This is a genomic window from Clostridium sp. JS66 (assembly GCF_033561535.1).
Lineage (GTDB): Bacteria > Bacillota > Clostridia > Clostridiales > Clostridiaceae > Clostridium_AM > Clostridium_AM carboxidivorans.
In genome coordinates this window covers 2,133,849-2,191,519 of the sequence record NZ_CP131467.1, presented here as the reverse complement: position 1 = coordinate 2,191,519, position 57,671 = coordinate 2,133,849, and the positions used below count along the sequence as shown (strand labels likewise).

Sequence of the window (57,671 nt, the reverse complement as noted above, 5' to 3'; positions counted from 1 at the left end):
AAATCCTTTTTGAATCAAAAAAATCCCTATCGGGCAAAAAATTAAAAGAGCTGCTGACAAAATATGTTTATCAACAGCCTGAGAGTAGGCTAAACCTACTCTTTAACTAAATTCTTTATGTTTTAATGAATTTAAAGTGCTAAAGGTTTACTTGAGCTTACTATTTAATTATGATCAAACCAAATATCATTTAATACCTTAATGACAGGTTCTATATCTTCTATAGATATTCCCTTATACGAAATCAACACTCTAACCTTTCCATTTCCATCATAATTATTTTTATCTATGTAGTACTTAGAAATTGGTGTGATTTTTATGCCAGCATTCTTGGCAGCGTTAACAATTTCTTCTTCTCTGTGACTTGTTTCAAGTTCTAAGATAACTCTCATACCAGTATTACTACTTATTAAATTAACCTTATCTCCCATAAAGGTACGGATTGCCTTAGTAATAATCTTATATTTTTTTTCATAATGTCTTCTCGCTTTTCTAATATGACTCTGCAAATAGCCCTTATTCATAAAACGTGCTAATGCAATTTGTTCCAGCTTGGAAGTTGTTTGACCATTCATTTTGTATTTATCCAAATATAAATCTAACAGCCAATTGGGTAGTACCATGAAACTTATACGAATACTTGGAATAAAAATTTTAGAAAATGTACCTAAATATATTACTCTATCAAAGTTATCTAAACTTTTTAATGCAGGAATGGGTTTATTTGAAAATCTCATTTCGCTATCATAGTCATCTTCTATAATAATTCCATCATTGTTTTTCGCCCAATTTAAAAGTTGAAGCCTATTTTTAACAGACATGATTACACCTTTGGGAAATTGATGAGATGGAGTTACAAATGTAATTTGGCATCTACTATTTTCAAGTTTCCTTACATCTAATCCATTCTCATTTACATCAATAGGTTTAATATTAAATTGATTTCTTTCAAAAACATATCGTATATAGTTGCTTCCTGGTTCTTCCATACCAATACTATCAAAATTTTCTCTAAGAATTTGACAAATCAAATTCAAACAATACTGTGTGCCTGCACCTACCACAATTTGATTAGGATTACACCTCACACCTCTATTCTCATATATATATTTTGCAATTTCAAAACGCAGCTCATACTCTCCTTGTAAATCACCATAACTTAGAAGACTTTCAAATTCATCATTTATAACTAAATTAATTATATTTTTCCACGTTTTTATGGTATAGCAGTCTTTATCCATATATTGTGGTGCTAAATCATATTTTAATTTTTTTATATTTTCAGTATCTTCATTCTTAAAATTTATATAATTAGAAATATGTGATGCCTTTAATAAATCAGAATCTATATTTTCAACTATATAACCAACTTTAGGAATTCTTTTAATATATCCTTCAGCATAAAGTTGATCATAAGCAGCTTCAATAGTATTTTTACTCAATTGAAGATTCTTTGATAAATTTCTTAGTGATGGTAATTTTTCATCACCTTTAATATTTCCATAGATAATCTCTTTCTTTATACATTCATATAGTTGATAATATATTGGTTTATTTATTGTATTATCCAAAAGTGGAGTAAATGAAAACATTGATCCCATCTCCTTCTGTACCCCTCAATTAGTAAAATCTGTCCCTTTTAAATATGACAAATTACTATTATATTATAGATGCTGCCACATTTTATAACAATTACTATTTTTTAAAGAATAAAATCAAAATAAAGGAGAAGATTATTATGTATAATTGTGCCATATGTTCTGTACATTCCTGCAGCAGTGATAAATTAAATGCTGCACCTAAAAATTGCCCATGTATAAGTAAAAAAATGAATGCTATAAAAACATTATATAAGGATGAAGAAAACTACAAAATTGCCCAAGCTTCAGCATTAATCGTAAGTGAAAGTTATGGTGAAAAGACAAGATTAGAAGAGACTATTGCTTTTGCAAAAAAATGCAATTATAAAAAAATAGGATTAGCCTTTTGTATTGGATTAGCAAACGAAAGCAAAATAGTAAGCAAAATACTTTCTTATAATGGCTTTGAAGTAAGTTCTGTTATTTGTAAAAACGGCCATATTTCTAAAGAGTTAATTGGTATAAATAATGCAAAAGTAGCTATGTGTAATCCAATTGGCCAGGCAGTATTTTTAAATGAAACAAAAACAGACCTTAACATTGTTTTAGGTCTGTGTGTTGGACATGATTCTTTATTCATAAAATATTCAGAAGCACCAGTAACAGTTTTTGCAGTAAAAGATAGAGTTTTATGCCATAATCCTTTAGCTGTAGTTTATCAGGCCGAAGCCTATTATAAAGATAAATTATTTCCACAAAAATAGATATATGTGATTAAAACATAGTCTAAAGTTTTAATAATTTTCCTTAATATATGCAGCAGCTTTTCCTATATCTACAACATTTGAACATTCCACTTTTTTTAATGTAAATGGATCTGTAAAGGTAGTTTTATATGCTGTTTTTTTCAAAATTTGTCTATATTCATCTGGTGTAAGTTTATTGTTTATACTTTTTAATATAGCTATAAAGCCTGCTGTAACCGGTGAAGTGGATGAAACTGAGTAATATGGAATATCATTACCATCAGCAGCATTCCTTTTTGATTTTTTGTACTTATCATACGTATCTACTAACAAAGTATTATAGTCATACTGTAAAATGCTAAAATCTGGTTCTCGCTTTCCTTTTTCCATATGCTTAAGATCAACCATTTGTCCTGGCCAAATATTATTAGGATTATCATAATGAATAAAAGTAGTTATAATATTATTTTTTACAGCCTTATTTACAGCCTCATCAAACCTTTTACGATTTTTATCTGATATAGGACTTTGAGAATAGGTTAAAATGTCAATGTGGTTTTTTATTGCCCAATCGATTGCCTCTATCATAGCAGTAACTCTTTTGTCTTCATTCATGCTAGCTGCAGTATTTAACGCATATACTTGGCATTCTGGAGCAATTTCTTTTAAAGTATTAGCCATCCAATAGCCGTGTTCATTGGATTTGTTTAGAGCATAAGGACTATTTATAAAATCAACAGCACCACTGTACAAATCTTTGTGCTGTTCATACCCAAAACAATGATCTAAAATTCCTACTTTAATTCCTTTTCCTTTACTTATACTTTGAGCTTGTTTTACATTGTGTATTGTAAAATAAGTATCCCTTGAATTTGCATTTGCAAAAGCAATATTCCAGTTCTGATTGTTGACTTTTAATATTAAAAGTACATTATATGTTATAGAAACTATCATAATAAATATACTTATAGCTATTAAAACTTTTTTAAATTTACTTTTCATATTTTAATCCCCCATTGTAAATAAAATTTTTCCTAACTAACATTTACAATTATGGGCTTAATTTCTTAAAAAAAACTGATGGAAATCTTAATAATTTCTTATTTTTTTAGTTTTCATTCCTTTAGAGTTGTATTGATTTTTCTAATATGTGAAAATAGATATTGTAAAGATTAATTAATCTTAAAATTTAAGTAAATTATTAATACAACTAGAAATGGCCGAATAACTTAATTACATAGAATACAAGTTAAATAATACTGCTTAAAAAACTATGTAAGAGGAGGATGAAATAATGAATACCTGGGGTTTTGTTCTTTTAGCAATTATAGCTATAAGTCTACCAATTTCAGTTACAAGTTTAGCATTCAAATATCTCATTAAAAAAAATATAATAAGACCAAGTAAAATTTCAAGGATATTCTATAATAATGATGAAAACTTTATTATTTCTTGGAAAAAAGCACTAAATCAATCTAATTAATTTATATCACCTCAAACTCTTCAATTGTAGGTAATTGAATTTGAGGTGATATTATAATCATGTTTTCATTTTTTAGACTCCATCCATTAGGAGGAATATCATAAACCACTTGTAAATAAAATTTATTAGTTTTAAATTTTGAATTCTTTATTTTACTAAGATTGATTAATTTATTGTAATAGTCTTCTACAAGACAATCAGAAAAGAAAATAGTACACATTCTATATCCAGTTCCCCAATACCAAGATATAAATGATCTCTTTACACTTTTATATAATCCAACTCCAATAGAAGTATCTTTAAATAATTTATCAAATGAAAATTTATTATTAGACCAATAATCTATATCATATTCATATAAATTATCAGAATTAAAAATCATTGACCATACTTGTTTTGCTCTAATTTGAAAGTCATTAATATTTAGTAAACCCTCTTTATTCAATGGCAGCCAAGGAAATTTATCAATAGCTTCATCAGATTTATTATAATTTTCATATAAATTTTCAATATAAATAACAAAATTTAAATTGATTGAAGCAGCATTGGCTAAATAGAAATCATTCATCAAACAATTCACCTCTTATCGCATGATTTTTTAACATATATATTTGACTATGCAGGTTGCGAGTTTTCTTTTAATAACAAATACATCCTTTTTGCGGTTCTATTCATAATTATATTCGAGATACTTCTAAAATAATTAATTTATATGTAAGCACTTATATTAATCATATAATACTTAATATATTAATTTGTTTGTATTGAATTATTAGGTATGTACAATTTATTTTTATTACCCACAAAGGTAGCATTATCAATAGATAAATACACATTAACATAAATATCATTAACAGCATTAATAAACATATTATTACCTTTCAATTCTTTCACCTTATATTCAGCTACTAATTGAATAGTCGGTTTATTAAAAATATTTGCCTTTAATACCTCTACTGAATTACTATTTAACTCTATAATTCCATCAGATTTTTTTAATGAATAAAAGTTGCAATTATCATGAAAAACTTTCTTAACATATATATTTAAATTTGCTTGAGAAAGTGGTTTAATTTCATCACATTGTAAAATTTTGCTTTCAACTCGTACATCTTTTGCTCCTAAATTCCATATTAAAGAAGGTACTGCAAATGCTATAAACATCATCTGAATAAATCCCAATAATATAATACCAAAAAGCTTTTTAGAAAAATAATAAAATACATTTTCATTAGAAACATTATATTTATCTAATTTTTTACTGTAACCATTAATAAGCACGAAACTCTCAATAATAGGAATTATACAACCTATATACAAAAATAAAAGCATACGCATATCTCCTGACAATACAATTATCCATTAATTTCAACTTGTTCACCAAATTTCACAATATTCTATTTTTTCTACATGGTATATTATAACATAAAAACTAAATTTAGGAAAACAAATCACTTATTCATTGATAATTAATGCTTCGTTTTCCTAAATTTAATTTCTATTTATTTTATTACCTCCACCTTTGGATATTTCTTAAGCTCTATGGTAATAAGCGTAATAGTTACCATAACTGATAATATTTCTGCACAGGGTCCTGCATACAAGACTCCTAAAACTCCAAGAAATTTAGGTAAAATTATCATAAGAGGAACTATAAAAAAGGTCTGCTTACATAGTGTAAGAAGCATTGCTTTTCCAGGTTTGCCTACAGCCTGAAAGAAAACACAACTTGTAAGTTCAAAGCCTATAAACATACAAAGCATCAAAAATATCTTAAAAGATTTTAACGCAAATTCATTATACAGTGCATTATTTTGACCAAATAGATTTACTATACCTTGTGTAAAAAACTGAAATATGATGAAACCTATTATTGATACAACAGTTGCTATTTTTATAAGCATAAAATAAGTATCCTTCACACGTTTAAAGTTTTTAGCACCATAGTTGTATCCAAGTATTGGCTGGCCTCCTATAGCTATACCTATCACCACTCCTAATAAAAGTTCATTCACTTTCATTACAATACCTATTGCTGATATTGGAATATCACTACCATAAATTGATTGTGCTCCATAAGTTTTAAGCATATTATTGCTCACTATTATTATCACTGTTACTGCTACCTGTGTAATTAAACTGGATATCCCTAAAAGCATTACTGTTTTACTCACCTTTACATCAAGTTTCAAATATTCTCTTTTAAACTTGATATTTTTAAACTTTTTAAGATAACTTATAGAAATTGTGCAGGATAAAATTTGTCCTATTATTGTTGCTATAGCAGAACCCTTGACCCCCATGCCAAAATGAAATATAAGTATAGGGTTCAAAACAATATTTATAACCGCTCCAACTATCATAGCTAACATTGAATATTCAGGGCTACCATCTGCACGTATTATTGAATTTAGACCTGCTGCCAAAATCATGAAAGGAAATCCTATTAAAATTATTCTCATATAATCCAGTGCTATAGAAATGTTAGTGCTTGTTGCTCCAAAGCTCCATAGCAGCTTTTCCATAAAAATATACCCAACTGCTAAAAATATCAAACCTAAAATCACCATCAAAACAATTGCATTACCTATTGCTTTAGCGCCCTGTTCTTTGTTTTTCTCTCCTAATTTTATGCTGTAAAAAGCAGCTGCTCCATCTCCTAAAAGTAGTGAAAAACCTAAAGCTAAAACTACAAGAGGAAAGGTTATATTTGTAGCTGCATTACCAATGTAGCCTACTCCCTGACCAATAAAAATCTGATCTACAATACTATAAAGAGCATTGACCACCATTGCAAGTACACAGGGAATTGAAAACTTCATAATAAGCTTGCTTAATTTTTCATTTTCAATATAGCTTTCACTAATTTTTATACTCTTTTCACTCACTTAAATACACCTCTTTCAAACTTCATATAGACATCCTTTGAAATTGGTAAGCTTACTACCTATATATAGGTTTTGATTTGAACATCTACAATTGAAAGAATAATGCATACAGTAACGGGAGAGTCAACACTTATTTTAATTATTTGATTGGAATTATAAGTTCAGTCACATAATTTTCTTCATCTACTGTGTTCATTATGTCCACAAGATAATTATCTACAGGCTCACCACAAATTTCGTATCCATTTTCATAAATGTATTTATACAACTTTCTATAAGTATCTATCATATTGTTATAACTTCCATAATGAACAGCTGTAACAGCTTTAAAGCCTCCAAATTTTCTAACTAAACTATCTATTTCTCTTTCTTCAGATACAGCTATACAAACTTCTATATCATAATCTTTCTTTTCTCTTTCTTCAAAATCGATACAGTTATCATAATACACTGCCATAGCATTCTTTATAATATGAAAATTATTTCTTTCAACCAATGAAATCAGCTTACAATACCGAACTGTAAAATCTTCAATACTACAGGGTCCTTTACTTCTGAGATAAGCAACATAAGATACAGGTATTTCTCTTATCTCAATTTTAAATTCTTCATGTTCTTTCTTTTTCTTCTTACTCTCTTTTATAAAAAACTGCAATTTTGTTTTTAACATTTTTAAATCATTAATTTTATTATCAATTTCTATACACTTTTCATTAATTTTTCTTGTGTTATATTCTAAGTCTTCTCTGCCTAAAAGCACTTTTATTTCCTTTAATGAAAAACCTGCTTCCTTAAAATGCTTGATCACAAGCACCAAAGCCAATTGATCATTTGAATAATATCTATAATTACTGTCTGGATCAATCTTTCTTGGTATCAACAATTTTATTTCATCATAATATCTCAGTGTTTTTATTGGAATATTGCATATTTTAGATACTTCTCCTATTTGATAAAGTTTCTTACTTTCATCCATTGTATTAATCAACTCCTCATATAAATGCAATTAACTACATTTTACCACATAGATAACCTTGTACGGTATTCAATTTCCGTTTCTTGTTCTTTTAAGCAATATCCCTAAAAGCCGCAGAAGCTACTATCAGCTTTTCTATAGCCATTAATCTCCACTCTATTTTAAACTCAAGTAAAATTAGTTGATTATGTATATTTTTTTCAATATAATGAACATAAAGATATATAAAAGAAAGGCAATTAATAGATGAAATATGATATAGAATTACTAAGGCAAGAAAATTATAAACCAACCTTTTGGTCTGGAGGCATGGCTACAGAACTTACTACATATCCATTAAACTCTGATTATGCCAGTAAAAACTTTTTATGGAGATTAGGAGTTGCTAAAATTGATATACTAGAATCTACTTTTAGTAATCTGCCAAAAGTTTCACGTAAATTCATGGTTATAGAAGGACAAATAACCCTTGATCATGAAGACAGGTATAAAAAATTACTTAATCCCTTTGAACAAGACAATTTCATGGGCGATTGGAAAACTAAAACTTATGGTAAAGCTTCTGTTTTTAATTTAATGACACGAGAAAATTATAATGGTGAATTACTTCACCTTAGTATTAACCACAATAAACAATTTAAGTTCGAATATAAATCTCCATTAAATAAAGACTTATCAGCAATTTGTTTTTACACTGTAAATGGCAGCTTTAACTGTACTATTAATGATAAAGTTTTTGAAACTAATAAAAATGATTTACTTTTAATTAACTGTGTAAATTCAAGCCGTACTCATGAATTTATGCTTTTTAATACTACTTCAGAAATTACCAATATAATAGTAAGTATAATATATCGTAATTCTGTATATTAAATAATTAAAATTTCAGATATTTAAATACTTAATATAAATAATACATTTTTATTGCGGTTTAATAAAACTCTCTGTCTACATATAGTATCCTTTTTGTATCTACCTGCATAATATAGAAAATAAGTAAGATTAACAATTTTAGAGGGGTATTATGATCGAAAAAAATATCTATAAAAAAAACCCTTATGATTTAACAAATTGCCAGCTTTTAGGCAAAGGTCATAATGGAGAAGTTTATTTGCTTCCAGATGGAAAAGTTATTAAAATAGGTCTAAATAATAAAAGTTTTACTGGGGAATATCGTATTTTAGAAAAAGTAAATGGAAACAGGTATTTTCCAAAAATAATGGAAATTGGATCTAATTATATGGTAAGGGAGTGTGTTCACGGAAAAATTTTATCAAAACATATAAAGAAAAATGGTATGGATAAAAATCTTGCTTGTAAAATTATAGATATGTTAAAAGAATTTGAAAAAATAAAGTTTAGCAAAATTGATGTAAGATGCAAAGATATATTTATACAAGAAGATGGAGAATTAAAAGTAATTGATCCTAAAAAGTGTTATTCAAGGCAAAGAAATTTTCCAAGGCATTTATCTAAAGGGTTATACAAATTGAAAGTTTTAGATTATTTTATGGAAGTATTAAAGGAATATGACAATAGATTATATAGAAAATGGAGTAAAAAAATAAACAAATACATTAAACAAAGAGAAAAATTATCAGAATTGTAACTTCAATCACATACTTTCACTTATATCATAATTTAGATCATAATAAGAAATGGCAATTTCAACTACGTTATCCAGCGCTTCAGGTGTATTATAGTTTGTGTCTATATGAGTTGAGTATCTATAACAATTTTGCTAATTGACTTTTTACTTTCTTTAATACTACAGTCTGTCGGCTTTTGGATAATCTCTTATGTGAATTTATTGTCAAATGTACAACTTCACCCAAAAGCCCCATACCCTCAATTTTTGATAAAATTTTCAAGCCATTGATGCCCATATATCTCTATTTTTATGTATATATTTTTTTCACAAAATCTGAAAAACTATCTGCAACTGCTCTAGGATACTCTCCATTCCTAAAATCAGGCCAAAATTCGTGATCCAGATGATATATCTTTCCATACTTATCCTTACTCAAATCTATATAAAAAGTATTATCCGCATAATCACTCGCAAATGGAACTAAGTTCATTGGTGTTAGTTTATCAATTTCCTGCCACTCTAATAGCCTGTTTATTGTTAGTAATCTACCGCATGTATTTTTAATGGGGAAAAACGAACCAAGCTTAATTCCACCTTTGACTTTAGCCTTACAATCATTTAAACGCCCAGGATTATGCTCTAGATAAAAAGTTTTCATATCGTTTGGAAATTTAAACATATACTTTTTTTCTAATTCTAATATATCATTCTCGTCTATTTTCTCAATTCCACAGTCTTTTATAAATTCAAACATACATCATCTTCCTTTACATTCATTTTTTTATATTAATTATAATAATACTTATAAGTATCATATATTCAGTTTTTTAGCAAACTGTATAAGTTCTCTAAATTCGACTAATCTCAATTATATAAACCCTTCCCATTCATTAAGAAATTCATTTAAAAAATTCTCCATATATTTATGTCGTGATTCAGCTAAAATTTTAGCAGTCTCTGTATTCATCAAAGCTTTTAACTTTAATAGCTTTTCATAAAAATGATTAATTGTTGTTCCCTTAGACTTGATATATTCGTCTACATTCATATCTTTACGTGGTTCTTCGTTTGGTATATGCATACTTCTATTTTTACTGCCCCCATATGCAAATGTCCTTGCAATTCCAATAGCCCCTATTGCATCAAGTCTGTCTGCATCTTGTACTATTTTTCCTTCCAAAGTTCTTGGACTTTGTGTACCTGTGCCCTTAAAAGATATTGATTGAATTATGTCACATATGTCTTTTATTTTTATATCATCTATTTTGTTACTCCTTAAAAACTCTTCTGCATTTGAAGAAGCTCCTATATTTCCAACAAATAATTTATAATCATCTACATCATGTAATAAAGCAGCCAGTTGAACTATTTCTAAATTAGCATTTTCTTCTTTACAAATAGAAGTGGCTAATTTATAAACTCTAATACTATGATAATAATCATGTCCACTATAATCATTTTGAAATCTCTCTTGAATATATAGCAATGTTTTTTCCAATAAATCTTTATTCATATTTTCTCCACCTTTAAAAATATCTTTAACAATTTTGCTACTTATGAATTATAAATATCATCTTAACAAACTCATATCTTTCTGTAAATACCTTAATATTTTAAATGTAATAGATTTTTTTAAATACTTAAACAGGAAAAGCTGAAACAATTTGAGCTATATAGCTTACTATATGCTCCACCATATCAAAATCAATAGTATTCAACGTATCTTTTGAGGTATGAGTGTATTCTAAGGCACCACTAAAAAGATCTGACGATGTTACTACTAAACAAGGTATCCCTCTAAATATAAAAGGAACATGATCTCCAGCATACCATTCTTTACCTTTAACAATTTTTTTATTTTTACTCATAGTAGAGTTTATAATTTCACTTATATTATCATTTAGATTGTGAAAGGAAATGGCAGTTTCAGCTCCTTTATGACATGGTGAATCTATATTAATCATAAGCTTAATTCTATCTTTTTCATTATCAATTAATTTTAAATATTCCATTTCACCACACGCACCATAAAATTCTTCACTATTAAATGGTACAATCTCTATATCGTATGTTTCAGATTTCAATACTTCAGCCACCTGCAGCAATACTGCAACTCCTGCCGCATTATCCAAAGCTCCAGGTGTATTATATTTTGTGTCCATATGAGCACCTATAACAATTTTGCCCATTGATTTTTTAGCCTTCTTTAATGCTACAATCTGCCTGCTTTTAGATAATCTTTTATGAGAATCTATTGTCAAACGTACAACTTCACATAAAAGCCCTGCAGCCTCAATTTTTGATAAGGTTTGCTCATTAATATTTCCTGATGGTATTAAAAAATTTCCATCTTCAAAAAGCGAAAATGGATTTTGACCACTTAATGGATTCTGACCTGTTACAGCAATAATTGCTCTTGGCTTCTTCCTTTCAAGTAAGGAAATAAGATATTTATGCTCCTCAGGATAATAAAATGGATAATCTTTGGGCTGCAAAGGACTTTCTGTAAGTTTTTCTGACAATAATAAGATAACATCATTACAGTCAATCTCCTCTAATTCCTCAACAGTTTTGGCCATAACCAACTTTCCACTTCCTTTAAAGGGCTCAGAAAAAGGACTTGGCTCAACTTTAAATGAGTGACTGTCAATCATAAGAGTTGATTCCCCCTTTTCCCAAACAGCACATTCAAATGGCAGAGACTTTATTGAACAGTTAATATTTTTAAGCTTATTTTCTAAAAAATTTACTATTTCATCATTTGCAGCTGTTCCTACTGCACGTTCTTTTGTAATCACTTCAAAAACCTTACTTATCATTATTTTACCTCCAGTTTTTTTAATAATTTAGGATAAAAAATAACACATCATCCTTCTATTAAAAATAACATAGAAAATATAGGGTGGTGTGCAAGTGTAAGGTTTATAAATTTTTCATCTCTTCAATAATTGGAGGTATTTTTTGAGCTGCTTCTAGTAGTTTATTTAATTCATAAAGCCATCGATCTCCCACCGAAATAAAATTATCATACTCCTGACAATCCAGTGCTGACACCACTAACTCGGCATGTCCTTTATCATACATTGACATACTGCGGTGAATCGAAGCCATACTATATCCAGACTGTAATAACATATATATAATGTGCATTCTTCCTAGATCAGTACTTGAATAAAGTTTTTCACCTTTTGTACCTACTTTTTCTGTAAGAATTAATCCATTCCTTTCCCAGTTTCGTATGGCTTCAGCAGTGACTCCAAGATAATTAGCAATGTCTTTACGTGACAGCATTTTCTTTTCTAATAAAATCTCATTACCTTTGGTTGAGTTTGCCCAATTCTGTAGCATTTCACAAGCCTTTTGCGCCTTCTTAATTTCATGTTCAATTATCTGTATATAGCACTCTGTATTTTGTACTGCTTCATCCCACTGTTTTTTTGCTATTGAACAAATGATTTCATTACCAGCATTTCTTATGTGCCTGTTTATAAAAGGGTACCCAAAAATACACCGACAAACCTTTATTTGTAATACATGTAATTCTTCAAATATGCGGTAGTTATTCACATTTCTTTTTGCTTTAGATATAAAGCCCAGCTTTTCATATAGTCTTACGGTATTTGGATGAATACCATATATTCTAGCTAAGCCAATAACATTATATATTTTTTTATTTTTCTCCATAATATCTCACCATACCAAATCAAAACTCGCATATATCTAATTATAAGCTTCTTCTCTATAAACAACTAACTTTTTCTTGTATCTTCCTGATAAATAATATAGCATACTGCAAATAGTAGAAAATACAGAGGTAATTAAAATAGCATACCAAATTCCTTTAATTCCTATGCTGGTTTGTGACATAAAATTAGCTAGTGGTATTCTAAATAATAAAAGTGTTACTGCTGAAATTGTCATAGTTACCATAGTTTTACCAGAACCTGTTATAATACCATTGGTTACTGCTGGATTATAATATATAACTATGGTAAACTATCCATGTACAATTCAATATAGTCGCATGTGGGCAACTGGTATCGCTATCCCTTTAAGAAGACAGGTGATACATATGTACGAAATGTTTATAGTGGTTTTTGTTTCTAATCTTCAATCCATCTTACCATATCTGGCTCAAGTAAAATATAATGAGCCATCCAACAATCTGAGTTTTCAGTACCGATTTCGTGATTATTAACACAAACAGTGTTTATGCCATCTAACCCATCAAGACCACAACATCCATTTAACCGCGGGATGCATCGGAATGATGTTTTGAATTAATCAAGTCATTTAAATTAATAATTATTTTACCTTTAGAATTACTATCATAGCTTCCATCTCCAATAATATAAAATCCCGAAGGAATATAATCCTCACCATCATTCTCATTTAACAAGTTTAGATTCTGTAGTTTTATCAAATGTTTCGTTAATTCAATATTACATTGTTTACATACCAATTTCATATTTACACCTCTTATAAACAGAGTTGTTCTTGTTTTCCCTTAAATTACAATTTTAAGTTATATACTAAGAATTATACAATAATCTTCTTTTATCTAAATATTTTCACATACATATTTCAATTCACAGAAAAAACATTCTAAGAAATTTTTAAAATCACCAAATACTACCATATCTATTTCTTCAAGTTCCTCTCTACTCTCACATTGATAATATTCTTCATGATCAAGTAATACTAACCTGTAATTATTCAATACATCAAAACATATAGGTCCAATATCATCTAATTCTCCTATTGGAATATATCCAAATTTTAAAAGTTCCTTACATTCATTAAATATATGATATATTTCATCTAATGGTTTATCAGGCGTTTGATTAATAATATCTACTTCCATATCATAATCATCATAACCATTAAAATTATCAACTATACCTTCTAACTTGTCAAATAAATAAAAATATGAAGACATAAATGCTTTATATAATTCTGGTAACTTTACTTTAAAACATTCTTCTAATCTAGCTATATCCTCTTCTGAAACATTTGATTCTATTAACTTCCATTTATTTTTATCATTATCTATCATCTCTTCTGGAATTTCTCTATAGAAATTTGAAGATATATAAAATTTCTCTGGATGATTCTTCTCTAATGTTTTAAAACAATTTTCTATAAAATCTTTACATTCCTTTTTTGTCATAATATTACCCCTAATTTCTTCATCATCTAAATTAATTTCTAGTTGAAATGTATAATAACATTAAAACTCATTTTCATGTCTTTTAAAAAACTCATAATATGCACGTACATTTTCTAACTCTGTCCATTTTTTCACATCAACTGGATTTTCATCAAGATCATATATTTTTGCTCCACTCATGGCAAGCAGAAATGGTGAATGTGTTGATATAATAAACTGACATCCTAAATATCGTGCAGAATCCTCAATAAGTCTCACTAATTCCAGCTGACGTCTTGGAGAAAGACTATTTTCAGGCTCATCTAATATATATAATCCATTTTCATCTATTTTTTCAATAAAATATCGAAATGCACTTTCCCCATTTGAATATTCCCTTACGTTATCCATCAATTCATTTCTCACAAAACGTGACTGTGTTATGCTTCTAGTAGTATTTACTTTTTTTAGCTGCTCGTAATCTTTTATAGATCTTATTTGAAAATGAGAATATTTTGCCTCCAAATACTCTTCAAAAAGTTTTTCCCGTTTTTGATCAATTCCTTCGTTAAGATTACGAATATTCAACATATAATCAAATACATCATCACTTGTTATAATTCTGCTGTTTTCAGGAATATCATCATCTTCAAGCTGCATACCACACATATTCACATAGTGAGAATAAAAATTAGATTTATTATAGATAGAGTCTCTACTTATTCCTGTTTTTTCTGCTATTACATTTAATGCTGTAGATTTTCCCGAACCATTTCCACCATATAAAATGGTAATTGGTTCAAAATCAATTCTTTCAAAACTATGTTTCGATAATATCTTAAATGGATAAAAAGAATCATAGCACGTTCTTCTTTCCTCTATTAAAAAATCAAATTCCATATCATCACTTGGAAATGTAAAAACATTTAAATAAACCATTATCATCTTCCTTATTATATTTAACTTTATTTGTATGTTGAGATGTTATTTGCAACATCATAAACAACTTACTTTTTATACCCATTGGTATATATTGGTCAACACAATTATAATATGCAAAATATATAAGGTCAATATCCATAAATATCTTTACACTTATAGAGGTTTAAAGTTTTTCCAATATATAAGAAGTCACATTTTGCACCCAAAAAAGTGTCATATCTGCACTTGTAAACGCTTTTTTCTAAATTTATAATAAGTCATGTAAATTAAATATTGGTTAGCATATCATTGCATTAATACAAATGAAGCGAGGTGAGGATAATATGCTATGTGATTTATTAAATAAGGATACTATTCAAATTGATAATAAGTTCCATATGGACTGGGAGGATGCTATTCGAAAAGCAGCCATTCCACTGTTAAAAAATAATAGTATTGAAGACAAATATGTAGATGCTATGATTGATTCCGTAAAAGAAAATGGTCCTTATATTAATATAGGACAAGGTATTGTACTGGCACATTCTCGGCCAGAAAATGGAGTTCATAAAATTGCAGTTTCCCTTTTGAGAACATATCCAGCTGTCAACTTAGTAAATGAAGATCATAAAATCCAACTATGGTTTGTATTAGCAGCTATAGATAGTAACAGCCATTTAAAAGTAATTCAACAGTTAGCAGAACTCTTGGGAGATCAAGAAAAAATCAACCAGATGCTAGCTGCAGAAAGTGTTGATGAAATAGTAAATATTATTAATTTAAATAAAAAGGAGAGATAGATATGAAAATTATTGCAGTATGTCAAAGTGGACTAGGAAGTAGTTTTATGGTTCAAATGAATATTCAACAAGTTATGCAAGAGGAAGGGGTTAATACAGATAATATTCAACTAGAACATAGTGATGTAGGAAGCGTTACCGCTGAATCAGCAGATTATTTCTTTGTTGAATCAACTCTTGCTGGAGCACTCAGCAGTATTCCTGAAGATAAAATTGTGTCACTAAAAAGCCTAATTGATAAAGAAGAAATAAAAAAACATTTAAATAAAATTTTAGATAAAGAAAATATAATCCATTCTTAAATAAAGTAAACTAAGAGGTGAGTTTGAAAATGAAATCTTTACTAAATTTATTTATATCCATTGCAACTCAGCCTGCTATTTTAGTTGCTTTAATTGCAATGTTAGGTCTTATTTTACAAAAGAAAAAGTCAACTGAAATCGTTCAAGGCACAATCAAAACTTTTGCCGGTTTTTTAGTTCTAATCGGAGGTGCAGGTATTTTAAGCAATTCCCTAACACCTTTTTCCAAAATGTTTGAATTTGCACTACACGTTCAAGGCGTTGTTCCAAGCAATGAAGCAGTGGTTGCAATTGCTTTAGTCAAATATGGAACTACAACAGCACTTATAATGTTAGTGGGAATGATTGTTAATATTGTATTAGCTCGTTTTACAAGATTTAAATATATTTTTCTAACTGGTCAGGCAATGCTGTACGTTTCATGTTTAACTGCAGTTGTTTTAGTAAGCGCTAATCTAGGAACTGGCTTAGTAACAATTTTACTTGGAGGATTATTTGAAGGAACATTATTGACTGTTACACCTGCCCTATGTCAGCCATTTATGCGTAAGATTACAGGTGGTGATATGGTTGCAATGGGACATACAGGAAATATAGGCTATGCACTTTCTGGATTAATTGGCAAATGGTTTGGAAACATTGAACAAAACACTGAAGATTTGAATATTCCTAAAAGTTTAAGTTTTTTACGTGATTCAACGGTGTCAATTACTTTGTTAATGTCTGTGGTTTACATTGCACTAGCTATTGTTGCTGGTCCAAGCTTTGTTGAAAGTAAGTTGAGTTCAGGTAATAACTTTATCATATATGCCCTTGTTCAAGCAGGGACTTTTGCTGCTGGATTTATCGTAGTTCTTCAAGGAGTCCGCATGGTTTTAGGAGAAATTGTACCTGCCTTTCAAGGTATTGCTCAAAAGCTAGTTCCAAACTCTAAACCTGCATTAGATGTACCAATTGTATTTCCATATGCGCCAAATGCTGTTTTAATTGGTTTCTTTGTAAGTTTTATTGTAGGTACTATAAGCATGCTTATAATGATTGCTATGAAGACAACAGTTATTATTCCAGGTGTTGTTGGCCACTTCTTTTGCGGTGCAGCAGCTGCTGTTTATGGAAATTCAACTGGAGGAAAACGAGGTGCAATCCTTGGTTCGGCAGTTAACGGATTATTAATTAGCTGGTTGCCGCTGTTTATTCTTCCTGTACTAGGAAACTTAAAACTTGCAGCATCTACATTTGCAGATACAGATTACTTAGTTCCAGGAATTATATTGGGTAAAATTGGATCTTACGGTCAATTAGCACTTATTTTTGGCATTATTGCTTTTACACTTATAGTAGTTCTTTTGAGCTTTTTACTAAATTCTCGCAGCCAAAAAGAAATAACAGAAAAATAGAAATTATAACCTCCGGATTTTAATTCGGAGGTTCTGGTATAGTCTGAAAAGAGGTGTATTTTATGATTCACTTTAGTCATACAAAACATGGAGATGAGCTGTTGAATTTATTAATAAATGCTGGTAGATATCTATCTCTTCAAGAATTACAGGATAGATTAAAATTATCTAGAAGAAGTGTGTTCTATATCCTTAAAAGAGTCAATGATGAACTTGAGCAAAATGATTTGGACCCTATTCAAAGAATTGGTACTGTAGGGTACTATTTAACTCCAGATAATATTACACAGTTAAATAAAAAACAGTGTTCATCTAATTTTACACTGCAATCCAAACTTAGTCGCCTTGAAAGAGAACAATTTATTATATATAAATTGATAAATAGTGAAAGAGTTTCATTACTTACAATTACTTCAACTTTAAATATTTCTAAAAATACTGCTATTAACAATTTAAAAAATGTAAGCTGTGAATTAAAAAAATATGAATTAAAATTAATTAAATCAAAGCAAGGTCAAAAAATTGAAGGGCCAGAATTAGCACAGCGTAATTGGGTATATGAACAATTGAGCAAGCACAGTTCAGTTATTTACAGTCAACTATCCAATGATCCAAGTAAATTGTCACAAATTAACACTTACCTTCACCAGTTAGAAAAAATAACCGGAAACTACTTAACAGATGATGCTTTAATGATTATAAGTACTTTCATACTTTGGTATTTAAATCGCACTAGAAATGCAAACAAATTATTAATTAATAGTCCAGAAAATGTAAAATTTGAAGATCCAGCAGGACTAAAATGGACCAAAGAATTTCTTAATAAAAATGTCATTATAAACGAAAGCGAAGCTCATTATTTATTAAAAATGATAAATTCCAGCCAGTTTTCTAAAGTAAATCAGGAAGACCTTACAATTAAGAAATTAATTCCTATTACTAGGGCAATAGTTGATAGATTCAATAAGGTAGCTGGTGTTGCTATTCCATCAAAAAATTTGGAAATTTCTTTAACTACACATTTGCTTTCAACTTATAACCGGGTAAAGTACAATATTTCTTATAATCATCCAAATCTAAAACAAATAGAAGTAGAATATCATCAGTTATTTAGCCTTACAAGATATTCTGTTTACTATTTTGAGAAATTTATTTCAACACACTTAAGCGGTGATGAAATAGCACTTATTGCTCTTTATTTTGGAAGCGAACTTAGAAAGCTAGAAGAAAAATCTCTTAAAAATGAAAAACCTGATGTAATTGTAGTTTGCTCCAGCGGAATAGGTACATCTATTTTTTTAGAACAGCAATTGCACAATCGTTATCCTTCAATTAAATTTTCTTCACCTATGAATGTCCTCCAGTACGAGAGTAGTTCTCTGTCTGGAGTTAAACTAGTTATTAGCACAATAGACTTGCATGAAAGAAAACAGATACCAGTAATTCAAGTTCCTGCAATTCCAGATGTATCAGAATGGAATTATATTACCCAAGCACTTGCTAAAGTCGGCCTAAATAGCGAAAAGAAGTCACAAATTAATACGGAAAATTTGATGGATATTATTAGTAACTATGCTAGGATTGAAGATGTAAATGGTCTTAAAAAAGCATTGGAAAGTTATTTTAATCAAGTAAAAAATGTTAAGAAGTTAACTACAGAAAATAATATCAAACTGCAAGATCTGCTTTTTGAATCCCACCTTATGATATATAAACAAAAGTTAAGTTGGGATGAGGCTGTTCAACTTGCCTATGCTCCCCTTATTAAAGAAAATATCGTAAAATGCAGATATATTGATGAAATTATTAATTTAACTAAAATTCATGGACCATATATGGTGCTTGGAAAAGACATTATGCTTGCACATGCAAAACCAAGCGATGGTGTCAACTCCATTGGAATTTGTTTAGCACTGTTCAAACATGCTGTGGATATACCAATTCTGAACGATAATAAAACAGTTAAAGTTAATCTCATTATAGGATTAGCCCCAGTTGATTCAGTAAGTCATCTTACAGCACTATCACAATTGATGAATAAAATTCAAGATAGCAATTGGATAAATTCTATTTATAAATGCAATAATAAAAAACAATTAGAAGAATTAATTATTGAGAAACCTCACCATTTTTTTTAATATAATTAATGGATCAGGCAATAGCGTCGCATTCATTTAATCAATTAGCAACAAAAACTATAAAAGTCTTTGTTGCTAATATACTTCATATCAAATATCTCTAGCTATATCATTTCCAATTTCTATCCCTATACCTTTTTTAATATAACTTCGTTAACTAAAAACAACCTTATTTTTTCCAGACTTTTTTGCTATATACATTGAATCATCAGCTTTTTTAATCAATTTTCCTATGCTATCTCCATGATCTGGGAAAATAGAAACACCTATGCTAGCTGAGACATAACCATTATTTTCACCCAAAACAATTCTTTTACCAACCTCATTAATGATATTTTTACATACATCTCTAATAACATCAGTATGGTGTACGTTTGTCATAAATATTATAAATTCATCTCCACCAAATCTTGAAACCATATCGCCCTCTCTTACTGCTTTAAGCAATCTTTCTGAAACGATTTTTAAAACTATATCCCCGCTGCTATGTCCCAATGTGTCATTTATCATTTTAAAACCATCCAAATCAATAAATAAGATTGCTAGTGAAAATTTATTTTCTTTTGCTAATTGCAGTGAATTTTTTAGCTTACTATAAAATAGTTTTCTGTTTGGAAGACCTGTAAGGTTATCATGATTAGCCATTTCTTCTAACAACTTTTCAGCTTTTTTACGTTCAACAATTTCTTCTCTTAGCTTAGCTGTTCTTTCTTCTACTAATTCTTCAAGCTCTTCATGATTCTTTCTGAGCTGCCTTTCAGACTTCTCTAAATTAGCATAGAGTGCTGCATTTTCCATAGAAATTGCTAATTGTGAAGAAATAATCTTCAATATTTCTATACGTTCCTTATTAAATACACCTTGTATTAAGTTGTTTTCTAAATAAAGTATACCAAGTAAATTTCCCTTACTTATAACAGGCATACACATGATTGATTTAGGTTTTTTAGCAGCAATATAAGGATCACTTTTACACTTTTCAGAAGCACAAGCATTCTCCAATATGACACTATTCCTTGAACGTCCTACATAGTAAATTATTTTCTTGGGTAAATCTATGGTGTTTTCGATATCAATTTCTTTCATAACTTCTATATCATTTCCATCCATGCTTCCTTCAGCTTGTACAACATATTTTTCTCCTTTTTTTATTAAGTAGCAAGCTTTTTGTGCTCCTGCATTTTCAAGTACTATATATACAAGCTTTTTCAGAAGCTCTTCTAATTTTATTTCACTAGAAATTGCATGAGTTGCCTTTATAATTGTTGCAGTATCTAAAACCATAGAGCTTTTATCTATTTCATTTTCCAAATTAACAACCATATTTTTAATGGGTGTATAATCCTGCTTATGAAATCCTAAAATTTGTGAATATAATCCCTTCAAATGGTTTGCTTTAGAAGTTGCTCCCCATAAAATATAGCAGTATATAGCTTGTTCCATATAAACTTTTGCTATTCGTTTATTTTTTAGGTATAGATAGAACTTTGCTGCTAATTCATTTGCAAGTGCTTCCTCTTGAATATAACCATTGTCTGATGCTAATCTAATAGCCTTTTCATAAAAATTAATTGCTTTAAGAGTTTTTCCCAAAACCCTTGCCTGTTCCGCCTTTATCAAATAAAATTTATGTAGAAAATTACCTTCTGCATGTTTTGCCCATTTCTTCATTTTACGTTGACTTGCAGAAACCTTATTTAGGATTTGTTTTTTTCTAAATAAGGATTGATGTTCCAACTCTGATAGCATAATTAATGAATTATAAAAATAAAAAACTGGAATGCTTAAAGTACCACTTACTCCATCTAAATATTTTTCTGCAATTGCAGAATTCTTTAAAGCTTTCTCATATTCACCAAACAAGTATGCAAGAATAGCTTTATTTATATATACATCACAAAGATTATTTCTATCCTTTGTTTCTAAATGTATGGGTATCATTTTATCTTCATCATATACCACGCCTTTCAAATAGTAGATATTATTTGAAGAACCTATTAAATTTAATACTGCTTGATGATATATCGACTGTGTGGTGAGGGTTTCCTTATTTTTTATATTATGCATAAAACTATTATATTCAGACATTTTTCTTTCTAACTCAATTAAATTCTGCCCTGAATAATAAGCATAAATGCTGTGAATACAGGCAGCTGTACAGGCATAATCCAGCTGTCCTGTCTCTTGTCCAATTGAGTAAGCATTAGTAAATTCATTCAATGTGCTTTTGGCACTTAGTTTCCATGAACTTATAAAAGAATTATATAAAACAAGTGTTTGTGCTCTATATTCTTTTGCATCAAACTTATCCAATAATTTTAAAGATAGTTGTCCAAACTCATAACCAGAATCAATATCATTAGTGCAGCATAAAAGCATTCCATATGCAGCATAGCCTATAGGTGAACTATTTAAGTTTCCATGCCTTACATATAACCTTACTGCTTTTAATGTTATAAGTAAGAAAAGATTTGGATTTAGCATATAAGTTGCCATGCCCATCTTTACCATAATTCGTAACGCTGCCGATAAAAATAAATCTGTCATCTCAGGCAATTCAAATAAATCAGCTGGTTGTTTGCCTGTGAGCATAAATTTTGTTTTCATTAGTGAAATTAAAGCATCTGCTAAGCTTGGATTTTGTGGAAATTTCATTTTTAAAAGTTTAAGAACAAATAGTGCAGTATCCAATACTTTTAATTTTTCATTTTGTACAGTATAGGCAATAATTCTAATTTCATATGACTTGATTTTGTCCAAGATTGTTTTACTATTATTTAATGCTATTTCAGTATATTGTTCTACTGTATTATAGTCTCCACTTAAACAAGCTACTTCTGCAGCTTCAACGTATAAAGAATGAGTTAGTTCATAAAAATTATTCCAACCATATTCATCCATTAACATTATCCCTATAGATAAATATTTATATGCAGTATCATATGCAGCCGATTTTTTTGCCATTTTTCCAGCACTTAATTCTAGCCCCGCTATTTGCTCTTTTTCAGAAGGATCATGTACTAATTCAATACCTAAGTTCAATTGATTAACAATATCCAGGACTTTTGTTCTGTTTTTCTCCAAATCAGTGCCAGATATCATAAGTCTTCCTATTTCAAGATGTATTTCTTTTCTATTTTTTTCTTCAATCAGTGAATATGCAGCCTGTTGAATACGGTCATGAAGAAAGACATAGCTTTTTAAAGTTGAACTGTCTATTGGTAAAATCATACCTTCCTCTGATGCAGCACAAATATCAACATATATGTCTTTCAAATCCTTTTTACATATGATTGACAATGTATGTAAATCAAACTGACTTCCTATACATGCTGCTAATTTTAAAGTTTCAATTGTATTTTCAGGAAACTTTGATATTCTATCAGCTATTAGTTCTACAACATTATCAGTTATTTGAGAATTTTTTATACTTTCTATATCCCACTGCCATTTCCACTGTTTTTTATTAAACTCAATTAAATGTTCTCTATATAGTGAATATAAAAATTGGCTTAAGAAGAAGGGATTACCTCCTGTTTTTTGATGACTTAATTCTGCCAACAATTTTGCTTCCTTCAAATCACAGTGAAAAGTTTCTGTAATCAAATGCTGTACATCAATAAGTTCCAACGGTTTAAGAAAAATTGTATTCACTAATATGTTTTTACTTTTAATTTTGTCTAAAATTAATTTTAGAGGATGCTTTGCATGTACTTCATTGTCTCTATAGGCACCAATAATAAGTAAATTGCTTATTTGAGAATCATTTATTAAAATTTCCACTAACTTAAGAAAGGATAAATCTGCCCATTGTAAGTCATCTAAAAATATTATTAATGGATGCTGTGCTTCACAAAAGGTTTTAACAAAATCTTTAAATACTTTTAAAAAACGATTTTTTGCTTCTTCTGGCGAAACTTCAATAACTTCTGGCTGTTTTCCTATTATAAATTCCACCTCAGGTATCACATTTATAATTATTTGACCATTTAATCCCAAGGAAGCTAAAAGTTTATTCTTCCAAAATTCTATTTGTTCTCTATTTTCACCTAAAATCTGTTGAACTAAATCCTTGAAAGAATGAATTAATGCTGAATAAGGTATATCATGCTCAAATTGATCAAACTTTCCTGAAATGAAGTATCCAAATTGTTCTTTGACAGATCTTTGAACCGTATTTACCAATTGAGACTTTCCTACACCTGAATAGCCTGTAATCATAACAATTTCCATAGGCTTTTTATTAATTCTTTGAAAAGCAGCCTTTAATATTTTGATTTCCTTTTCTCTTCCATATAGTTTATCTGGAATTTTAAATGCCTCTGAAAAATCTTTTTCTCCTATTTTAAAATATTCTACTGAACCAGTGTTTTCAAACAACTTCTTACATCTTTGTAAATCTCTCTTTAAACCTACAGCACTTTGATACCTATTTTCAGGCATTTTTTCAATGAGTTTCATCACTATATCTGAAATTACCTTTGGAATATCAATATTATTTTCACATGGAGGTGCAGGTTGTACAGCAAGGTGGCAGTGAACCATGGCCAGTTTGTCATCTGCCTGAAAAGGTAAAAATCCAGTGATCATTTCATAAAAGATTATTCCTAAAGAATAAAAATCTGTACGATAATCAATTTTACTCTTTGTCTTGCCAGTTTGTTCTGGCGAAATATACTCTAATGCATTTTCTAAATCATTCACATAACTTAGCTCCTGTGAAAAAAGTGATGCACTTTCAAATCCAGTAAGCTTTACCGTCTTAGTTTTCATATTTATTATAATGTTATCAGGATTAATGGCTTTGTGAATAATATTGTTATTATAAGTATCAATAAGCGCTTGTGCTAATTTAATTGTAATCATTAAGAAATCCATTAAATTAAACCTTTTAGATTTATTTAAAATTTCTCGAAGAAATCTGCCATGAAAATTTTCTAAAACTAAGACAGGTGTTTTCTCATAACTTTCCATATTATAAATTTTTACAACATTATCACTGCAAATTTTTCCATTTAATTCATATTCGTTCTTTAGCTTTATTACATCACATAAATTAGGATATTCTTCACAAAGAAATTTCAATAAAACAGGCATACCATCATTTAATCTAATCCCACTGTAAATTATAGTTTTGTTTCCTTCATAAACTTTTTTATCTAATTCATAGCCTGCAATATTGATCATTCAATAACCTCCTAATAAAAATCAAGTAAATTTCATATTTCTTAATAAGTAAACATTTATATATTCGACAAAAAAGGCTATTATCCTTTGAGTAATTGGAAAATTTCTCAAAAACTAAGAGGAAGACATTAAAATCTTCCTCTTAGTTTTTATACTATTTTTTTATTAACTGATTAATTCCATTTTCAACTCCATAAGTCACAATTCCTGTACCGCCGAAAATAGTAATTTCTTTTATTTTGTCATCTTTTAAATATGCCTATTTTAATACAATTCCTTAATTATTAAATCATCAACATATTCATCACAATCTTTACAGTAATATTTTATTTCTACTTCTTTTCCACACTGTTCATGACACACTGTTTTTTTACATGCTTCTAAATGTTTATTTGCCCACAATATTATTGAGTTAAATACATGTTTAAAATCCATTCCCTTTTCTGTCAATAAATATTTATATCTTGGAGGATGTTCATTATATATTTGAGCAACTATGAATCCATTCTTTTCAAGAAGCTTTATCCTATCTGATAAAATATTAGTAGGTATTGGTTTTAAAGCTTCTTGCAGTTCCTTGAATGTATTTTTATTATTTAAAATTCTATGAAGAACCAGCAAAGTCCATTTATCACCTACTATATTTAAAGTTTGAGCCAAATTACACTTGAAGTCATATGTTTCCTTCAAAATACCATCTCCTAAGTTATTTAACATTATTTATTAATGATTCCATTGTAGTCTTATCCATAGCTCCTGGAACATATTTATTTACATTTCCTTCTTTATCAATTATAAAAGTTGTTGGAAAAGCTTCTATACTATATTGATCCATGATTTCTCCTGTATTATCAAAGACTACCGGAAAAGTATATCCCTGTTTACTAAGGAAATCCATTATATATTCTTTAGATCCTTCTCTACCCAAATTAGGTGCAGTTACTCCTAAAATTATAACATCCTTATTATTATTTTCATAATCCTTATAAACTTCTTCTATATGAGGCAATTCACCTTTACATGGAGGACACCAGGTAGCCCAAAAGTTTAAGAATACTACTTTGCCTTTATAATCACTTAACTTATGTGTTTTCCCATATTGATCAACTAAATTAAAATCTGGTGCTTTAACTTTATCCACTTTTGTAGAATTATCTTTACTACTTTGTGCATTTTTATCATCCTTATTTTGAACTTGTTCTACTTTATTGGTTGATTCTTTATTGGTATAATCAAATGCTTTACTTGAGCCTCCAATTATCATAATCAATCCAGAAACTATAAGAATAATTCCACCAATTTTTTGTATTATTCCCATATGAAGCTTTATCTTATCAATAAATTTAAACAACTTGTTATAAAAAATGGCAATTATTATAAATGGCAATATAAATCCAATAGTATAAATTAATATTAAAAGATTTCCAATCAGTACACTTTTTGAAGTTGATGCCATGATTAATACAGAAGAAAGCATAGGTCCAACACACGGAGTCCATCCAAAGCTAAACGTAAAACCAAGTATATAAGCAGTTATAGGTTTCATTTCCTTTATCTCAATATGTATTTTTTTCTCTTTTTGTAAAAATGGTATGTTTAAATAACCCATATAGAAAATTCCCATAATTATAATTAAAATTCCACCTATTAAAATAATTATTTTTTTATTAGAGGTAAAAAATTGATTTAATACACTTACTGAAGAACCTAATATGAAAAAGGTGGTAGATATTCCTAGCACAAATAAAATTGTATTTTTTAATAGGGAACTATTTATAAATTTAACTTCTCCATGTCTTAAACTCTGCACACTGCTATTTGACAATATACTTAAATACACTGGAAGCACAGGAATTATACATGGTGAAAATAACGATAATACACCTTCTGCAAACACCAAAAATAAATTTACATTTTCCATTATTCTAACCCCCATTTTTTTATTTAAAGCTCAACTTTTTCAGAGGACAGAGGACAGAGGACAATTGTCCTCTAAAAATATAAGAGTAACTTTAAAAAGTAAAGTTACTCTTATATTTTAAATCTACTATGCAATTAAGTCAATTATAATTATCCTAAAACATGTCACATCTAAACTGATATATAATTTTTGCAGATTTAGCAAGAATATTAACAATTACTTTAAGAAAACGACACTGCATATAACATTACTCATTTTCACAAATAACTTTCTCAGGAAACCATACTACAAATGTACTTCCTTCTTTTTCTTTACTTTCCACACTTATCTTTCCATTATGACATTCCACCAAACTTTTTGTTATGGTCAATCCTATTCCTGATCCTCCAGTATTTTTTGTTCGAGATAAGTCTGTCCTGTAAAACCTTTCAAAGATATAAGGCAAATCCTTCTCTGGTATACCAATTCCGTTATCTTTAACTTTAATACAAACGCCTTCTTCTTCTATCAACTCTACTACTACTTTTCCATTTGATTTTAAATACTTGTAGCTATTTGACAACAAGTTATGCATTATTTGCTTTAACTTATCTCTATCCATGTACACCCATATATCTTTATAAATTTTAGCTTCAATAATATAATTATTTTTTAAATACAAAGGTTCAAAGCTAGATATGATTTTTTTCAATTCTTCTGATAAATTAAATTTTGTACTATTTAATTTTAAATCTGCTTGCTCCAATTTTGCTAAATTTTGAAGCTTATTAACTAAATTTATCAATCTCTCTATTTCATCATAAAAAACTTGAAACCTTTCTTCTGTTGGCTCCCATATACCATCTAATAATGCTTCTACATGAGTTTTAAGTGTAGTAAGAGGTGTTCTAATTTCATGTGCCATATCTGAAGTCATTCTTTTTCTGAGCATTTCTTGATTTTGCAAAGTTTCTGCTAAATAGTTTATAGAAGCTGATAATTCCTGTATTTCTCTAGTTTCACTTTTAACCTGTGAACGAACAGCTAAATTACCCTTTCTCATTTCATTAGCAGTTTTAGTTATTCTAACTAATGGCTTAGTAAGCTGTTTAGCTAAAATGAAACTTACTCCCAGTCCAAATATTAATGCTATAAAACCTGAAAGTATAAAAGAATGGTTTAATGTCATTTTAAAGGTTACAGCTCCTTGATTTAAATATGAAGTTCCAAAATATCCAACAACTATTCTACCAATATTCTTTTTATTTTTTATCAGAGAATAATTTTCTTCTTTATATTCTCCTAAATTCATATGAGAATATTTACTCATGCCACCTTTCATCATATTTCCCATCATTGACTCCATCATATTTTTATGTTGAAGATGAGAATTGCCTGAATCAAATACAACATTTCCATTTATATCTTTAACCTGTATATAAAGTTCCTCTAATACTGCATATCTTAATAATTCATCCTTGTTAAAATTGGAAAATCCAGCTTTATTATCATATAAATCCTGAGCAGTAGCTACAATTTTATTCACTTTATCCTTCTGTTCATCTAACAAATAATTATTGAATTTTTTTCCCACCATATAATTCGAAATAAAAACTGATATTAATATTGCACCTACTACAGCAAGAAGAAAACCTATAGATAATTTTTTCATCAAGGACATTTTCATTTGAATCCACTCCATTCAATATAAAGTTTCAAATTATTATGCCATCACTAATCCAAAAATTTATATCCCATGCCATAGACAGTGATAATATATTTAGGTTCTTTATGATTATCCTCTATTTTTTGTCTTATATTTTTGATATAGCTGTCAATAGTCCTGTCAAAGCCTTCATAATCTTCTCCAAAAGCCTTTTGTACTAACTGCTCCCTTGAAAACACCTGACCTGGATTTGTTAATAATGCTAACAATACCTTGAATTCATTGGTAGTTAAATTTACATATTCACCAGCTTTTTTTACCTTCATTTTTTTTATGTGTACCTCTAAGTCACCATTATTAAAAAGCAAATAATCAGCAAGTGGACTGGAATCTCTATATGTTCTTCTAATTAAAGCTTTTACCCTTCCAACTAATTCACGCACACTAAAAGGTTTAGTTAAATAATCATCTGCTCCAATGGCTAAACCACTAATTTTATCTTCTTCTTCTGATTTAGCTGTTAACATAATTATAGGAACATCAGATACAGCCCTTATTCTATTACAAATTTCCTCTCCTGATATCTTTGGAAGCATTAAATCCAAAACAACTAAGTGAATTACTTCTTCTTTAAACAATCTTAATGCTTTCTCACCATTTTCAGCAGTTACTACCTGAAATCCTTCTTTTCTTAAATAAGCTTCCACCACTTCAACAATATTGGGCTCATCATCCACCACCAATATTTTCTTTATATCATTCACTAGTATCACCTCTTTATAAAAAACATCTTAATTTTAGCTTGATTATATTTTATTCTACTTATAATTTCAATAATTTATAAATATAAAGCAACCCTCTAGTCAATAAAACCAGAGGGTTCCGTGTTAAAAACTTTATCTTTTCTTCATTATAATAGTTCTTCTTCTTGTATATTCTTCATCACTAATTTCTCCAATAGCAAATTTTTCATCAAGTATTTTCATAGCACTACTAGAATTCACCATATAACTTTTTATAAACTTTACTGCAACTACTACTAAAATTATAAATAATAATATTCTAACTCCCATCATTATGGACATCCATGGACTAAATACTAAATCTGATCCTCTAAATCCACAAAACATATTTATTTCCTCCTATAAACATTAATTTTTAACTGTTTCTAACTTATTATTTGAATTAATTATAACTAACAAATGTGGAGGAAATATGGAGATTTTTTATTTTAAATTCCACTTCCAGAAAAAGCTTCTGTTTTCAAAACCTTCAGCTTTCTATTTAATGACAGAGCAAATATTATGGTTAAAATTACAGTGAACAAATCCGCTGTAGGCTGTGCCCAAATTACACCTTCAATGTGAAAAAGCCTTGGCATGATTAAAATGGTTGGAATAAAGAATAATCCTTGACGGCTGATGCTTAGAATTCCACCTTCTTTCCCCATTCCTAAAGCAAGAAATAAGCACATATATACTTGCTCAAATCCAAACAATATAAATGCAATCCCGCTTGCTCTAAGTGCTCTGCTGCCTATATCAATCAGCATCGCATCATTTTTAGAAAACAAATATACAATTTGTCCAGGAATTAAAATTAAAATGAATGCAGTAACAATACAAAATATTGTTGACCACTTAATTGACACCTTTGTTGCTTCCTTCAATCTATCATAGTTTTTTGCACCATAATTATATCCTGCAACTGGCTGGTAACCTCTCATAAATCCAAAAACCACATAACTTCCAAGTGCCATGATACGAGTTACAACACCAATGGCTGCTACCGCTGAATCACCATAACTGCTTGCTGCAGTATTGGAAAGTGCCATTGAAGTGCTTGACAAGAGTTGAGAAACAAAAATTGGAATTCCAACTTTAAAAATCTCTGCAAAAATTGCAGTATCAAATCTAAAGTTACTTATAGAAAATCTCAAACATCCTTTTTTACTTAACATATACCAAATGTACAAAATAGAAGCTGCACCTTGTGATATAACAGTTGAAATGGCTGATCCTCTAATTCCAAGACCTAGAGGATATATTAAAATTGGATTTAATATAATATTGAGCACACCGCTGAGCAGCATAGAGGTCATAGTTAGTTTTGACATACCTTCAGAGGTTACAATATTGTTCATAGTAACAATAAAAATGTTTAAAATTGAACCTGTAATATATATAACTGCAAATTCTCTTGCATATGGTAGTATTGTTTTTGTAGCTCCTAAACCAACCAATATGTCATCAAGAAAACATAGGGATATGGCTATGGCAATAATGCCCACAACCAAACTGGAAAATAGTGCAGTTGAAGCTGTCTGATTCGCTTTGTCAGGTTTTCCTTCTCCAAGAAGCCTTGCAATGTAAGATGCAGCACCACTTCCAAAGGTCATGCCAAGTCCTATTATAATCTGTACAATTGGAAATGCAATAGATACAGCCCCCATCTGACTAGTTCCAAGACCACCTACAAAGTAAGCATCCACTACACTGTAAAGTGCAGAAATCATCATGCCTATCATAATAGGCACACCCATTTTCAACAATACTTTAGGAATTTTTTCATCACGCATCATTTTAAGTTTTTCGTTTTTAGAATTCAAAATATCATATCCTTTCTAATGTGTATAGTTACTATACGCTCTCCTTAAAAAAATGTATTCTTTATTTAATTTTGTTTAGGGTGGTTTAGCATAGTTATCATCCAACAAGTGTATAACATCTATACTCTTTTGATAAAAAAACACCTTGCTTATAATTATCTCCATTTTACCATTAACCCTTCATACTCAAAATTCAATATGCATTTATTTTTCAAAAGCATCAATTTGCTTTTCTAATGAGTTAAGCAATTCTCTAAAAAACGTCTTGTTTTCTTCTGCTGCATTTTCAAGTAAATCGTCAAAAATCTCTTCATATTTTTTATGTAACTTTTCATGATGCATATATGCTGTCTCACCCTTTGAAGTCAGCCTTAACAAAAGTCTTGACTGATTGCGTGGATCAGCATCTTTGATAATCATACCTTTACGGTCAAGCTTCATAATAATCTGGGAAACTGCTCCTTTCGTAACTCCAAGCATATCAGCCAAACCTGTCACATGAATACCTTCATTTTCTTTTATGGATTTAATCATGTGAATTTCAGCTTCATATAAGGGTTTATCCGTCCCATAATATCGAGTTTTCTTATCAAATTCGGAAATTTTTGATACTATTCTTAAAAAAGTATAACTTATTTTATTTCTATTTTTAAATTTCATATTCATCATGGCAATAGTATATAGCTGCTAAACGCATTTGTCAAGTATGATAGAAATTTAAAATATAACAAACTCCCATTTTTCATGCTTAGCTCATAATGTAAATAAGTAGGAGCTTTCTTATAAAAAACAAATTGATATAATAAAAAAAATGTATTTGTGTTAAGATTAATTTAAAGATTTAAGTTGAAGCAAACTAGGAGGCTGCTCTATGACAATAGAAAATATGATTAAATGCTGTGATAATTTAACCCCAACAGAAAGTCAATTAGCCCAATACATTTTGGAAAATAAAAATCAAATTGAAAAATTATCTATTCAAAAGTTTTCTGAGGAAACCTTTGTTTCAAAGTCTGGAATTCATAGATTTTTTAAAAAAATTGGAATTAATGGATTTAATGAACTTAAGGTAAAACTTGCTCAAGATATTGTGGAAGAAAGTAAAGTTGATAATAAAATTGATGTTAATTTTCCATTTGATTCTAAGGATACTCAAAAAATAATAACTCAGAAGCTGTTAAAATTATATGAAGCATCAATAGCTGATACCTACAATTCTATTAATTTAGAAGTGTTGAACAAATCTGTTAAATTGCTGAAAAATGCAGATATTATAGATATATACACACATGCACATAATATTAATGTTGCAGAAAATTTTCAAGATAAAATGCGATCAATTGGGAAATTGGTTAATTGTCCAAAATCATTTTATGAACAGCGCTGTACTGCAACAGCATCTAAAAAGAATCATGCATCTATTATTTTATCATATTCAGGAAGAGCAGCTTTTTTACCTTCTATTGTAGAAATATTACATAAAAAAGATATAGAAATAATTTGGATAGGCAGACTTGGAAAGAGTGTTGAATCAAATCATATAAAGCATAATTTATATATAAGCAATAGAGAGAATTTAAAAAATAGAATATCTCAGTTTTCATCGCATATTGCAATGCAATACATGTTAGATGTGATTTTTAGCTGTATTTTTAAAATAGATTATGAGAGAAACATAAATTATATCAAAGAAGTTGAAAATACTGTTGATGATAGAAACATTAATGAATAGAAAAATACCATTTTTGTTACATTATTAAAAGCTCCTTAGAAAAAATTTCTGATGGGCTTTTTTCAATTTGGAATGTGAAAATTAATTAAAAGTTTCAAAAAGTTTCAATATAATGTACTGATTAATGGTAATTTAAAAGAAAAAGTATCAAAATAACTTATATCCATTGATTTAAGTGGTTGTAAAGAATATATTATAACCATAAAAATATTCTTTTATTTAAAAATTATACTAAGTAAATAAATTTATAACATTAGATTGGAGGAAAAGTATATGAAGAACCCTATAAAAATTGTAACTATTGGTGGAGGAAGCAGCTATACACCAGAATTGATTGAAGGCTTTATTAAGCGATATGATGAAATGCCAATAAGTGAAATTTGGTTAGTTGATATTGAAGACGGAAAGGAAAAGTTAGATATAATTGGAAAGCTAGCACAACGTATGTGGGATGCTACACCATATGATGTAAAAGTAATTACAACCTTAAATAGAAAGGAAGCATTAAAAGGTGCTGATTTTGTAACAACGCAATTTAGAGTTGGCTTATTAGATGCAAGAATTAAAGATGAAAGGATACCCTCTCTACATGGAATGTTAGGGCAAGAAACTAATGGCGCAGGTGGAATGTTTAAGGCATTTAGAACAATTCCAGTAATAAAAGAAATTGTTGAAGATATGAAGATGTTATGTCCAGATGCATGGCTAATTAATTTTACTAATCCTAGTGGAATTATTACAGAAGCAGTAATTAAACATTTTGGATGGAAAAAATGTATTGGATTATGTAATGTTCCAGTGATTGCAATGATGAATGAACCAAAAATTATTGAAAAGAAGACTTCAGAATTAAGTTATCAATTTGCAGGGCTAAATCATTTCCATTGGCACAAAGTATTTGATGAAAATGGAAAAAATATAACTGGTCAGTTAATAGAGCATATTAATGAAAAAGGTGGTGGAACACCAGTTAACATTTATCAAGCTGAATTTCCATTAGAATTATTGCATTCCATGAATTTGCTGCCTTGTGGATATCATCGTTATTACTACTCAGAAAAAGAGATGTTAGAGCACAGCATAGAAGAATTCAAAAAAGGTGGAACTCGTGCAGAACAAATGAAAGAAGTAGAAGCATCTCTCTTTGAAATATATAAAAATCCAAACTTAAATAAAAAGCCTGAAGAACTTCAAAAACGTGGAGGAGCATATTATAGTGATGCAGCTTGTGAATGCATAAGTGCAATATATAATAATAAAGGAATTCGTATGGTGGCAAGTACACAAAATAATGGAGCTATACCTTGTCTTAGTCCAGATTCTATTGTTGAAGTTTCATGCATAATTTCTGCTAAAGGGGCAGAACCAATTGTATGGGGTGACATGGGGTCTTTTGAAAAAGGGCAGCTTCAGATTATGAAAGCAATGGAAGAATGTACAATAAACGCTGCATTGTCAGGTGATTACGGAACAGCATTACAAGCATTTACAATAAACCCATTAGTTCAAAAGGGAAGTGAAGCAAGACAAGTATTAGATGAATTATTGGTTGCACATGAAAAGTATCTTCCTCAATTTAAAGAAAAGATAACAGCGTTAAAGAAGCAAGGGATAGCATCAAAAGATCCTGTGGTAGTAGATTTAATGAAAAATGGACATTAAAAACTTCTGTAAATAAACATACTGACTAAATCATCAAGGATGAAAGAGAAAGAGGTATTGGCTTTATTTTAAGCAATTTTATTTTATTGTTATTGACATATGTCAGATATAAGTTTATTATATATATAAAGAGCATATGACAATAACTTATAATATGTTAAATAATTTAGAAGGAAGGTATTTATACATGAAAATTGCATTGCCATCTCGTGGAAATCAAATTGATGATCATTTTGGTCACTGTGAATATTTTACTGTTTTTACAGTTGATACAGCTGCAAAAAAGGTAGTTGATTCACAAGTTGTTCCATCACCAGCAGGCTGCGGCTGTAAATCAAATATTGCACAAACTCTTGCAACAATGGGTGTTACCCTTATGCTTGCAGGCAATATGGGAGAAGGTGCAGTAAGAGTACTAGAGAATTCTGGCATTGACGTAGTACGTGGATGTTCAGGTGACATAAATGCAGTAGCTAATGGCTGGCTTCAAGGTTCACTTGTAGATTCTGGTGACTGCTGCCATGAACATGAACATGGATGTCATAGTTAATTTCTATTTAATATATACCCATTAAAAAGCCAGTTAGAATAGTTGTTTAAATTATTCTAACTGGCTTTATTAATTGCCTAGTTATGAAAATCCCACCTAATACTAAGAACTCTGTTTATTGGACTTTATATATTCATACATAATTTCTGCAGCACTACCAACAATCTCCACACAGGGACGTTTTTTATAATATTCCTTTGTTCTTTCCTCAGGTATGTAACTTTCACTTTGAACAGATAATCCTAAAAGTTCTCTACAAATTAATGAGCCGTTATTTTCTTTAAATTTCTCAGCAAGCTGTTGAATACGCTTATAATGTTCCGCTTTTGACAATCTATCCTTTGGATCAACATAACCATACTTCATACCAGCTACCATAAACATGCCGCTTACTGCTCCGCAAACTTCTCGCAGCCTACCCATACCTCCACCAAAGGAAGATGATATTCTAAGAGCTGTTTCAAAATCCATTCCACATTCTTCACAAAAAGCTGCAAATACGGACTGTGAACAATTATACCCTTGCTTAAACAATTCCACCGCACGCTCCTTAAAGCTGTTAATCTCACTGTATTTACTACTGCATATATTATGATTATGCTTACAATTTTCGCTCATTTTTTGTAACTCCTTTTACTTCATATTATAAATTATGCTTCCTAAAAGTACTTTTATTTCAATACACCTTTATCTTCATTTCTTACAAAATTTCTATTACAATCATGTCTGCAGCATCTTGGACCACCACAAAATTTTTCAAATCCATTACAAAGTTTATAATCTCCTCCCTCAATTCTTAGCACCCTGCCATTCACTAGCGACTCTGCAAGTTTTCTTCTCGCATCATTATATATACCTTGGACTGTTGTACGTGCAATGTTCATTTGATTGGCACATTCCTCCTGAGTAAACCCTTCCAAATCAATTAGTCGTATGGTTTCATATTCATCAACAGTCATGGTTATAAAGTCCTCCTCATTAATAGGAACATTAAGTGGGCCATATATATCTCTTTGCGGTAAGCAGCATACTCTTCTGCATTTTCTTGGTCTAGGCATTAAATATTCACCTCATTTACAACAAAGTCAGTACTTCATTTTAGTTATTGATACATGTCATTTTAATTTTATTTTACTATTTTTATGACATATGTCAAATAAAGATCTACTAGCTTAATTATTATTTTTCCAATAATCTTAGCATTAACCCACTTTATCATATCCTATTGATTTTTTAGGACATGCTGTAACACATTTTCCACACTGTATGCAATCAGGATGACTTAATAAATCACCTTTATATTCATAAGGAACTATTCCAAGTGAACACTTTTTCTCACATAATTTGCATGATACACAGCTAGAGGATACTTGTAATACTTTTTTATTTTTTCTAAGCTTTGATATAAAAGATGCTATAGTTCCCATAAGACAAAAATGACACCATGTTCTATGATTATAAAATAATGATAAAACTATTCCTATTATAGTAGTTACAACAATTATTCTATAAAACACCATACCAATACCATAAAGATTTCCCCAATTTTTCTTAATTCCAAGTGTAAACATTGTTAGCATAAATATCATAAGCATTATTCTAAAATAATTTGATTTTAAAAAGTTTGGCACTTTTCTTTTGTTACTAAATTTAGAAACTATATTGTCATAAAAGTTTCCCCTTGGACATAAATTTCCACACCAAAATCTTCCTCTAAATATAGATACAATTATAGGTGCTATCATACAGATAGCAGCTGCTATTGCAAATCTTAAATCAATCAATCCCATTAATACAAAAGCTATTAACAATACAAAAGAATACTTTTTCCACAATTTCAAAAACATATAAAATAAACTCCTTTCAATTAATCATCTAACAGTATTATATCATAATATCGTAATATTACAATATATAAATATACAATTTATATATTTGTTCTATTTTTATAAATTCAAATGATAAAAGAGAATGGAACAATAAATTCCATTCTCCTTTATTTAACTATTCCACACTATTATTGATATGACAGTTTCCTGTTCCTCTACCTCCATGCCCCATATGTCCTCTTCCTCCATTGCCCATTCCTTGTCCAGGAACACCAGTACAACTTTCCAAATTGTTTTTCAATGTTTCTTTCATTGTAGTACCTTCTTCTTTAGTTATCTTTCCATCTGCAACTGCCTTATCTACAGCCTTATTTCTTTCCTCAAGTAATGCTGCTTTAAATTGCTCTTCTGTCATACCCTTTTCTTTTGCCAAATCATACATTGTTTTTCCCGAGTTAAGACCATCTGTTATTTCTTTGTCTGTCATTCCTAGCTTATTTTTTAAAATTGATTGTACATAATCATATCCACTTGTACCTGTAATCCTTGCAAGTCCAACCCTTCGATGAACACTACTGTTTCCATTGGTACTATTAGTTGATCCTGTACTTGCACTTGCATATGCTGTTGCTCCTATACCTACTGCAAGTGTCATTGTCAAAGCTATGATTAAATTTTTCTTTTTCATTATTAATTCCTCCAATACATTTAATTTTGTACCCCTCGAGTATAATACAATAATAAAATATATCTTGAACAAAAAAGTGTCCTAATTGTGTTATATTTATTAAAATTCACATGAACATGTTTACAATCAACTCACAATTGTAACAAATTCAGTCCACAATTATTTCACAAATCAAATTTATTTTGATGATATAATCTAAATAAGATAAAAAATACGAGGTGATGAAAAATGGATAAAAATATTTTGATTGCCGATGATAATATAGAAATCATTAAAATTTTAAAACCTTATGTAGAAAAAGAAGGCTTTACTGTAGTTTCTGCACTCAATGGAAAAGAAGCATTGGATAAATTTGATGTATGTAATCCTCAAATTGTTTTATTGGATATTATGATGCCAATAATAGATGGAATGGAAGTGTGTAAATCAATAAGACTTAAATCCAATACTCCAATAATAATGATAACAGCAAAGAGCGAGGATGCAGATAAAATTTTAGGGTTAAATTCTGGTGCTGATGACTATATTGTAAAACCTTTTAGTCCTGGTGAAGTAGTGGCAAGAATAAAGGCCATACTTAGAAGAATTACACCACCTGAAAATATTAAATTAACTACAATTAAATATCCTCCCCTTGAATTAGATATTGAAAATTATTCAATTAAATTAAAGGGTTCAAATATTAACCTTACTAAAAAAGAAATAGAAGTTTTATGGATGCTTTCAAATTCACCTAATAAGATAGTTTCAAGAGATACTCTGCTTGATAGCATATGGGGTATAGATTACTTTGGAGATCCTCGAACAGTAGATACTCATATAAAAAGGATAAGAGCAAAGCTTGCACTTAATGGACAATATAACTGGGATATTAAAACTATTTGGGGTATGGGATATAAATTTGAGGTGAAAGATGTTTAGAAAAAATATCACTTTTAAACTTACTTTTGGTTTTTTACTAATTGTTATTATTTCAACTCTCTTAATAGGTATTATTTCATTAAACATATTTAAAAATAACATCTTTAATGTAAAAAGAAATAATATGACAAAGCATGCTTTGGAAATTTCAGAAACTCTTAAGCCCTATATAACTCAAAATTCTAAAGGAAAGGAGTTTACTGATATTATAAACTTATTGGATTCCATTGACAATGCAAAGATTTGGATAGTTGATTCTAATAAAAATATTATATCTGCATCAAACAATAAAAATGTTAGTCTTACTTATATCACTGATAAAGATGTAAAAAAATCATATAATTCTATTTTCCAAAAAACATTAGCTAATTCAGAAGAATATGATGAAGTATACAACCCATATTATAAGGAATACATGATGACTGTGGCAGTTCCTATAAAAAATAACAGCAATAATGTAATAGGTGCAGTAGTTATTAATTCTTCTATTACTGATCTATCTAATTCTATGAACAATTTTTTTATATATTTAATTTTAACTCTTTTAGGTGAAATATTTCTTGCTGGATTTATGGGATATTATTTTTCCAAAAGCATTACAACACCTATAAAAAAAATAAACTCCTCTGCACTTGAACTAGCAAAAGGTCACTACGGAATAGCTACAAACATATATCAAAAGGATGAAATTGGCGAATTATCAAGTTCCTTTGATTTATTATCTTTAAAGCTTCAGTACACTATAAACAAACTTTTTGAAGAAAAAACAAAGCTAAGTAATATTATAACAAGTATGAATGAAGGCATTTTAGCAATGGATACAAACCTTAATATCATTAATATTAATCAATCTGCCTTTTCATTATTATCTGTTGAAGATTGGGAATCAGACTTAAAAATTAATACAATATTATCAAAATTGAATGTAATTAAAGAATTTGAAGCTGCTATATCTAAAGATACAAAAAAATCCATATTAAAAGAATACCTAAGCAAAACTTTAAATTTCTCCATGTCACCTGTAAAAAATAATTTAAATGAGACTATAGGTGGTGTAATTCTTATTCAAGATGTAAGTGAAAAGGAAAAACTTGAACAGATGCGCAAAGATTTTATTTCAAATGTTTCCCACGAATTTAGAACTCCTTTAACAATTATAAAAGGTAATTTAGAATCAGTTATAGATGGATTGACAAAACCAGAATATATAAAAGATACTTGTATTACACTTTTAAAAGAAACTAATCGTCTTGAAAGAATGGTTAAAGATCTGCTTAATTTAAGTAAATTAGAATCTGGCAAATTGGAAATTGTTTTTAATGAACTGGATGTTAATATGCTTATTAATGATACCTTAAGGGGCCTTAAGCCATTGATAAATAATAAATGTATAAATTTACAACTGTTACTTGAAAATAATTTACCTCTTCTATTTAGTGATTACGATAAATTGAAGCAATTACTTATAATATTTTTGGACAATGCAATTAAGTTTTCTCCAAATGAAGGTATATTAAAAATATCTACCTGTTCAGACAATAAGAATATTTATATGACTATTGAGGACAACGGAATTGGTATACCTAAAGAAGAAATTGAATATTTAGGTGAAAAGTTCTTCAAAGCTGATAGAGCAAGAACTTCAAATGTTGAAGGAACTGGACTTGGGCTTTCCATAGCAAAAAGATTAGTAAAAGTTTTAAATGGACACTTTGAAATAGAAAGTGAATTAGGAAAAGGAACAATTATAACTATTTCATTTTCCAAAATATAAAAATAAAGGGAGTAAAATTATGAGACATGGATATGGCCATCATATGGGATTAGGTTTTTATGGTTCCTATATTTTAATATTTTTCTTATTAATTATTTTAACTTTAATATTTTTTCTCCTTAAAAATCAATCTCCTGCAAGTCCATTTATAATAAAGCAGATTAGCATACTTAAAGAAAAATATGCTTCTGGTACTATTTCTGTTGATGAATATACTGAAAGAAAATCCATCATTGAAAATACTAAATATTCAAGCCCTTATACTCCTATGCTTCTAGAAAGATATGCTGAATGTTCAATAAGTACAGAAGAATTTTTAAATATTAAGAATGAAATTGAAAGTAATAAAAATGATTCTTTTATATGTGAACAACTTGCAAAAGGAGAACTTTCCTATAATAAATTCAAATTAAAATAATTGAATTATATAAAAAACGAGAGTTACTTTGCCAAACTCTCGCTTTTTAATATGCTAAATTTTTTCAATTATTCTAGGTTGAACTTTCTGTATTACACCATCGCCTGCAAAATGCAGCTTTTTTGCTGCACACCACTTTCTGAGATCCACAGTTAGGACAAGCTAATTTATCATGCTCATAATTTATTTCATAAATTTCTCCACAGTCCATACACTTGAATTTGCAGTGATTTGTAGTATAATATCCTCCACTGATTCTTATAGCTTTTCCTTCTGTTAGTGCTACTGCAACCTTTTTTCTAGCACTATCAATTATATTTTGAAAGGTTTGGCGGGATATTTCCATTTTTTCAGCACATTCTTCTTGATTTAGTTCTTCTATATCCTTAAGTCTCATTGCTTCAAGTTCTTCTACCTTTAAAACTATTTCTTCAGTTTCACATTTAGGTTTTCCCCATGGTACAAAATAATCATCTTTTGGAAAAAACTCAACTTTTCTAAATTTAGTTGGTCTTGGCATTTTCATCCTCCCTGCATTTATTACATAATCCAATTAGCATTATATCAGCATCAGATACAATTAAATTATTTTCCTTTTCAATTTTACTATTTAATTTCAAATAATCCAACTCTAAAGATTTATTATCTATATCTATTATACTATTACATTTAATACATTTAAAATGTATATGCAGGGGTTTTCCACTAAATATTTTCATTTCATAATAATTTGTACCATTTATATTTATTTCTTTTATTATATTTAATTTACTAAATACTTTCAAACTCCTATAGACTGTAGCGATGCCAACAGAATACTTTTTAACATCTTTACATATTTCTTCAGCACTTAAATGAATATTAGATTTAATTAAAGTTTTTAGTATATATTCCTTTTGCCTTGTAAACATATATCCGCTATCTTCAATCATTTTTTTTATATAAATTAAATCTTTATCCATTTAATTCTCCTTAACATTAATCTTCACAATGACCTTCACGCTGATGTTCTGTACAAACACTTCCTGTAGACTTTAACTCTCCATTTATATACTGCTGTACTAAATCTTCACAATTACCAACTGCTCCAACAACTACCTCTATTCTATTTTCCTTAAACAATTCTTGAGCTGCTTCTCCCATACCACCTGCAATAATAACATTTGTTCCTAAATCCTTTAAAAATACTGGTAAAAATCCTGGTTTATGTCCTGGATTTTGAACAAACTTCTTGTTTAAAGCTTTTCCTTCCTCAACTTCATAAGTAGTAAAACCTTCACAATGACCAAAATGTCCACTTACTAATTTTCCCTCACTTGCAATTGCTATTTTCATTTTATATTCCTCCTAAAACTTTTTCAAAATATTTGTTACTATTGGATTAAACAACTCATCTAAGCTTTCACTTGAATTTTCACATCCACAGCTTGATAAATTACAAATTTCACTAACCATTGGTAATTCACCAAGAAGCTCTAAATCAGCTTCTTCTAAAAATTTATCTATACTCTCTCCATTAAATAGTTTTATCTTTTTATTACAATCCGGACAAACTATATAACTCATATTTTCTACAACACCTAAAACTTTAATATCCATTTTCCTTGCCATATTTATAGCTTTGGAAACAATCATTGAAACTAAATCCTGAGGTACAGATACCATTACAAGTCCATTAATAGGAATAGACTGCATAACAGTTAATGCTACATCTCCTGTTCCTGGAGGCATATCTATTATTAGATAATCTAGTTCTCCCCAAAGTACATCAGTCCAAAATTGCTTAACTGCTCCAGAAATTATTGGACCTCTCCATATTACTGGCTCATTTTCATCTTCAATTAATAAATTTAATGACATAACTTTTATTTTATCTTCTGTTTCTACTGGATATATAATTTTCTCTCTAACTTCTGCATTTTTGTCTTTTAAACCAAGTAATCTTGGTACACTTGGCCCTGTTATATCAGCATCCAAAATTCCTACTTTATATCCTGATTTTCTTAATTGTTTAGCAATCATTACTGATATAGTAGATTTTCCAACTCCACCTTTACCGCTCATAACTCCTATAACATTTTTAATACTATTCATTGGATTATTTTCTATCATGCATTTTTCCTTATCTTTGGTGCATGAATCACCTGATGGACATGAATTACAATTTGACATAATTTCCACTCCCTGTCTGTCTTTATTATTGGCATTTGCTAATTATATATTACATCAGCTTTTTATTGTTGTCAAATGCCAATAATAAAAACAACAAAAAAATAAAATACCTTTAGAAACAATCATGTAATTTTTCTAAAGGTATTTTATAAATAATCATAATTTTATATTAATGATGATTACCACCACAACTATTTGTTCCATCATAATTTCTAATTAATTTAAATGATCTTTTTTCCATTAATTCAAGAGCTTTTTCAACTGAATAATCAGCACCAAAAAGCCTTGTTACTCCAGCATCTGCTAAAATATCAAATGCTGTTTTTTCTATATCACCTGTAATCAATGCCTCACAATCATACTTCAATATATAATCAGCAAGACTTTTGGTGCATGAATCTTCAAACAATTCATCATTTTTTATAACTGTAATATTTAAACCATTCATATCAACAATCAATAAATACAAACATTTTTCAAATTTCCTAGACACTTTGCTGCTTAAATTTTCTCCATCTGCTGCCACTGCAATATTCATCTTTTCACCTCGCTTTATGTATATACATATAAGATTTTTCTATTATTTTGAACAAGGACAAAACCTTTCAAGCTTAATTAAAGCTGCTGTACCTGCAAGAGTAGTTCCAAAAAATATAGTTGGTTTATCTAACAAAACATTAGTTATTGTTTTATTAGATACAGTGCTGCCTGTAGCAACCACAATATCACACCAATTCAACAAGTCATCAATTGGTTTACTTCCATCCTCAACCATTACTCCATATTTAACTTTTCCTATATTATTCTCATCTAAATCCACAATTCTTACCTTATAATTTTTACTCAAATTTTCTAACATAGCTGGCTGAAACCCTATTAATGCAATCTTCGGACTGCCGTATTTATTTTTTATATATTCTACTAACTCTAAAGCACAGCTTTCTGGTTCTCCATCTTTACAGTGTACTGTATTATTTGTCATTCCTAAATATCTGCATACAGCATTTAAAGTGGCAATATATACAGCTGTATCAAAGTTTGTCTTCAGCGGCATTTCAATTATTTGTTTTAAATTTCCCAGGAAATTATTCGGCATATCTGTAAAAGCCTGACCTTTAACACCTTTAAAATCTGCTTGTAATAATTTTTCTTTTCCTTTTATAATAGGAAAATCCTTTCTTTCAGGAGTTCCTATAGCTTCTTCTGTAGTTAAAGCTCTTCCTGTTATTTTTACTTCTTCATTTAAGAATCCATTATCTTCTACAAGTTTTCTAAACTTACCAAATAAATCAGTATAAAATTCATTTTTATTCATTTAAATACCTCCCCAAAAATATGATTAACTTAGCTTTACAAGGTTTTGCCTCCTGTAAAGTTTGCTACAAACTCTGATTTAGGATTTTTAAATATTTCCTCAGGAGTTCCTATTTCACAAATTTCACCATCTCTCATAATGGCTATCCTGTCAGCCAAATATACTGCCTCATTGAAATCATGAGTTATATGAATAGTTGTAGTCTTTAACTTTTTATGAATTTTCTTTAAGTTATGTTGAAAAATTTCTTTAGTACGTGGGTCTAAGGCACTACTTACTTCATCTAACAATAATATCTTTGGTGAAGTCACAACAGCTCTTGCAAAAGCAACTCTCTGTTGCTCTCCTCCACTTAATGTCAAAGGATTTCTATTCAATAAGTGATCTATACCAAGCATTGTACTTATTTCCTGTAAAGTTTTATCCATATCAGCTTTATTTACCTTTCTAGCTTTCAACCCAAAAACTATATTTTTTCTAACAGAAAGGTGAGGAAACAGCAAATAATCTTGATATACAAATCCTATATTTCTTTTTTCTGGTGGAAGGTTACTTATGTTTATATTGTTAATATATATATCACCACTATCTGGCGTATATATACCCGCTATAGTTTCTAGTATTATTGTTTTTCCCGTTCCTGTAGGTCCTAGTATTACAAAATATTCTCCTTCCTTTACCCCAAAATTTATATCTTTAAGTCTAAAATCGCCAAGCTTTTTATTAATATGCTCCAACTTAAGCATACTTTTAACTCCTTTTCCATTAAATTATTTAAAATCTTTTGTCTTTTCCTAAACACTCAAATATAAATAAACAAATTACAGATATAATTATTAATATAGCAGCTGCAGCTAAAGCCTTATCTAAATTTCCACTGGATAAATTTAAAAATATTGCTGCTGGTAAAGTTTCCGTTTTCATTCGAATAGCACCTGCCAACATAAGTGCAGTACCAAACTCACCTAATGCATTTGTCCAGGTTATTATAATTCCTGAAATCAAGCCATTTCTTGCTAAAGGAAGTGTTACCTTAAAAAAGGCTCCCCAACTGCTGTATCCTAATGTTCTAGCTACAAATTCAAGCTTAGGATTAATATCTTCAAAGGTTATTCTAAAAATTCTTATCATATATGGAGTATTGATAAAAAAATGTGCCAATATGATTCCTGTAACAGAAAAAACAGGGTCCATACCTAGATTATTTAGAATATTCTCCATTGGTTTTGTGCTAAATAACAATAACAATGCAATTCCTGATGCAATAGGTGGAATAGAGTTTGGTATTTGTATTATGGAACTAATAAATCGTTTACCCCAAAATTTAAATCTAGCTAGTCCATAAGCTATGGGCACAGAAAATATCAAACAAATTATTGTAGACGCAGTTGCTGTATACAAAGTTAGTTTAATTGCAAATTGAACTTCTTTATCCTCAACAATTTCTTTCAATATAAAAAAACATTTGCATAAAACTACACCTATAGTAAGAACTATAAAGGTTATAAAAATCATTATAAATAGCCCTATAATTATCTTAAAACAAATATCTTTATAGTTTTTATTAAACATCATAAGCTGCCTTTCAAATTATTATTTAAATTATCTTCAATTATGAAATTATATTCACATAATAAATATGGACTCTTACTCTATGGTTATTAAAATTTCACTTCATATTACTTTATAGGCTTTAAATTGTATTTGACAAATATAGCTTTTCCTTCATCCGAAGCAGTAAAATCTATAAATTTTTTACATAAATCAGTTTCCTTAGAACTTTTTAAACCTGCTATAGGTACAACTTTAATCAAATTTTCTTTTTCAGGAATTTGTACTATATCTACATTTTTAGCTGCATTTAGAGCATTATCTTCCCATATAATAGATGCATCTGCTTTTTTTGCGGAAAGAAATGTTACTATTTCATTTACTGTAGTAACCGTAGAAACAGTATTATTCTTAGTCTGCTGCTCTATTCCAGCCTTTGCAAATAACTTAGATGCTAGCATGCCTAATGGTGATGTTTGAGGATCTCCTAAAATAATTTTAACTCCTGTTTTAGAAAGATCTTTTATATTAGTTATACCAGCAGGATTACCTTTAGGTACTGCAATTACAGGTATATGATAAGCCAAATCCTTTTTTTGCAAAGTAAGATTTTTTTTATTAGCTGTGTTATAATCCTCATCAGATGGCAATACGCAAACATCACCTTTATGCGAAACTTCCATTTGACCTATAAGCTGTGAAGCATTAGCATAAGTATATTGAATTTTAACTCCATATTTTTTTTCAAAGCTTTTACCTATTTCCTCCATAGGTTTATTTAATCCTGCACCACAATAGACTAGTAATTCTTTTTTATCCTGACTGCTGCTTTTAGTAGTACTTTCCTGCTTTTGGCCACATCCCATAAATGCAACGGAAGTTAGCAAAAAAACTAAAACTGAACTTATTAATTTTTTTGTTTTCATAACACTCATCTCCCTTATTTTTAAATATATTAATTACTCTAATTTCATTTGATTTTTTTTACAAAATCCCCAATATTTATTTTGCCACCTTTAATTACTATTCCAAATCTACCTTCCCTGCTAACTATGTAAGGCCTTCCATGTTCCTTGTACTCTTCTTTACCTACATGTTGTATTTTAATTACAGCTTCTCCAATTTGAATTACAGTTCCAATTTTAAGATTATCAATTGAAACACCTGATATAGTAACATTTTCAGTAAATCCTCCATTTTTGACTTCTTCCATTTTATTAGAAGGAACCTTGCTCATAGCTTCTATAGGAAGAATACTTATCTGCTTATCCCAATTTCCAGCATGTGCATCACCTTCAATGCCAAATCCTTCAATGACATTAACAGAGGACACTTGATTTTTTTCAGTTCCTCTCTTTTCACTAATGTTTAAAGAAATTACTTTTCCCATAAAAATCTCCTTTCAAAATTTAGCTGCATATTTATTCTGAATCCCATTATTTATACAACTTATTTTTGTAGTATCCATCTGAAAGATATAGCGCCCCTATAGGATTATGTGCAAGTACTCTATCCTTAACTGCAAAAACAGTTATTGGTGCATCAGAATATTTTATAAATAATGAATCGTGGCCTACACATAATCCTAGAATAATATTTAAATCCGTTTTAGCATTATTTAGAAAAATAGCTTGTCCTATAGGATTGCACATAGCTTCATATGTACCAGGTCTTACCTTCTCACTATCCTTAATATTCAAAAATTCTTTAGGTATACTTCCGTTTTTACAAACCACCGAATTAACCTCAAATCCATTATGCTTTAATATTGAACATAATGCTTTTGCTTCATTACTTAATCCCACACAAAAAGCTACACCTAATTTTTTAAAGTTACATTTATTAGCAAAATCCATTATCTCTTCAAGTCTTGTTTTCCTGCAATATCCTTCTGCTTCAACTAACGCTGAATTATGTGCTAACTTATAATTTTCATCTTCAGAATATAAATTTTTTATTTTCTCTTGTTCCTCTTTTTCATTACAAGGGCAATTAACAGGTAATTTTTCAAGTTCTCCTTTCTTACAATAATGTTCACTGCACATAGCACAAGTATACATATTACCACCTCAAACCTTCTTCATTTTATTTTAAAAAGTAATTATGCCTTTAAGAAAAGATTTATTTATAAAAAACATAACTACATTAATTGTCTAACACACTATTAGCATATGCTATAAATATAATTATAGCATATGCTAATTATATATCAATAAAAAAAGCCATTAGAATAGTCTTTAAAATTATTCTAACTGGCTCTTTATGTTCAATAAAAAATTAATACTTTTCCTCTTATTATATTTTAAATTTTACACCATAATGTTCATTATTAATATTTACTTCCTCTAAAAAAGTGAATTCTAAAGGTTCAACTAGGCTTTTTATTTCTTCTTTTGATATTCTTTCATTTACTGGCGGACCACTTTTCATATCCCTCTTATCCCATTCAATTATACAAAAATATCCTTCATTTTTTAATACTCTTTTTACCTCAGTAAAAAATCTCACTTTATCTTCTATTTCATGTATCACATTACATACAAAAACATAATCAATAGAATTATCTTCTACTGGAAAGGAGTATTCTTCACTCTTTTTAAATTCTATATTTGTTATATCTTCTACTTTTTTCTTTGCAATATCAAGAATTTCTGGTGTTATATCTATACCAATTACATTTCCCTTATTAATAATTTTTGCTGCTGGTATAGTAAAATAACCTATTCCACAACCTATATCAAGTAACGTACCTTTGTTACTTATTTTAAATTTTTTTAGAGTTTCTTCAGGAGGCATAGTCTCTCTTCTTTTAGGATTATCTAATTTTTCTATTTTTTTAATATCAAATTTATGCATCTTAATCACTCCCCATCATCAAATTCTAATGCACCCGTAGGACAATAGTATATACACCTGCCGCATTTTACACATCTTTCTTCAAGTACAGTAGGTGCATCAAACCCTGTTTGTTTTAATGCATATACTGGACAAACTTTTACTGCTAAACATGAATGATCTTGCATACAAATATCCTTATTTACTCTTATTATCATAATAGTCACTCCAGCCTATCATATTTAATATTCTTATCATTAACTTACTTTTTCATATCCTATTACCTTCTTGGGATATGCTTTAAGACATTTTTCACAAATCTAAAAGCACATACAATTAACTCCTTTCATATGGACTATTTAAATTACTTAACATCATTATATCATTATATTATGATATTACAATATAATAACACCGATTTTATACTAAATTTTTTCATTTAAATTTTTAATTTTAAAGTAGAGCTTATTTATAATGTGAAAAGTTGCTTTGATTTTAGCAAACAGATTAGATAAAAATATAGAAAATGAATAAGGGGCTATAAACCCCATATTAATAGATAAAAAGCAAGTACTATTTTTTATGATTGTTTTCATCATTATCATCAAACAAGTCATCCAGTGGTGCTAAATGAATTTCATCAAAATCTACATGACCAGCTGGTGTTTTCGTAACTTTGGGATCAGAAACAAATATGCTAGCAAATTCAGTAATTGGATTTTTATCTGTATCATTTTTATCTCTCATAATATCGCCTCCAGTAATATTATGAGGGAGAATTTTTAAAAGTATGTATGGATTTGATTTTTAATTTTCCTATAACATATAAAATGCTGATGCTAGTCATTTATCTTCCTATTCAACTTTTCCAAGTATAAAACTTATAATTAATATTATGAAAACAAAAGAAGTAATTTTTACATATAAAAAGTCCTTTTCTTTTGCAAATACAATAATTGAAACACCTACACGAAATACAGGGGTTGCAATTAAAATCATAAGTCCAGTTAATATTATTGAATATGATTTAAATGCCAAAGCTCCTTTTAAAATTGCTATGGGTTCCGTTGGATATGTACTTCCTGCATATCCGCTATTTCCAGTTAATAAAAACATTCCAAAACCAATGAATATTACAAAGGCACTTAATAAAACACCAAATTTTAAAAATTTACTTATAACAATCTCCATTTCTTCAATTTCACTCTTATGCATCATTTAACCCCCAATCCTTTTATAATCATTTCTATGGAAACATAAGCAACAACCGGTATAAATATTTTTCTTATAGTTTTACTCTTTAAATTCTGCATAACCTTGGTTCCAATAGTTGCTCCAAATAAAACACCAAGAGCTACAGGAGCAGAAATTTTAGGATCTATATCTCCTCTAATTAAGTACACACCAGCACTTGCAGCTGCAGTTACTCCTATCATAAAATTACTAGTAGCACTGGATACCTTTAAAGGAAGCTTCATAAACAAATCCATAGCCATAACCTTAAATATTCCACTTCCTATACCAAGAAGTCCTGATATAACTCCTGCCACATACATCATGCCAAATCCACCATAGACACCAGTAACATTATACTGAATTTGCTGATTTAAAACTTTGTCATAATAAGCCCCATTTAAATTTAATTTTGCAGCTATAGGATGTGTTTCAATATTTTTAGGAAGTTCACTTTTTGATTTTTTGATCATGTTAACTGTAGAATATAGTAAAACCATGCCAAATATTAAATAAAGATATTTAGTGTTAATCATTCCACTTAAAAATGCTCCTGTAATTGCACCTGTTGTTGTAGCTATTTCGAGAAACATACCTATTCTTATATTTGTTATTCTGTCTTTTATATAGGCAATAGCTGCTCCACTTGAAGTAGCAATTACTGATACTATACTTGCACCTATGGCATATTTTATATCTATTCCAAAAAATAAAGTTAATACCGGCGTAATTATAATACCTCCTCCAAGTCCAAGAATTGACCCCAACACTCCTGCTATAATTGATATGATAAATATTTTCAAAGCTATTATAACCATTTTATTTTCCCCCAATGCTCGTTTTTTTCAGATAGCTTTCTATTACTATCAAGCCTGAGCCAACTGCTATGGCATTTTCTTTAAATTCACCTCCATCACTAAATATAACGTCATTATTTAAGCAGTTACTTTTATTAAATGCATCAATGCACTTATTGTAATACAATTTGTAATTTTTAATTAAAGTTCCATATAAAATTACTAATTGAGGATTTAATATTCTAACCATATTAGCAAGTCCAATACCTAAAACCTCAGCACCTTTATTAATAATTTCTACAGCAGATTTATTATTATTCACTGCCAGTTCTAATATTTTCTTATAATCTTCTTCTTTTATTTCTTCATTTGTATCATTGTTATTATTTTTTAATGTTGAATTGAAACTTTTAACTATTGCATTAATAGAGGAATAACTGTCTAAACATCCTTTATTGCCGCAAGTACATTCTTCACCATTGAAATCTACAACCATATGTGCAAAAGCATCTTCAGAGTCCCTCATAGTCCTAATAATAATCCCATTATTTATACCTGCTGACCTTATTCCAATCCCACAATGTATGTATACAATATTTTTTAAATCTTTTCCCTTACCAAATAGATATTCAGCTAAAACAGCAGCATTAGTTCCATTATCTATGAAACACGGAAGAGAAGTTCTTTTCTCAAACATATCCCTTATAGGAACATTACTCCAAAGCTCATTGAAAAAATTTTTAGGATTTAACATAACACCTTTTTCTCTATCAAGTGGTCCTACAGTACCTATTCCTATACCCAATACTTCACTTTTATCTATTGATAATTTTAATAGTCCTTCATCTATTATATTTCCAACTTTTTCAACAGTTTTTTCTGGTGAAAAACTATCATCCATAAAAAACTCTTTTTTTTCTAAAATTGTCATTTTTAAATTTAATATAACTATCCTTACATAAGTTCTTGACATATCTACCCCTATAGCATATATGCCACTTTGTGCCACATCGTATTTTACTGCTTTTCTGCCTCCTGTTGACTCTGATATGCCTGCCTCAGCTATTAATTTTTTATCTTCAAGACTTTTCATTACTCTATTTAAAGTAGTCAATGTCATACCTGTTATAGCTTGTATACTTTTCTTTGTAATCAAGCCCTTTTTTTGAATTATATCCAGAGTTTCTAACTCTCTATTTGACAATTCTCCTAAAATTTTCTTCATATAAACCTCCTTTTTTTACATATTTATCTATAAGTCTATTATACAACTTTTAACCATTTTGGCAATAAGTTTTTTATATAATTTGTGACTTTATTTTTAAATCACTTTTCATGCATGTCTTATAATTAAAAATTTAAACACAAAAAATCAAGCTGCAATCATACTTTTGCAGCTTGATTTTTCAACATGTATTATCATTTTTAAATTTATAACACCAATTAATTATTTTTCTTTTTATTAGCAAAACCAAAAACATAAATACCTATAAAGAATATAAATATACAAATAAATTGAGAAGTCGATAAAAGTCCAATGCTACCTCTTGGATCTCCTCTAAATATTTCGATAATAAATCTTCCTACACTGTATAAAATCATATAAAGTCCTGATACTTGTCCTTTTCTTTTAGACTTTGATGAATAATAAAGAAGTATACCTGCTATTATAAAATCTCCAGCACTTGAGAAAAGCTGTGTAGGTACTAATGGAACTCCATTTGGAGCATACAAAGAATTTTGAAATACTATACCGAAAACGCTATCCGTTTCTCTTCCAAAGCAACATCCTGTTGCAAAGCATCCTATTCTTCCAAAACCTTGAGCCATTGCAATTGCTGGTACTACTAAATCTAAATATCCCCAAAAATCTAAGTGCTTTTTTTTACAATAGACATACCCTGTTAAAACGCCTCCCATTATACCTCCATAAACCACAAAGCCGCCAGTTAACGTTTCAAAAATATATTTAGGGTCATGAATTACATTTTCGAATTCTACCATCCAAAATAAAAGTTTAGATCCAATAAAACCTCCTATTATTCCATATATGCCTAAATCTATAATTACATCTTCGTTAAAACCTAATTTCTTCGCTCTGTATGTTGATAGCAGCAATGCAGATATTATACCTATGGCTATCATAAGTCCATAACTGTATACAGTAATTGAACCAAATTTAAATAGTATTGGATGCATCTTCATATTCCTCTTTTCATATCTCGTGTATTTTCTTATACATCGATTAATTTTTTTACTCAAAATTGACCTAATATTATTAACATTTCTCTTAATGCTTTTTTATTTATAATATAATTATATATGTTTTAACCGCTTTGGCAATAAGCTAATCATCAAATAACTTATAAAATTTATTTATACTTTGCTTCACAGTAATCCATAAAATGCTGCATTATTTCTGTTAAATACTTATTCTTATGATATATGATTTTAAACTTTCTTTTAAATTTTATACCTTTTATAGGTATTTCGCAAAGAATTCCAGAATCTAATTCATTCATTACTGAATTTCTTGAAATTACTGAAACTCCTAAACCCTCTGCAACTGCAGTTTTTATAGTATCAGTATTATTACAAATCCAGGTAACTTGCCATGTTAATTGGTTTTCCATCATTTTATCCTCAAAGGTTTTACGAGTTCCGCTCCCCTCTTCACGAATAATAAACTTTTCCTTTTCAAGCTCATAAGGTTCAATATAAGATAGTTTTGAAAATCTATGATTAGCTCCACAAATGAGTACAAGTTCATCATTCATAAATGGCTTGTTTATAATATCTGAATTAGTTGTTTCTCCTTCTACAAGTGCTAAATCAATTTCATCATGAAGAAGCATTTTTTCAATTTTCGTAGTATTTTCTTCATATACTTGTATATCAACTTCAGTATTTTCTCTTTGAAAATGTGAAACAAGTTTAGGAAGTACATAAGCTCCAACGGTAACACTTGCACCAATACGTATAGATCCTTTTTCATTTAGAGTTTTCATTTCATTTTCAAGCTCTATATTTAATTTAATAATATATCTAGCATAACTGAGTAATTTTTCTCCTGCCTGAGTTATATAAAGTTTTTTCGACAGCCGTTCAAAAAGACGTAAACCATAGTGATTTTCAAGTTCAGAAATTGCCTGACTAACTGCTGATTGAGACATAAATAATGTGTCAGAAGCCTTTGTCATATTCATTTTGTCACATACAGCAACAAATATTTTAAAGTGTCTTAAAGTCATAATATCCTCCTTATACATTAGTATATGCTTATCATATTCATTAAATAATAATATTTTACTTATATAATGTCAAGGTGTATCATAAGAAACAGATCGGAGGAGATATTATGAAAACAACAAATAACAAATTATATGGAATTATACTTGCTCTAATTATAGCAATTCCAGCATGGATGATTGGAAATGCTTTTCCTATTATAGGAAGCCCTGTACTTGGTATTTTATTTGGAATGGTTTTAGCCTTTTGGAAAAGACCAAGCTATTTTAATACAGGAGTAACCTTTACTGCCAAAAAGTTACTTCAATATTCAATTATTCTTATGGGATTTGGCATGAATCTTTTCAACGTTTTTAAAGTAGGAAAGCAAACAATTCTTTTAATGCTTTTTACACTAACAGCAGCATTCATTACTGCTTATATTGCAGGTAAATTATTAAAAATAAATGGGAAAACAGCAACCTTGATTGGTGTTGGTTCTTCCATATGTGGTGGCTCAGCTATTGCAGCAACAGCTCCAGTTATTAATGCAAATGAGCAAGAAGTGGCTCATTCTATATCAACCATATTTCTTTTTAATGCTATTGCAGCCTTTTTGTTTCCATTCCTTGGTCACTTATTTAACATGAGCAATCAATGCTTTGGACTTTGGGCTGGAACAGCTGTTAATGATACTTCATCTGTAGTAGCTGCTGGCTATTCTTACAGCACTGCAGCAGGTAACCTTGCAGTTATAGTAAAACTTACAAGGACCTTGGCCATTGTTCCAATTACATTGGCACTAGCTATTTATACTTCTAAAAAAGAAGCAAAAAGTAAAAAAGGATCTTACAGCATCAGCAAAATATTTCCTTGGTTTGTACTTGGATTTGTAGCTGCATCAGTAATTAACACATTTATTCCTGTACCAGCTGCACTTACTAATTTCTTATCCGAAGCTGGAAAATTCGTCATTGTAATGGCAATGGTATCTGTAGGATTAAATACTAATATTGTAGAACTTGTTAAAAATGGTGTAAGGCCAATTGTATTAGGCTTCACATGCTGGGTGGTTTTAGCACTTACTTCACTTGGAGTACAGCATTTTATAATGGGAATTTTTTAAGGAAAATAACTTAATTAAATTGTATTTTTAAAGGACATCGGAGAAGGATTTTTCTCCGATGTCCTTTGTCAATTGTCCTCTATTTAAGGAATCCTTTTAATATAGTATCTTCTGATTCTTTTTCTGAAAGTCCTAAAGACATAAGCTTTATAAGCTGATCATTAGCAATTCTTCCTATAGCAGCTTCATGTATAAGTTGGGAATCTGAATGGAATGCTGATATTTTAGGTATAGACTCTACTCTAGCCTTATCCATTATTATAGAATCACATTGTATATGACCTCTACATCTTTCATGTCCAGACATATTTAAATGAAACATTTGTTTTGACTCATCTCTAGCTACAGAACGAGAAATTATTTGCGCAGAAGAGTCTTTTCCTATCATTTCTACATTTATGATGGACTCTGCATCTTGATTCTTATATGTAAGAAGTCTTTCTATTACTACAACTTTAGCATCTTTATGAAGTTTTATTTCTGTATCCCTTTTAGTACTGTCTACTCCTTTTATTTGAACTAATTCTAATTCCGCATATCCTCCTTCTTCAACCTCTATTATTGTTTTAGGATTCAATACTTTTTCACCATTTCCATTACCTTCTCCAAAGTGTTTCTCTACATATTTTATACGAGCACCCTTTCTAACAAAAAATTCATGTACCCCATCATGTTGAGATTTTGTATCACCTGGGTTATGTATACCGCAGCCTGCTACTATAAGTACATCTGATCCTTCACCAATTTCAAAAGTATTATATACAACATCATTTAATCCTTCTTTTGTTATAATTACAGGTATATGAACGCTCTCTCCTTTAGTTCCAGGTTTTACTATTATATTTATACCAGGTTTATCTTCTTTTGTTATTATATCTATATTAGCTGTAGTGTTTCTTGCAGCCTTTTCTCCATTTTTTCTTATATTATAAGCACCAATTGGCAATTCATGAAGTCCTGACATTTGATCTAACATACTTTTATCTAACGCATCTAACATCTAAAAAGTCCTCCCTTTTTCACAGGTTTCACTGCAATTACAACTGTCATTTTTTATTATTTGAGCAAGTATATTCTCTTTTGAAGTTATTTCTTTAATTTGACCATCTGAGAGTATAATAACTTCATCTGCTAAATTTAAAATTCTCTCTTGATGAGATATTATAATTATAGTTGTTTCCTTCTTTTTATTCATATTTTCAAAGGTTTCAACTAACTTTTTAAAGCTCCATAAATCTATTCCTGCTTCTGGTTCATCAAATAATGCAACTTTGAGATTTCTAGCAAGTATAGTTGCTATTTCTATTCTCTTAAGTTCTCCACCAGAAAGACTTGAATCCACATCTCTATTTACATAATCTTGAGCACAAAGTCCTACATCCAGAAGCAAATTACATACATTTACTTCTTTATCCTTTGCAGCTAAGCTTAACAATTCATTTACTTTTATACCTTTAAACCTTGCTGGTTGTTGAAATGCAAAACCTATACCTTGTCTGGCTCTCTCTGTAATATCTAAACCTGTAATATCTTCCCCATCTAATAGTATATTTCCAGAAGTAGCCTTATATATTCCCATTATTGTTTTGGCTAGAGATGACTTACCTCCACCATTTGGGCCAGTAATTGCATATATTTTATTTTTTTCAAACTTCAAGTTTATATTTTGTAGAATACTAATTTTTTTATTATCATTATCTAATTCTAAAGACAAATTTTTTAATTCTAACATCCATATAATCCTCCTATTTTTGATCATAAAATTGTTTTACATTTATGTTTAATAAATACATTACATTATTCTTAGTAGTTATTATACCATATATAATAAAAAATACTAAATTTTGTACAACGGCTTGTTATACAAACTTTTCTATTTAAAAAATATAAAAGTCTTTATTCAAGATTTTTAATATTTTTATAAATTGTTTCTTTTTCAATAGGTGAAATAATCTTATCTGTAATATATGCTATCAAGATAATCACAGGTATATCAATAGCATATCGAGTAAGCATAAACTTCCATCCCATTACGGATGCTTCAAACAATGATATAGGTATTTTTGTAGCAGACCATGCTCCTATAAAAATTAGTATATTGAAAAATTTACTTCCCTTTTTCATCAAAATTGCAGCAAAAGGGAATGCCACATATACTGGTCCAGCGGCAAATGACCCTAATAAAAAGGCAATAACTATACCTTTTAATCCTGATCCTTCTCCCATAAACTTTATCATGGTTTCCTTCTCTACCCAGGTATCCAAAAGTCCCATTATAAGAAATATTGGCGGCATAATAGCAAGTAATTCCTTCAAATTATCTCTAGTTCCCTTTAATGAATTCATTCCTAGTGAAGGCTTTACTATAAGTAAAATTAAATTTATTATTAAAACAATTCCAAACACCCTATACCTTTTCAACATTTTTTTCATCATATTAACACTCCCATAACAAACGCAATTATAAAAGAAAACACAAGAGCAAGTGAATTTCTAATATAGGTAGCT

The 57,671-nt window shown here is 29.2% G+C and carries 63 protein-coding genes and 1 pseudogene (1 of these 64 only partly in view); 15 read left to right on the top strand and 49 right to left on the bottom strand.

Going from position 1 to position 57,671, the window contains the following annotated elements; all coding sequences use genetic code 11:
* Positions 1-164: 164 nt before the first annotated feature.
* A complete protein-coding gene (locus Q6H37_RS10295) occupies positions 165-1,592 on the bottom strand; it encodes a PLP-dependent aminotransferase family protein (protein ID WP_318741604.1) in 1,428 nt (475 codons plus the stop codon).
* 146 nt (positions 1,593-1,738) lie between these two features.
* Between Q6H37_RS10295 and Q6H37_RS10290 the strand changes: the two genes are divergently transcribed.
* Complete coding sequence (locus Q6H37_RS10290; protein ID WP_318741603.1) at positions 1,739-2,344, top strand: DUF1847 domain-containing protein; 606 nt, start codon at positions 1,739-1,741, stop codon at positions 2,342-2,344.
* Between the two features lie 30 nt (positions 2,345-2,374).
* Here the strand turns inward: Q6H37_RS10290 and Q6H37_RS10285 are convergent, their stop codons facing one another.
* Positions 2,375-3,328: a S8 family serine peptidase gene (locus Q6H37_RS10285; RefSeq protein ID WP_318741601.1), complete on the bottom strand. Its 954-nt coding sequence runs from the start codon at positions 3,326-3,328 to the stop codon at positions 2,375-2,377.
* Between the two features lie 292 nt (positions 3,329-3,620).
* On the opposite strand from Q6H37_RS10285, the gene Q6H37_RS10280 reads away from it, so the two are divergent.
* Positions 3,621-3,809, top strand: coding sequence for a hypothetical protein (locus tag Q6H37_RS10280; RefSeq protein ID WP_318741599.1), 189 nt, complete (start codon positions 3,621-3,623; stop codon positions 3,807-3,809).
* Position 3,810: 1 nt separating this feature from the next.
* Here Q6H37_RS10280 and Q6H37_RS10275 read toward each other — a convergent pair whose 3' ends face one another.
* The 4 genes from Q6H37_RS10275 to Q6H37_RS10260 all read right to left on the bottom strand — a co-directional run bounded on the left by Q6H37_RS10275 (position 3,811) and on the right by Q6H37_RS10260 (position 7,673).
* Positions 3,811-4,377 (bottom strand): hypothetical protein, encoded by a 567-nt coding sequence (locus tag Q6H37_RS10275; RefSeq protein ID WP_318741597.1) that lies wholly within the window; start codon positions 4,375-4,377, stop codon positions 3,811-3,813.
* A gap of 182 nt (positions 4,378-4,559) precedes the next feature.
* The gene (locus tag Q6H37_RS10270) at positions 4,560-5,141 is read right to left on the bottom strand and encodes a hypothetical protein (protein WP_318741595.1); all 582 of its coding nucleotides are present in this window, start codon (positions 5,139-5,141) and stop codon (positions 4,560-4,562) included.
* A gap of 170 nt (positions 5,142-5,311) precedes the next feature.
* On the bottom strand, positions 5,312-6,697 hold the full coding sequence (locus Q6H37_RS10265; protein WP_318741593.1) for an MATE family efflux transporter: 1,386 nt from the start codon (positions 6,695-6,697) through the stop codon (positions 5,312-5,314).
* Positions 6,698-6,836: 139 nt separating this feature from the next.
* A complete protein-coding gene (locus Q6H37_RS10260; RefSeq protein ID WP_318741591.1) occupies positions 6,837-7,673 on the bottom strand; it encodes a MerR family transcriptional regulator in 837 nt (278 codons plus the stop codon).
* Between the two features lie 246 nt (positions 7,674-7,919).
* Between Q6H37_RS10260 and Q6H37_RS10255 the strand changes: the two genes are divergently transcribed.
* Both Q6H37_RS10255 and Q6H37_RS10250 read left to right on the top strand, forming a co-directional pair.
* Positions 7,920-8,546 (top strand): HutD family protein, encoded by a 627-nt coding sequence (locus Q6H37_RS10255; RefSeq protein WP_318741589.1) that lies wholly within the window; start codon positions 7,920-7,922, stop codon positions 8,544-8,546.
* A gap of 151 nt (positions 8,547-8,697) precedes the next feature.
* Positions 8,698-9,282 (top strand): protein kinase, encoded by a 585-nt coding sequence (locus Q6H37_RS10250; protein WP_318741587.1) that lies wholly within the window; start codon positions 8,698-8,700, stop codon positions 9,280-9,282.
* A 289-nt stretch (positions 9,283-9,571) separates the two neighbouring features.
* Here the strand turns inward: Q6H37_RS10250 and Q6H37_RS10245 are convergent, their stop codons facing one another.
* The 8 genes from Q6H37_RS10245 to Q6H37_RS10210 all read right to left on the bottom strand — a co-directional run bounded on the left by Q6H37_RS10245 (position 9,572) and on the right by Q6H37_RS10210 (position 15,352).
* Entirely contained in the window at positions 9,572-10,018 is a 447-nt protein-coding gene (locus tag Q6H37_RS10245) for an SMI1/KNR4 family protein (RefSeq protein ID WP_318741585.1), read from the bottom strand.
* Between the two features lie 114 nt (positions 10,019-10,132).
* Positions 10,133-10,777: an HD domain-containing protein gene (locus tag Q6H37_RS10240; protein ID WP_318741583.1), complete on the bottom strand. Its 645-nt coding sequence runs from the start codon at positions 10,775-10,777 to the stop codon at positions 10,133-10,135.
* 127 nt (positions 10,778-10,904) lie between these two features.
* The gene (locus Q6H37_RS10235) at positions 10,905-12,083 is read right to left on the bottom strand and encodes a M28 family metallopeptidase (protein ID WP_318741581.1); all 1,179 of its coding nucleotides are present in this window, start codon (positions 12,081-12,083) and stop codon (positions 10,905-10,907) included.
* Between the two features lie 103 nt (positions 12,084-12,186).
* Entirely contained in the window at positions 12,187-12,948 is a 762-nt protein-coding gene (locus Q6H37_RS10230) for a MerR family transcriptional regulator (protein ID WP_318741579.1), read from the bottom strand.
* A gap of 36 nt (positions 12,949-12,984) precedes the next feature.
* Positions 12,985-13,194: a hypothetical protein gene (locus Q6H37_RS10225; protein ID WP_318741577.1), complete on the bottom strand. Its 210-nt coding sequence runs from the start codon at positions 13,192-13,194 to the stop codon at positions 12,985-12,987.
* 316 nt (positions 13,195-13,510) lie between these two features.
* Complete coding sequence (locus Q6H37_RS10220; protein ID WP_318741575.1) at positions 13,511-13,732, bottom strand: hypothetical protein; 222 nt, start codon at positions 13,730-13,732, stop codon at positions 13,511-13,513.
* 93 nt (positions 13,733-13,825) lie between these two features.
* Positions 13,826-14,434, bottom strand: coding sequence for an SMI1/KNR4 family protein (locus Q6H37_RS10215; RefSeq protein WP_318741573.1), 609 nt, complete (start codon positions 14,432-14,434; stop codon positions 13,826-13,828).
* A 60-nt stretch (positions 14,435-14,494) separates the two neighbouring features.
* Positions 14,495-15,352, bottom strand: coding sequence for an AAA family ATPase (locus Q6H37_RS10210; protein ID WP_318741571.1), 858 nt, complete (start codon positions 15,350-15,352; stop codon positions 14,495-14,497).
* Positions 15,353-15,678: 326 nt separating this feature from the next.
* Here Q6H37_RS10210 and Q6H37_RS10205 point away from each other — a divergent pair, with 326 nt between their 5' ends.
* The 4 genes from Q6H37_RS10205 to Q6H37_RS10190 all read left to right on the top strand — a co-directional run bounded on the left by Q6H37_RS10205 (position 15,679) and on the right by Q6H37_RS10190 (position 19,971).
* Positions 15,679-16,134, top strand: a complete 456-nt coding sequence (locus tag Q6H37_RS10205) for a PTS sugar transporter subunit IIA (RefSeq protein ID WP_318741569.1) — start codon at positions 15,679-15,681, stop codon at positions 16,132-16,134.
* A gap of 2 nt (positions 16,135-16,136) precedes the next feature.
* Positions 16,137-16,436 (top strand): PTS sugar transporter subunit IIB, encoded by a 300-nt coding sequence (locus Q6H37_RS10200; protein WP_318741567.1) that lies wholly within the window; start codon positions 16,137-16,139, stop codon positions 16,434-16,436.
* A 29-nt stretch (positions 16,437-16,465) separates the two neighbouring features.
* Positions 16,466-17,833 carry a PTS ascorbate transporter subunit IIC gene (locus Q6H37_RS10195; protein ID WP_318741566.1) on the top strand — a complete coding sequence of 456 codons (1,368 nt, stop codon included), beginning with the start codon at positions 16,466-16,468 and terminating at the stop codon, positions 17,831-17,833.
* 62 nt (positions 17,834-17,895) lie between these two features.
* Positions 17,896-19,971 (top strand): BglG family transcription antiterminator, encoded by a 2,076-nt coding sequence (locus Q6H37_RS10190; protein WP_318741564.1) that lies wholly within the window; start codon positions 17,896-17,898, stop codon positions 19,969-19,971.
* A 153-nt stretch (positions 19,972-20,124) separates the two neighbouring features.
* Here Q6H37_RS10190 and Q6H37_RS10185 read toward each other — a convergent pair whose 3' ends face one another.
* From Q6H37_RS10185 to Q6H37_RS10150, 8 genes are all read right to left on the bottom strand, one after another.
* Positions 20,125-25,158: a diguanylate cyclase domain-containing protein gene (locus Q6H37_RS10185; protein ID WP_318741562.1), complete on the bottom strand. Its 5,034-nt coding sequence runs from the start codon at positions 25,156-25,158 to the stop codon at positions 20,125-20,127.
* Between the two features lie 264 nt (positions 25,159-25,422).
* Complete coding sequence (locus tag Q6H37_RS10180; protein WP_318741560.1) at positions 25,423-25,848, bottom strand: helix-turn-helix domain-containing protein; 426 nt, start codon at positions 25,846-25,848, stop codon at positions 25,423-25,425.
* A 16-nt stretch (positions 25,849-25,864) separates the two neighbouring features.
* A complete protein-coding gene (locus Q6H37_RS10175; RefSeq protein WP_318741558.1) occupies positions 25,865-27,079 on the bottom strand; it encodes a cytochrome c biogenesis protein/redoxin in 1,215 nt (404 codons plus the stop codon).
* Positions 27,080-27,326: 247 nt separating this feature from the next.
* On the bottom strand, positions 27,327-28,745 hold the full coding sequence (locus Q6H37_RS10170; protein WP_318741557.1) for a HAMP domain-containing sensor histidine kinase: 1,419 nt from the start codon (positions 28,743-28,745) through the stop codon (positions 27,327-27,329).
* Positions 28,746-28,792: 47 nt separating this feature from the next.
* Complete coding sequence (locus Q6H37_RS10165) at positions 28,793-29,488, bottom strand: response regulator transcription factor (RefSeq protein WP_318741555.1); 696 nt, start codon at positions 29,486-29,488, stop codon at positions 28,793-28,795.
* 132 nt (positions 29,489-29,620) lie between these two features.
* A complete protein-coding gene (locus Q6H37_RS10160; RefSeq protein WP_318741553.1) occupies positions 29,621-29,854 on the bottom strand; it encodes an SHOCT domain-containing protein in 234 nt (77 codons plus the stop codon).
* Between the two features lie 101 nt (positions 29,855-29,955).
* Positions 29,956-31,332, bottom strand: coding sequence for an MATE family efflux transporter (locus tag Q6H37_RS10155; protein ID WP_318741551.1), 1,377 nt, complete (start codon positions 31,330-31,332; stop codon positions 29,956-29,958).
* 204 nt (positions 31,333-31,536) lie between these two features.
* Positions 31,537-32,001 (bottom strand): MarR family winged helix-turn-helix transcriptional regulator, encoded by a 465-nt coding sequence (locus Q6H37_RS10150; RefSeq protein WP_318741549.1) that lies wholly within the window; start codon positions 31,999-32,001, stop codon positions 31,537-31,539.
* A 202-nt stretch (positions 32,002-32,203) separates the two neighbouring features.
* Here Q6H37_RS10150 and Q6H37_RS10145 point away from each other — a divergent pair, with 202 nt between their 5' ends.
* The 3 genes from Q6H37_RS10145 (at position 32,204) to Q6H37_RS10135 (ending at position 35,276) form a co-directional block, all read left to right on the top strand.
* The gene (locus tag Q6H37_RS10145) at positions 32,204-33,064 is read left to right on the top strand and encodes a MurR/RpiR family transcriptional regulator (RefSeq protein ID WP_318741547.1); all 861 of its coding nucleotides are present in this window, start codon (positions 32,204-32,206) and stop codon (positions 33,062-33,064) included.
* A 273-nt stretch (positions 33,065-33,337) separates the two neighbouring features.
* On the top strand, positions 33,338-34,726 hold the full coding sequence (locus Q6H37_RS10140; protein WP_318741545.1) for a 6-phospho-beta-glucosidase: 1,389 nt from the start codon (positions 33,338-33,340) through the stop codon (positions 34,724-34,726).
* A gap of 187 nt (positions 34,727-34,913) precedes the next feature.
* The gene (locus Q6H37_RS10135; RefSeq protein ID WP_318741543.1) at positions 34,914-35,276 is read left to right on the top strand and encodes a NifB/NifX family molybdenum-iron cluster-binding protein; all 363 of its coding nucleotides are present in this window, start codon (positions 34,914-34,916) and stop codon (positions 35,274-35,276) included.
* A gap of 102 nt (positions 35,277-35,378) precedes the next feature.
* Here the strand turns inward: Q6H37_RS10135 and Q6H37_RS10130 are convergent, their stop codons facing one another.
* From Q6H37_RS10130 to Q6H37_RS10115, 4 genes are all read right to left on the bottom strand, one after another.
* Positions 35,379-35,894 (bottom strand): C-GCAxxG-C-C family protein, encoded by a 516-nt coding sequence (locus Q6H37_RS10130; protein WP_318741541.1) that lies wholly within the window; start codon positions 35,892-35,894, stop codon positions 35,379-35,381.
* Between the two features lie 53 nt (positions 35,895-35,947).
* On the bottom strand, positions 35,948-36,334 hold the full coding sequence (locus Q6H37_RS10125; RefSeq protein ID WP_318741539.1) for a DUF134 domain-containing protein: 387 nt from the start codon (positions 36,332-36,334) through the stop codon (positions 35,948-35,950).
* A 144-nt stretch (positions 36,335-36,478) separates the two neighbouring features.
* Positions 36,479-37,123, bottom strand: coding sequence for a 4Fe-4S binding protein (locus Q6H37_RS10120; protein ID WP_318741537.1), 645 nt, complete (start codon positions 37,121-37,123; stop codon positions 36,479-36,481).
* Between the two features lie 157 nt (positions 37,124-37,280).
* Positions 37,281-37,793, bottom strand: coding sequence for a hypothetical protein (locus Q6H37_RS10115; RefSeq protein WP_318741535.1), 513 nt, complete (start codon positions 37,791-37,793; stop codon positions 37,281-37,283).
* 228 nt (positions 37,794-38,021) lie between these two features.
* Between Q6H37_RS10115 and Q6H37_RS10110 the strand changes: the two genes are divergently transcribed.
* The 3 genes from Q6H37_RS10110 to Q6H37_RS10100 are packed head-to-tail and all read left to right on the top strand — an operon-like array spanning position 38,022 to position 40,906.
* Positions 38,022-38,714 carry a response regulator transcription factor gene (locus tag Q6H37_RS10110; protein ID WP_318741533.1) on the top strand — a complete coding sequence of 231 codons (693 nt, stop codon included), beginning with the start codon at positions 38,022-38,024 and terminating at the stop codon, positions 38,712-38,714.
* A complete protein-coding gene (locus Q6H37_RS10105) occupies positions 38,707-40,488 on the top strand; it encodes an ATP-binding protein (RefSeq protein ID WP_318741531.1) in 1,782 nt (593 codons plus the stop codon). Before Q6H37_RS10110 ends, Q6H37_RS10105 begins: the two co-directional genes overlap by 8 nt.
* Before the next feature lie 19 nt (positions 40,489-40,507).
* Positions 40,508-40,906, top strand: coding sequence for an SHOCT domain-containing protein (locus tag Q6H37_RS10100; protein ID WP_318741529.1), 399 nt, complete (start codon positions 40,508-40,510; stop codon positions 40,904-40,906).
* A 73-nt stretch (positions 40,907-40,979) separates the two neighbouring features.
* On the opposite strand, the gene Q6H37_RS10095 is transcribed toward Q6H37_RS10100, so the two are convergent.
* From Q6H37_RS10095 to Q6H37_RS10005, 19 genes and pseudogenes are all read right to left on the bottom strand, one after another.
* Positions 40,980-41,426, bottom strand: coding sequence for a DUF134 domain-containing protein (locus tag Q6H37_RS10095; protein WP_318741528.1), 447 nt, complete (start codon positions 41,424-41,426; stop codon positions 40,980-40,982).
* A pseudogene (locus tag Q6H37_RS10090) lies at positions 41,399-41,868 on the bottom strand (Fur family transcriptional regulator); the annotation flags it as partial. The pseudogene Q6H37_RS10090 and the gene Q6H37_RS10095, both read right to left, overlap by 28 nt.
* A 16-nt stretch (positions 41,869-41,884) precedes the next feature.
* Positions 41,885-42,241 carry a NifB/NifX family molybdenum-iron cluster-binding protein gene (locus tag Q6H37_RS10085; protein ID WP_318741526.1) on the bottom strand — a complete coding sequence of 119 codons (357 nt, stop codon included), beginning with the start codon at positions 42,239-42,241 and terminating at the stop codon, positions 41,885-41,887.
* Positions 42,242-42,253: 12 nt separating this feature from the next.
* The gene (locus Q6H37_RS10080; RefSeq protein ID WP_318741525.1) at positions 42,254-43,078 is read right to left on the bottom strand and encodes an Mrp/NBP35 family ATP-binding protein; all 825 of its coding nucleotides are present in this window, start codon (positions 43,076-43,078) and stop codon (positions 42,254-42,256) included.
* Positions 43,079-43,247: 169 nt separating this feature from the next.
* The gene (locus tag Q6H37_RS10075; RefSeq protein WP_318741523.1) at positions 43,248-43,616 is read right to left on the bottom strand and encodes a NifB/NifX family molybdenum-iron cluster-binding protein; all 369 of its coding nucleotides are present in this window, start codon (positions 43,614-43,616) and stop codon (positions 43,248-43,250) included.
* Between the two features lie 42 nt (positions 43,617-43,658).
* The gene (locus Q6H37_RS10070; protein ID WP_318741522.1) at positions 43,659-44,393 is read right to left on the bottom strand and encodes a Rossmann-like domain-containing protein; all 735 of its coding nucleotides are present in this window, start codon (positions 44,391-44,393) and stop codon (positions 43,659-43,661) included.
* A 35-nt stretch (positions 44,394-44,428) separates the two neighbouring features.
* Entirely contained in the window at positions 44,429-45,139 is a 711-nt protein-coding gene (locus Q6H37_RS10065) for an ATP-binding cassette domain-containing protein (RefSeq protein ID WP_318741520.1), read from the bottom strand.
* 28 nt (positions 45,140-45,167) lie between these two features.
* Positions 45,168-45,968 (bottom strand): ABC transporter permease, encoded by an 801-nt coding sequence (locus Q6H37_RS10060; RefSeq protein ID WP_318741518.1) that lies wholly within the window; start codon positions 45,966-45,968, stop codon positions 45,168-45,170.
* Between the two features lie 104 nt (positions 45,969-46,072).
* Positions 46,073-46,870: a molybdate ABC transporter substrate-binding protein gene (modA, locus tag Q6H37_RS10055; protein WP_318741516.1), complete on the bottom strand. Its 798-nt coding sequence runs from the start codon at positions 46,868-46,870 to the stop codon at positions 46,073-46,075.
* Positions 46,871-46,914: 44 nt separating this feature from the next.
* Positions 46,915-47,334 (bottom strand): MOSC domain-containing protein, encoded by a 420-nt coding sequence (locus Q6H37_RS10050; RefSeq protein ID WP_318741514.1) that lies wholly within the window; start codon positions 47,332-47,334, stop codon positions 46,915-46,917.
* Positions 47,335-47,380: 46 nt separating this feature from the next.
* Complete coding sequence (locus Q6H37_RS10045) at positions 47,381-48,004, bottom strand: DUF1847 domain-containing protein (protein WP_318741512.1); 624 nt, start codon at positions 48,002-48,004, stop codon at positions 47,381-47,383.
* Between the two features lie 235 nt (positions 48,005-48,239).
* Positions 48,240-48,800, bottom strand: coding sequence for a class I SAM-dependent methyltransferase (locus Q6H37_RS10040; RefSeq protein WP_318741510.1), 561 nt, complete (start codon positions 48,798-48,800; stop codon positions 48,240-48,242).
* Between the two features lie 5 nt (positions 48,801-48,805).
* Positions 48,806-48,997 carry an ATP-binding protein gene (locus Q6H37_RS10035; RefSeq protein ID WP_318741508.1) on the bottom strand — a complete coding sequence of 64 codons (192 nt, stop codon included), beginning with the start codon at positions 48,995-48,997 and terminating at the stop codon, positions 48,806-48,808.
* 355 nt (positions 48,998-49,352) lie between these two features.
* Positions 49,353-49,526 (bottom strand): hypothetical protein, encoded by a 174-nt coding sequence (locus Q6H37_RS10030; protein WP_318741506.1) that lies wholly within the window; start codon positions 49,524-49,526, stop codon positions 49,353-49,355.
* 108 nt (positions 49,527-49,634) lie between these two features.
* A complete protein-coding gene (locus tag Q6H37_RS10025; RefSeq protein ID WP_318741504.1) occupies positions 49,635-49,994 on the bottom strand; it encodes a DUF1634 domain-containing protein in 360 nt (119 codons plus the stop codon).
* Positions 49,994-50,830, bottom strand: coding sequence for a sulfite exporter TauE/SafE family protein (locus Q6H37_RS10020; RefSeq protein ID WP_318741502.1), 837 nt, complete (start codon positions 50,828-50,830; stop codon positions 49,994-49,996). Before Q6H37_RS10020 ends, Q6H37_RS10025 begins: the two co-directional genes overlap by 1 nt.
* Position 50,831: 1 nt before the next feature.
* Positions 50,832-52,034 (bottom strand): ROK family protein, encoded by a 1,203-nt coding sequence (locus Q6H37_RS10015; RefSeq protein ID WP_318741500.1) that lies wholly within the window; start codon positions 52,032-52,034, stop codon positions 50,832-50,834.
* A 218-nt stretch (positions 52,035-52,252) separates the two neighbouring features.
* A complete protein-coding gene (locus tag Q6H37_RS10010; RefSeq protein WP_318741498.1) occupies positions 52,253-53,008 on the bottom strand; it encodes a prolipoprotein diacylglyceryl transferase in 756 nt (251 codons plus the stop codon).
* Between the two features lie 173 nt (positions 53,009-53,181).
* Positions 53,182-54,060 carry a LysR family transcriptional regulator gene (locus tag Q6H37_RS10005; RefSeq protein WP_318741496.1) on the bottom strand — a complete coding sequence of 293 codons (879 nt, stop codon included), beginning with the start codon at positions 54,058-54,060 and terminating at the stop codon, positions 53,182-53,184.
* A 107-nt stretch (positions 54,061-54,167) separates the two neighbouring features.
* Between Q6H37_RS10005 and Q6H37_RS10000 the strand changes: the two genes are divergently transcribed.
* Positions 54,168-55,163, top strand: a complete 996-nt coding sequence (locus tag Q6H37_RS10000) for a YeiH family protein (protein WP_318741494.1) — start codon at positions 54,168-54,170, stop codon at positions 55,161-55,163.
* 79 nt (positions 55,164-55,242) lie between these two features.
* Here the strand turns inward: Q6H37_RS10000 and Q6H37_RS09995 are convergent, their stop codons facing one another.
* The 4 genes from Q6H37_RS09995 to Q6H37_RS09980 form a co-directional block, all read right to left on the bottom strand.
* Positions 55,243-56,163, bottom strand: coding sequence for a SufD family Fe-S cluster assembly protein (locus Q6H37_RS09995; RefSeq protein WP_318741492.1), 921 nt, complete (start codon positions 56,161-56,163; stop codon positions 55,243-55,245).
* Entirely contained in the window at positions 56,164-56,895 is a 732-nt protein-coding gene (locus tag Q6H37_RS09990; RefSeq protein ID WP_318741491.1) for an ABC transporter ATP-binding protein, read from the bottom strand.
* 164 nt (positions 56,896-57,059) lie between these two features.
* The gene (locus tag Q6H37_RS09985) at positions 57,060-57,599 is read right to left on the bottom strand and encodes a permease (RefSeq protein WP_318741489.1); all 540 of its coding nucleotides are present in this window, start codon (positions 57,597-57,599) and stop codon (positions 57,060-57,062) included.
* On the bottom strand, positions 57,596-57,671 hold the final stretch of the coding sequence (locus Q6H37_RS09980) for a permease (RefSeq protein ID WP_318741487.1). Its footprint extends 401 nt past the window's final position; only the last 76 of its 477 coding nucleotides appear in the window; its start codon lies beyond the right edge, outside the window; its stop codon occupies positions 57,596-57,598. Before Q6H37_RS09980 ends, Q6H37_RS09985 begins: the two co-directional genes overlap by 4 nt.

Bases quoted from the DNA above. Each gene is read 5' to 3' on its own strand.
- Q6H37_RS10295 (WP_318741604.1), bottom strand. From the start codon at position 1,592: ATGTTTTCATTTACTCCACTTTTGGATAATACAATAAATAAACCAATA.
- Q6H37_RS10290 (WP_318741603.1), top strand. From the start codon at position 1,739: ATGTATAATTGTGCCATATGTTCTGTACATTCCTGCAGCAGTGATAAA.
- Q6H37_RS10285 (WP_318741601.1), bottom strand. From the start codon at position 3,328: ATGAAAAGTAAATTTAAAAAAGTTTTAATAGCTATAAGTATATTTATT.
- Q6H37_RS10280 (WP_318741599.1), top strand. From the start codon at position 3,621: ATGAATACCTGGGGTTTTGTTCTTTTAGCAATTATAGCTATAAGTCTA.
- Q6H37_RS10275 (WP_318741597.1), bottom strand. From the start codon at position 4,377: ATGAATGATTTCTATTTAGCCAATGCTGCTTCAATCAATTTAAATTTT.
- Q6H37_RS10270 (WP_318741595.1), bottom strand. From the start codon at position 5,141: ATGCTTTTATTTTTGTATATAGGTTGTATAATTCCTATTATTGAGAGT.
- Q6H37_RS10260 (WP_318741591.1), bottom strand. From the start codon at position 7,673: ATGGATGAAAGTAAGAAACTTTATCAAATAGGAGAAGTATCTAAAATA.
- Q6H37_RS10255 (WP_318741589.1), top strand. From the start codon at position 7,920: ATGAAATATGATATAGAATTACTAAGGCAAGAAAATTATAAACCAACC.
- Q6H37_RS10250 (WP_318741587.1), top strand. From the start codon at position 8,698: ATGATCGAAAAAAATATCTATAAAAAAAACCCTTATGATTTAACAAAT.
- Q6H37_RS10245 (WP_318741585.1), bottom strand. From the start codon at position 10,018: ATGTTTGAATTTATAAAAGACTGTGGAATTGAGAAAATAGACGAGAAT.
- Q6H37_RS10240 (WP_318741583.1), bottom strand. From the start codon at position 10,777: ATGAATAAAGATTTATTGGAAAAAACATTGCTATATATTCAAGAGAGA.
- Q6H37_RS10235 (WP_318741581.1), bottom strand. From the start codon at position 12,083: ATGATAAGTAAGGTTTTTGAAGTGATTACAAAAGAACGTGCAGTAGGA.
- Q6H37_RS10230 (WP_318741579.1), bottom strand. From the start codon at position 12,948: ATGGAGAAAAATAAAAAAATATATAATGTTATTGGCTTAGCTAGAATA.
- Q6H37_RS10225 (WP_318741577.1), bottom strand. From the start codon at position 13,194: ATGGTAACTATGACAATTTCAGCAGTAACACTTTTATTATTTAGAATA.
- Q6H37_RS10220 (WP_318741575.1), bottom strand. From the start codon at position 13,732: ATGAAATTGGTATGTAAACAATGTAATATTGAATTAACGAAACATTTG.
- Q6H37_RS10215 (WP_318741573.1), bottom strand. From the start codon at position 14,434: ATGACAAAAAAGGAATGTAAAGATTTTATAGAAAATTGTTTTAAAACA.
- Q6H37_RS10210 (WP_318741571.1), bottom strand. From the start codon at position 15,352: ATGGTTTATTTAAATGTTTTTACATTTCCAAGTGATGATATGGAATTT.
- Q6H37_RS10205 (WP_318741569.1), top strand. From the start codon at position 15,679: ATGCTATGTGATTTATTAAATAAGGATACTATTCAAATTGATAATAAG.
- Q6H37_RS10200 (WP_318741567.1), top strand. From the start codon at position 16,137: ATGAAAATTATTGCAGTATGTCAAAGTGGACTAGGAAGTAGTTTTATG.
- Q6H37_RS10195 (WP_318741566.1), top strand. From the start codon at position 16,466: ATGAAATCTTTACTAAATTTATTTATATCCATTGCAACTCAGCCTGCT.
- Q6H37_RS10190 (WP_318741564.1), top strand. From the start codon at position 17,896: ATGATTCACTTTAGTCATACAAAACATGGAGATGAGCTGTTGAATTTA.
- Q6H37_RS10185 (WP_318741562.1), bottom strand. From the start codon at position 25,158: ATGATCAATATTGCAGGCTATGAATTAGATAAAAAAGTTTATGAAGGA.
- Q6H37_RS10175 (WP_318741558.1), bottom strand. From the start codon at position 27,079: ATGGAAAATGTAAATTTATTTTTGGTGTTTGCAGAAGGTGTATTATCG.
- Q6H37_RS10170 (WP_318741557.1), bottom strand. From the start codon at position 28,745: ATGAAAATGTCCTTGATGAAAAAATTATCTATAGGTTTTCTTCTTGCT.
- Q6H37_RS10160 (WP_318741553.1), bottom strand. From the start codon at position 29,854: ATGTTTTGTGGATTTAGAGGATCAGATTTAGTATTTAGTCCATGGATG.
- Q6H37_RS10150 (WP_318741549.1), bottom strand. From the start codon at position 32,001: ATGATGAATATGAAATTTAAAAATAGAAATAAAATAAGTTATACTTTT.
- Q6H37_RS10145 (WP_318741547.1), top strand. From the start codon at position 32,204: ATGACAATAGAAAATATGATTAAATGCTGTGATAATTTAACCCCAACA.
- Q6H37_RS10140 (WP_318741545.1), top strand. From the start codon at position 33,338: ATGAAGAACCCTATAAAAATTGTAACTATTGGTGGAGGAAGCAGCTAT.
- Q6H37_RS10135 (WP_318741543.1), top strand. From the start codon at position 34,914: ATGAAAATTGCATTGCCATCTCGTGGAAATCAAATTGATGATCATTTT.
- Q6H37_RS10130 (WP_318741541.1), bottom strand. From the start codon at position 35,894: ATGAGCGAAAATTGTAAGCATAATCATAATATATGCAGTAGTAAATAC.
- Q6H37_RS10125 (WP_318741539.1), bottom strand. From the start codon at position 36,334: ATGCCTAGACCAAGAAAATGCAGAAGAGTATGCTGCTTACCGCAAAGA.
- Q6H37_RS10120 (WP_318741537.1), bottom strand. From the start codon at position 37,123: ATGTTTTTGAAATTGTGGAAAAAGTATTCTTTTGTATTGTTAATAGCT.
- Q6H37_RS10115 (WP_318741535.1), bottom strand. From the start codon at position 37,793: ATGAAAAAGAAAAATTTAATCATAGCTTTGACAATGACACTTGCAGTA.
- Q6H37_RS10110 (WP_318741533.1), top strand. From the start codon at position 38,022: ATGGATAAAAATATTTTGATTGCCGATGATAATATAGAAATCATTAAA.
- Q6H37_RS10105 (WP_318741531.1), top strand. From the start codon at position 38,707: ATGTTTAGAAAAAATATCACTTTTAAACTTACTTTTGGTTTTTTACTA.
- Q6H37_RS10100 (WP_318741529.1), top strand. From the start codon at position 40,508: ATGAGACATGGATATGGCCATCATATGGGATTAGGTTTTTATGGTTCC.
- Q6H37_RS10095 (WP_318741528.1), bottom strand. From the start codon at position 41,426: ATGCCAAGACCAACTAAATTTAGAAAAGTTGAGTTTTTTCCAAAAGAT.
- Q6H37_RS10085 (WP_318741526.1), bottom strand. From the start codon at position 42,241: ATGAAAATAGCAATTGCAAGTGAGGGAAAATTAGTAAGTGGACATTTT.
- Q6H37_RS10080 (WP_318741525.1), bottom strand. From the start codon at position 43,078: ATGTCAAATTGTAATTCATGTCCATCAGGTGATTCATGCACCAAAGAT.
- Q6H37_RS10075 (WP_318741523.1), bottom strand. From the start codon at position 43,616: ATGAATATTGCAGTGGCAGCAGATGGAGAAAATTTAAGCAGCAAAGTG.
- Q6H37_RS10070 (WP_318741522.1), bottom strand. From the start codon at position 44,393: ATGAATAAAAATGAATTTTATACTGATTTATTTGGTAAGTTTAGAAAA.
- Q6H37_RS10065 (WP_318741520.1), bottom strand. From the start codon at position 45,139: ATGCTTAAGTTGGAGCATATTAATAAAAAGCTTGGCGATTTTAGACTT.
- Q6H37_RS10060 (WP_318741518.1), bottom strand. From the start codon at position 45,968: ATGATGTTTAATAAAAACTATAAAGATATTTGTTTTAAGATAATTATA.
- modA (WP_318741516.1), bottom strand. From the start codon at position 46,870: ATGAAAACAAAAAAATTAATAAGTTCAGTTTTAGTTTTTTTGCTAACT.
- Q6H37_RS10050 (WP_318741514.1), bottom strand. From the start codon at position 47,334: ATGGGAAAAGTAATTTCTTTAAACATTAGTGAAAAGAGAGGAACTGAA.
- Q6H37_RS10045 (WP_318741512.1), bottom strand. From the start codon at position 48,004: ATGTATACTTGTGCTATGTGCAGTGAACATTATTGTAAGAAAGGAGAA.
- Q6H37_RS10040 (WP_318741510.1), bottom strand. From the start codon at position 48,800: ATGCATAAATTTGATATTAAAAAAATAGAAAAATTAGATAATCCTAAA.
- Q6H37_RS10035 (WP_318741508.1), bottom strand. From the start codon at position 48,997: ATGATAATAAGAGTAAATAAGGATATTTGTATGCAAGATCATTCATGT.
- Q6H37_RS10030 (WP_318741506.1), bottom strand. From the start codon at position 49,526: ATGAGAGATAAAAATGATACAGATAAAAATCCAATTACTGAATTTGCT.
- Q6H37_RS10025 (WP_318741504.1), bottom strand. From the start codon at position 49,994: ATGCATAAGAGTGAAATTGAAGAAATGGAGATTGTTATAAGTAAATTT.
- Q6H37_RS10020 (WP_318741502.1), bottom strand. From the start codon at position 50,830: ATGGTTATAATAGCTTTGAAAATATTTATCATATCAATTATAGCAGGA.
- Q6H37_RS10015 (WP_318741500.1), bottom strand. From the start codon at position 52,034: ATGAAGAAAATTTTAGGAGAATTGTCAAATAGAGAGTTAGAAACTCTG.
- Q6H37_RS10010 (WP_318741498.1), bottom strand. From the start codon at position 53,008: ATGCATCCAATACTATTTAAATTTGGTTCAATTACTGTATACAGTTAT.
- Q6H37_RS10005 (WP_318741496.1), bottom strand. From the start codon at position 54,060: ATGACTTTAAGACACTTTAAAATATTTGTTGCTGTATGTGACAAAATG.
- Q6H37_RS10000 (WP_318741494.1), top strand. From the start codon at position 54,168: ATGAAAACAACAAATAACAAATTATATGGAATTATACTTGCTCTAATT.
- Q6H37_RS09995 (WP_318741492.1), bottom strand. From the start codon at position 56,163: ATGTTAGATGCGTTAGATAAAAGTATGTTAGATCAAATGTCAGGACTT.
- Q6H37_RS09990 (WP_318741491.1), bottom strand. From the start codon at position 56,895: ATGTTAGAATTAAAAAATTTGTCTTTAGAATTAGATAATGATAATAAA.
- Q6H37_RS09985 (WP_318741489.1), bottom strand. From the start codon at position 57,599: ATGATGAAAAAAATGTTGAAAAGGTATAGGGTGTTTGGAATTGTTTTA.